The 57,671-nt window shown below is 38.3% G+C and carries 49 protein-coding genes and 1 pseudogene (2 of these 50 cut by a window edge); 23 read left to right on the top strand and 27 right to left on the bottom strand.

Features of this window, described 5'->3' with window-relative positions; all coding sequences use genetic code 11:
- The 6 genes from hisH to A6E06_RS03390 all read left to right on the top strand — a co-directional run.
- Positions 1–80: the 3' end of an imidazole glycerol phosphate synthase subunit HisH gene (gene hisH / locus A6E06_RS03365; protein WP_065591630.1), read on the top strand. It extends 535 nt beyond the left edge of the window; only the last 80 of its 615 coding nucleotides appear in the window; its start codon lies off the left edge, out of view; the stop codon is at positions 78–80.
- Positions 81–288: 208 nt separating this feature from the next.
- Positions 289–1,026: a 1-(5-phosphoribosyl)-5-[(5-phosphoribosylamino)methylideneamino]imidazole-4-carboxamide isomerase gene (hisA, locus tag A6E06_RS03370; protein WP_065591631.1), complete on the top strand. Its 738-nt coding sequence runs from the start codon at positions 289–291 to the stop codon at positions 1,024–1,026.
- Positions 1,008–1,781 (top strand): imidazole glycerol phosphate synthase subunit HisF, encoded by a 774-nt coding sequence (hisF, locus tag A6E06_RS03375; protein ID WP_061002089.1) that lies wholly within the window; start codon positions 1,008–1,010, stop codon positions 1,779–1,781. The genes hisA and hisF overlap by 19 nt, the downstream gene beginning before the upstream one ends.
- Positions 1,778–2,398 carry a bifunctional phosphoribosyl-AMP cyclohydrolase/phosphoribosyl-ATP diphosphatase HisIE gene (gene hisIE / locus A6E06_RS03380; protein ID WP_065591632.1) on the top strand — a complete coding sequence of 207 codons (621 nt, stop codon included), beginning with the start codon at positions 1,778–1,780 and terminating at the stop codon, positions 2,396–2,398. The genes hisF and hisIE overlap by 4 nt, the downstream gene beginning before the upstream one ends.
- A gap of 108 nt (positions 2,399–2,506) precedes the next feature.
- Complete coding sequence (locus A6E06_RS03385; protein WP_065591633.1) at positions 2,507–3,193, top strand: TIGR01621 family pseudouridine synthase; 687 nt, start codon at positions 2,507–2,509, stop codon at positions 3,191–3,193.
- Complete coding sequence (locus A6E06_RS03390; RefSeq protein ID WP_065591634.1) at positions 3,190–4,155, top strand: class I SAM-dependent methyltransferase; 966 nt, start codon at positions 3,190–3,192, stop codon at positions 4,153–4,155. Before A6E06_RS03385 ends, A6E06_RS03390 begins: the two co-directional genes overlap by 4 nt.
- 48 nt (positions 4,156–4,203) lie before the next feature.
- Here the strand turns inward: A6E06_RS03390 and A6E06_RS03395 are convergent, their stop codons facing one another.
- The 16 genes from A6E06_RS03395 to A6E06_RS03470 all read right to left on the bottom strand — a co-directional run bounded on the left by A6E06_RS03395 (position 4,204) and on the right by A6E06_RS03470 (position 21,138).
- Positions 4,204–5,940, bottom strand: coding sequence for an ABC transporter permease subunit (locus A6E06_RS03395; RefSeq protein WP_065591635.1), 1,737 nt, complete (start codon positions 5,938–5,940; stop codon positions 4,204–4,206).
- A 5-nt stretch (positions 5,941–5,945) separates the two neighbouring features.
- On the bottom strand, positions 5,946–7,439 hold the full coding sequence (locus A6E06_RS03400) for an ABC transporter substrate-binding protein (protein WP_065591636.1): 1,494 nt from the start codon (positions 7,437–7,439) through the stop codon (positions 5,946–5,948).
- Between the two features lie 17 nt (positions 7,440–7,456).
- Positions 7,457–8,257: an ABC transporter ATP-binding protein gene (locus tag A6E06_RS03405; protein WP_065591637.1), complete on the bottom strand. Its 801-nt coding sequence runs from the start codon at positions 8,255–8,257 to the stop codon at positions 7,457–7,459.
- Complete coding sequence (locus A6E06_RS03410; protein ID WP_065591638.1) at positions 8,254–9,012, bottom strand: ATP-binding cassette domain-containing protein; 759 nt, start codon at positions 9,010–9,012, stop codon at positions 8,254–8,256. Before A6E06_RS03410 ends, A6E06_RS03405 begins: the two co-directional genes overlap by 4 nt.
- A 175-nt stretch (positions 9,013–9,187) precedes the next feature.
- Positions 9,188–10,492: an MATE family efflux transporter gene (locus A6E06_RS03415; RefSeq protein WP_065591639.1), complete on the bottom strand. Its 1,305-nt coding sequence runs from the start codon at positions 10,490–10,492 to the stop codon at positions 9,188–9,190.
- A 239-nt stretch (positions 10,493–10,731) separates the two neighbouring features.
- Positions 10,732–11,130, bottom strand: a complete 399-nt coding sequence (locus A6E06_RS03420; protein ID WP_065591640.1) for a GspS/AspS pilotin family protein — start codon at positions 11,128–11,130, stop codon at positions 10,732–10,734.
- 55 nt (positions 11,131–11,185) lie between these two features.
- Complete coding sequence (locus A6E06_RS03425; protein WP_065591641.1) at positions 11,186–11,488, bottom strand: YciI family protein; 303 nt, start codon at positions 11,486–11,488, stop codon at positions 11,186–11,188.
- A gap of 104 nt (positions 11,489–11,592) precedes the next feature.
- Complete coding sequence (gene yciA, locus A6E06_RS03430; RefSeq protein ID WP_141676875.1) at positions 11,593–12,003, bottom strand: acyl-CoA thioester hydrolase YciA; 411 nt, start codon at positions 12,001–12,003, stop codon at positions 11,593–11,595.
- 191 nt (positions 12,004–12,194) lie between these two features.
- Positions 12,195–12,740 carry a septation protein A gene (locus A6E06_RS03435; protein ID WP_065591642.1) on the bottom strand — a complete coding sequence of 182 codons (546 nt, stop codon included), beginning with the start codon at positions 12,738–12,740 and terminating at the stop codon, positions 12,195–12,197.
- A 193-nt stretch (positions 12,741–12,933) separates the two neighbouring features.
- The gene (locus A6E06_RS03440; RefSeq protein WP_141676876.1) at positions 12,934–14,184 is read right to left on the bottom strand and encodes a dicarboxylate/amino acid:cation symporter; all 1,251 of its coding nucleotides are present in this window, start codon (positions 14,182–14,184) and stop codon (positions 12,934–12,936) included.
- Between the two features lie 316 nt (positions 14,185–14,500).
- Positions 14,501–15,307, bottom strand: a complete 807-nt coding sequence (trpA, locus tag A6E06_RS03445; protein ID WP_065591644.1) for a tryptophan synthase subunit alpha — start codon at positions 15,305–15,307, stop codon at positions 14,501–14,503.
- The gene (gene trpB / locus A6E06_RS03450; RefSeq protein WP_065591645.1) at positions 15,307–16,497 is read right to left on the bottom strand and encodes a tryptophan synthase subunit beta; all 1,191 of its coding nucleotides are present in this window, start codon (positions 16,495–16,497) and stop codon (positions 15,307–15,309) included. The genes trpA and trpB overlap by 1 nt, the downstream gene beginning before the upstream one ends.
- A 10-nt stretch (positions 16,498–16,507) precedes the next feature.
- Positions 16,508–17,920 carry a bifunctional indole-3-glycerol-phosphate synthase TrpC/phosphoribosylanthranilate isomerase TrpF gene (gene trpCF / locus A6E06_RS03455; RefSeq protein WP_065591646.1) on the bottom strand — a complete coding sequence of 471 codons (1,413 nt, stop codon included), beginning with the start codon at positions 17,918–17,920 and terminating at the stop codon, positions 16,508–16,510.
- 5 nt (positions 17,921–17,925) lie between these two features.
- Complete coding sequence (trpD, locus tag A6E06_RS03460) at positions 17,926–18,933, bottom strand: anthranilate phosphoribosyltransferase (RefSeq protein WP_065591647.1); 1,008 nt, start codon at positions 18,931–18,933, stop codon at positions 17,926–17,928.
- A gap of 10 nt (positions 18,934–18,943) precedes the next feature.
- Entirely contained in the window at positions 18,944–19,552 is a 609-nt protein-coding gene (locus A6E06_RS03465; RefSeq protein WP_065591648.1) for an aminodeoxychorismate/anthranilate synthase component II, read from the bottom strand.
- Positions 19,552–21,138, bottom strand: a complete 1,587-nt coding sequence (locus A6E06_RS03470; RefSeq protein WP_083190270.1) for an anthranilate synthase component 1 — start codon at positions 21,136–21,138, stop codon at positions 19,552–19,554. The genes A6E06_RS03465 and A6E06_RS03470 overlap by 1 nt, the downstream gene beginning before the upstream one ends.
- Positions 21,139–21,542: 404 nt before the next feature.
- Between A6E06_RS03470 and A6E06_RS03475 the strand changes: the two genes are divergently transcribed.
- Both A6E06_RS03475 and A6E06_RS03480 read left to right on the top strand, forming a co-directional pair.
- Positions 21,543–22,388, top strand: a complete 846-nt coding sequence (locus tag A6E06_RS03475; RefSeq protein WP_065591650.1) for a PHP domain-containing protein — start codon at positions 21,543–21,545, stop codon at positions 22,386–22,388.
- Between the two features lie 49 nt (positions 22,389–22,437).
- Positions 22,438–23,058, top strand: a complete 621-nt coding sequence (locus tag A6E06_RS03480) for an L-threonylcarbamoyladenylate synthase (protein ID WP_065591651.1) — start codon at positions 22,438–22,440, stop codon at positions 23,056–23,058.
- A 57-nt stretch (positions 23,059–23,115) separates the two neighbouring features.
- Here A6E06_RS03480 and A6E06_RS03485 read toward each other — a convergent pair whose 3' ends face one another.
- From A6E06_RS03485 to A6E06_RS03500, 4 genes and pseudogenes are all read right to left on the bottom strand, one after another.
- Entirely contained in the window at positions 23,116–25,557 is a 2,442-nt protein-coding gene (locus A6E06_RS03485; protein WP_065591652.1) for a hybrid sensor histidine kinase/response regulator, read from the bottom strand.
- An 11-nt stretch (positions 25,558–25,568) separates the two neighbouring features.
- Positions 25,569–26,729 (bottom strand): annotated as a pseudogene (locus A6E06_RS03490) (acyl-homoserine-lactone synthase); the annotation flags it as partial.
- Between the two features lie 169 nt (positions 26,730–26,898).
- A complete protein-coding gene (locus tag A6E06_RS03495) occupies positions 26,899–29,364 on the bottom strand; it encodes a response regulator (RefSeq protein WP_065591654.1) in 2,466 nt (821 codons plus the stop codon).
- 9 nt (positions 29,365–29,373) lie between these two features.
- Entirely contained in the window at positions 29,374–30,558 is a 1,185-nt protein-coding gene (locus A6E06_RS03500; protein ID WP_065591655.1) for an acyl-homoserine-lactone synthase, read from the bottom strand.
- Between the two features lie 286 nt (positions 30,559–30,844).
- Here A6E06_RS03500 and rluB point away from each other — a divergent pair, with 286 nt between their 5' ends.
- A complete protein-coding gene (gene rluB / locus A6E06_RS03505; RefSeq protein WP_065591656.1) occupies positions 30,845–31,915 on the top strand; it encodes a 23S rRNA pseudouridine(2605) synthase RluB in 1,071 nt (356 codons plus the stop codon).
- Between the two features lie 96 nt (positions 31,916–32,011).
- Here the strand turns inward: rluB and A6E06_RS03510 are convergent, their stop codons facing one another.
- Positions 32,012–32,752: a YciK family oxidoreductase gene (locus A6E06_RS03510; protein ID WP_065591657.1), complete on the bottom strand. Its 741-nt coding sequence runs from the start codon at positions 32,750–32,752 to the stop codon at positions 32,012–32,014.
- A 162-nt stretch (positions 32,753–32,914) separates the two neighbouring features.
- Between A6E06_RS03510 and sohB the strand changes: the two genes are divergently transcribed.
- Positions 32,915–33,976: a protease SohB gene (sohB, locus tag A6E06_RS03515; RefSeq protein WP_065591658.1), complete on the top strand. Its 1,062-nt coding sequence runs from the start codon at positions 32,915–32,917 to the stop codon at positions 33,974–33,976.
- 67 nt (positions 33,977–34,043) lie between these two features.
- Here the strand turns inward: sohB and A6E06_RS03520 are convergent, their stop codons facing one another.
- Positions 34,044–34,289, bottom strand: coding sequence for a YciN family protein (locus A6E06_RS03520; RefSeq protein WP_065591659.1), 246 nt, complete (start codon positions 34,287–34,289; stop codon positions 34,044–34,046).
- A 398-nt stretch (positions 34,290–34,687) separates the two neighbouring features.
- Here A6E06_RS03520 and topA point away from each other — a divergent pair, with 398 nt between their 5' ends.
- From topA to A6E06_RS03540, 4 genes are all read left to right on the top strand, one after another.
- Positions 34,688–37,327, top strand: a complete 2,640-nt coding sequence (topA, locus tag A6E06_RS03525) for a type I DNA topoisomerase (RefSeq protein ID WP_065591660.1) — start codon at positions 34,688–34,690, stop codon at positions 37,325–37,327.
- A gap of 199 nt (positions 37,328–37,526) precedes the next feature.
- Positions 37,527–38,945, top strand: coding sequence for a DASS family sodium-coupled anion symporter (locus tag A6E06_RS03530; RefSeq protein WP_065591823.1), 1,419 nt, complete (start codon positions 37,527–37,529; stop codon positions 38,943–38,945).
- Positions 38,946–38,948: 3 nt separating this feature from the next.
- Entirely contained in the window at positions 38,949–40,289 is a 1,341-nt protein-coding gene (locus A6E06_RS03535; protein ID WP_065591661.1) for a sensor histidine kinase, read from the top strand.
- Positions 40,276–40,749, top strand: coding sequence for a response regulator (locus tag A6E06_RS03540; protein WP_065591662.1), 474 nt, complete (start codon positions 40,276–40,278; stop codon positions 40,747–40,749). The genes A6E06_RS03535 and A6E06_RS03540 overlap by 14 nt, the downstream gene beginning before the upstream one ends.
- Positions 40,750–40,813: 64 nt before the next feature.
- On the opposite strand, the gene A6E06_RS03545 is transcribed toward A6E06_RS03540, so the two are convergent.
- Positions 40,814–41,803, bottom strand: a complete 990-nt coding sequence (locus A6E06_RS03545; RefSeq protein WP_065591663.1) for a 2-hydroxyacid dehydrogenase — start codon at positions 41,801–41,803, stop codon at positions 40,814–40,816.
- A 249-nt stretch (positions 41,804–42,052) separates the two neighbouring features.
- Here A6E06_RS03545 and A6E06_RS03550 point away from each other — a divergent pair, with 249 nt between their 5' ends.
- The 3 genes from A6E06_RS03550 (at position 42,053) to A6E06_RS03560 (ending at position 49,339) form a co-directional block, all read left to right on the top strand.
- Positions 42,053–43,756 carry a phospho-sugar mutase gene (locus tag A6E06_RS03550; protein WP_065591664.1) on the top strand — a complete coding sequence of 568 codons (1,704 nt, stop codon included), beginning with the start codon at positions 42,053–42,055 and terminating at the stop codon, positions 43,754–43,756.
- A gap of 537 nt (positions 43,757–44,293) precedes the next feature.
- On the top strand, positions 44,294–46,738 hold the full coding sequence (locus A6E06_RS03555) for a GH92 family glycosyl hydrolase (RefSeq protein ID WP_065591665.1): 2,445 nt from the start codon (positions 44,294–44,296) through the stop codon (positions 46,736–46,738).
- A gap of 54 nt (positions 46,739–46,792) precedes the next feature.
- Positions 46,793–49,339: a GH92 family glycosyl hydrolase gene (locus tag A6E06_RS03560; protein WP_065591666.1), complete on the top strand. Its 2,547-nt coding sequence runs from the start codon at positions 46,793–46,795 to the stop codon at positions 49,337–49,339.
- A 111-nt stretch (positions 49,340–49,450) separates the two neighbouring features.
- Here the strand turns inward: A6E06_RS03560 and A6E06_RS03565 are convergent, their stop codons facing one another.
- The gene (locus A6E06_RS03565; RefSeq protein ID WP_065591667.1) at positions 49,451–50,086 is read right to left on the bottom strand and encodes a LysE family translocator; all 636 of its coding nucleotides are present in this window, start codon (positions 50,084–50,086) and stop codon (positions 49,451–49,453) included.
- Between the two features lie 227 nt (positions 50,087–50,313).
- Between A6E06_RS03565 and A6E06_RS03570 the strand changes: the two genes are divergently transcribed.
- The 3 genes from A6E06_RS03570 to A6E06_RS03580 all read left to right on the top strand — a co-directional run bounded on the left by A6E06_RS03570 (position 50,314) and on the right by A6E06_RS03580 (position 52,251).
- Complete coding sequence (locus A6E06_RS03570; RefSeq protein ID WP_176713272.1) at positions 50,314–51,147, top strand: AraC family transcriptional regulator; 834 nt, start codon at positions 50,314–50,316, stop codon at positions 51,145–51,147.
- Positions 51,148–51,220: 73 nt separating this feature from the next.
- Positions 51,221–51,934: an AzlC family ABC transporter permease gene (locus tag A6E06_RS03575; protein ID WP_065591669.1), complete on the top strand. Its 714-nt coding sequence runs from the start codon at positions 51,221–51,223 to the stop codon at positions 51,932–51,934.
- Positions 51,931–52,251, top strand: a complete 321-nt coding sequence (locus tag A6E06_RS03580; RefSeq protein WP_065591670.1) for an AzlD domain-containing protein — start codon at positions 51,931–51,933, stop codon at positions 52,249–52,251. Before A6E06_RS03575 ends, A6E06_RS03580 begins: the two co-directional genes overlap by 4 nt.
- A 20-nt stretch (positions 52,252–52,271) precedes the next feature.
- Here A6E06_RS03580 and A6E06_RS03585 read toward each other — a convergent pair whose 3' ends face one another.
- Positions 52,272–52,886: a fumarylacetoacetate hydrolase family protein gene (locus A6E06_RS03585; RefSeq protein ID WP_065591671.1), complete on the bottom strand. Its 615-nt coding sequence runs from the start codon at positions 52,884–52,886 to the stop codon at positions 52,272–52,274.
- A gap of 204 nt (positions 52,887–53,090) precedes the next feature.
- On the opposite strand from A6E06_RS03585, the gene A6E06_RS03590 reads away from it, so the two are divergent.
- Positions 53,091–53,921 (top strand): AraC family transcriptional regulator, encoded by an 831-nt coding sequence (locus A6E06_RS03590; RefSeq protein WP_065591672.1) that lies wholly within the window; start codon positions 53,091–53,093, stop codon positions 53,919–53,921.
- Positions 53,922–54,008: 87 nt separating this feature from the next.
- On the opposite strand, the gene A6E06_RS03595 is transcribed toward A6E06_RS03590, so the two are convergent.
- Together A6E06_RS03595 and A6E06_RS03600 are read right to left on the bottom strand one after the other, a co-directional pair.
- The gene (locus A6E06_RS03595) at positions 54,009–54,818 is read right to left on the bottom strand and encodes a GNAT family N-acetyltransferase (RefSeq protein WP_065591673.1); all 810 of its coding nucleotides are present in this window, start codon (positions 54,816–54,818) and stop codon (positions 54,009–54,011) included.
- A gap of 226 nt (positions 54,819–55,044) precedes the next feature.
- On the bottom strand, positions 55,045–56,301 hold the full coding sequence (locus A6E06_RS03600) for an adenylosuccinate synthetase (RefSeq protein WP_065591674.1): 1,257 nt from the start codon (positions 56,299–56,301) through the stop codon (positions 55,045–55,047).
- A 135-nt stretch (positions 56,302–56,436) separates the two neighbouring features.
- Here A6E06_RS03600 and A6E06_RS03605 point away from each other — a divergent pair, with 135 nt between their 5' ends.
- Both A6E06_RS03605 and A6E06_RS03610 read left to right on the top strand, forming a co-directional pair.
- Positions 56,437–57,327 (top strand): LysR family transcriptional regulator, encoded by an 891-nt coding sequence (locus A6E06_RS03605; protein WP_065591675.1) that lies wholly within the window; start codon positions 56,437–56,439, stop codon positions 57,325–57,327.
- A gap of 275 nt (positions 57,328–57,602) precedes the next feature.
- A protein-coding gene (locus A6E06_RS03610) for a glutamate decarboxylase (RefSeq protein ID WP_065591676.1) crosses the window boundary here: on the top strand, positions 57,603–57,671 show its 5' portion. The gene runs 1,326 nt beyond the window's last position; the window shows 69 of its 1,395 coding nt (coding positions 1–69); its start codon is at positions 57,603–57,605; the stop codon falls past the right edge of the window.

The following is a 57,671-nucleotide window of genomic DNA, read 5'->3' on the forward strand; positions in this document are numbered from 1 at the left end:
ATTATTACGGTGTTCAGTTTCACCCAGAGCGTTCAAGTAAAGTGGGTTCAAAGCTTATTCAGAACTTTTTGGAGTTGTAAAGAAAGGGTTCAGAATAGAAAGAGTTCAGATCGGTCGCAAGCTCCCTTGCAGAATTCAGAGGAAGGTGAGGGGATTATTAATACCAAAGCGGCTTTTCTGAATTCTTCAAGCGAAGCGATCTGAACTCTATTACTCTGAAAGTACAGTATTTGATAGCGTAAATAAAAATTAGGAACTCACAGTAAAGTGAGGCGTAAAAGGATATTTATGATCATTCCAGCATTAGATTTAATTGAAGGCCAAGTAGTTCGTCTTTTCCAAGGCGACTACGGGCAAGTAACAGAATACAAAGTTGATCCGGCTGAACAGTTCAATCTGTATCACCAAGCGGGTGCAAATTGGCTGCACCTTGTTGATTTAACTGGCGCAAAAGACACGACAGCGCGTCAATTGGATTTGATCGCACGTTTATTAGCAAGCACCCCTGCTAATATTCAAATTGGTGGTGGGGTACGTAATGAAGCAGACGTTCAAGATTTATTAAACGCTGGTGCGCAACGTGTAGTTGTAGGTTCGACAGCAGTAAAGCAGCCAGAATTAGTCAAAGGTTGGATGGAAAAATACGGCGCAGAAAAAATCGTATTAGCGCTAGATATCAACATTGATGAAAACGGCACTCGTAACGTTGCTATTTCAGGCTGGCAAGAAGATTCAGGTGTAACGATTGAAGCATTGCTTGAAGATTATCTAACGGTTGGCCTTAAGCATGTATTGTGTACTGATATCTCACGCGATGGCACGTTGCAAGGCTCGAATGTAGAACTCTACGTAGACCTATGTAAACAATACCCACAAGTGCAATTCCAATCTTCTGGCGGCATAGGATCACTGAATGATATCGCCGCGCTGAAAGGCTCTGGTGTTGCTGGTGTCATTGTTGGTCGAGCATTGCTTGATGGCAAGTTTACCGCAGAGGAGGCATTCCAATGTTGGCAAAGCGAATAGTTCCTTGTCTTGATGTTAAAGATGGGCAAGTAGTAAAAGGCGTTCAATTTCGTAACCATGAAATTATTGGTGATATTGTCCCTCTGGCACAGCGTTACGCAGAAGAGGGGGCGGATGAGTTGGTATTTTATGATATTACCGCATCAAGTGATGGTCGCGTAGTCGATAAAAGCTGGGTTGCACGCGTCGCTGAGGTGATTGATATTCCATTCTGTGTGGCAGGTGGAATTAAAACCGCCGAAGATGCAGCGAAGATTTTAGAGTTTGGTGCAGACAAAGTATCAATTAACTCTCCTGCACTAGCGAATCCAGAACTTATCACGGAACTTGCGGATAAGTTTGGCGTTCAATGTATCGTAGTGGGTATTGATTCTTACTTTGATAAAGAAACGGGTAAATACCAAGTTTACCAATTTACCGGCGATGAAGAGCGTACCAAAGCAACCAAATGGGAAACCAAAGATTGGGTGCAAGAAGTTCAAAAACGCGGTGCGGGTGAAATTGTATTGAACATGATGAATCAAGATGGTGTGCGTAATGGTTACGATCTTGAGCAATTAAAAATGGTACGAGAAGTGTGTCATGTGCCATTAATTGCATCAGGCGGTGCAGGTGAAATGGTTCACTTTGCTGATGCCTATAAAAAAACAAACGTGGACGGTGCATTAGCTGCATCTGTATTCCACAAACAAATCATCAATATTGGTGAATTAAAAGAATATTTAGCCCAACAGGATGTAGAGGTGCGCCGATGAGCCAACAAGAATTAGCAACACGAATTGATTGGGAAAAAGTGGATGGTTTAGTGCCTGCTATTATTCAAGATTTTGGTTCAAGCCAAGTATTGATGATGGGATACATGAACCAAGAAGCATTGGCGAAAACGCTAGAGACAGAAAAAGTCACGTTTTTTTCTCGTACTAAAAATCGTCTATGGACCAAAGGTGAAGAGTCGGGGAACAGTTTAAATCTAGTTAATATCTCATTAGATTGCGATAACGATACTCTGCTTATTAAAGTTAATCCAGTGGGCCCAACGTGCCACACAGGAACAACCACTTGTTGGGATGGTGATAAAACTGAAGAAACACAATTGGTGTGGCTTCATCAGTTGGAACAGCTACTTGCCGAACGTAAGAATGCTGATCCTGACTCATCTTACACAGCAAGTCTCTATGCCCGTGGCACCAAACGTATTTCGCAGAAAGTTGGCGAAGAAGGCGTTGAAGTCGCGCTTGCAGCGACGTCGGGTGACAAGGCGGAGCTAGTGTGTGAATCAGCAGATTTAATGTATCACTTGTTTGTTCTGCTTCAAGATCAAGGTCTATCGTTCGATGATGTGATCAATAAATTGAAAGAACGTCATAAGTAAGCCTCTTTAATTACAAATAATAACTCAACGCCGATCATCTGATCGGCGTTTTTATTGGAATTGAGATACCATCCTCGTTATACTCTGCGCTCAATTTTAGGAGCGCCAATGTTCGATATCCTTTATCAAAATTCAGATTTTCTTGTTATAAATAAGCACCCAAACATCAGTGTTCATAAAGACGATGGTGAAACCTCATTATTGATTGAACTCGCTAAAGTTACGGGAGATAAGCAGCTTTATTTAATCCATCGTTTAGATAAAATGACATCAGGATTATTGCTTATTGGTCGTAATCAGTCGGCTGCAAGTGAATTATCACAATTGTTCGCAAAGCGTTTAGTTGAAAAATACTATCTTGCTATTGGTGATAAAAAGCCTAAGAAAAAACAAGGTCTGGTTATTGGCGATATGGAGCGTTCACGTAGAGCGTCATGGAAGCTAATCAACAGTAAAGAAAATCCTGCAATTACTCAGTTTTTTTCAACGGCTGGACATAATGGAAATCGTCTATTTTTATGTAAGCCTCATACTGGTAAAACTCATCAAATTCGTGTCGCATTAAAGAGTGTCGGCTCGGGTATTCTAGGCGATTCAATTTATAGCTCATCTAAAGCAGATCGCGGTTATCTTCATGCATATGCTTTACGCTTTACTTATCAAGAGCAAGCGTTTGAATTTGTTGAAACACCAAAGCAAGGTGAAGAGTGGCAAGATGACACCATTCAAGCAGGATTAGCGCAGTGGCAAACACCGTGGACATTAACTTGGCCAGAGATTAAGAAGAAATCATGAAGATAGAAGCATTAGATACGTTATTTACTCACTTAGAAGCACAGCTAGCAACACCACAGAATGAGCTTCGTCGTTTATTCCATGGTCGTGGTCAATGTTTTGAAGGCTTAGAACAACTCACGGTTGATTGGCTTCAAGGTCAAGCTCCTCAAAATCAAGGGGCTCAAGGTCAACTAGTGGTGGCGCTATTTAAAGAGCAAGCTCCTACTTTTGTTGACGCTCTAGAATCAAAGCTGAACGCATTTGCCAGTTCAGACGTATGGAAAAACGCTAAAGGCCAAGCTATTTTATTGCAACATCGTTATCAAGAATTAGCACCAACGCAAGTGGTGTGGGGCAGTGAAGAAACCTTCCCTGTAGCGGTAGAGAACGGATTAAAATATCAGCTAGAGCTTAAAAAAAACCAGAACATGGGGCTATTTTTAGATATGCGCTATGGTCGAAAATGGGTTCAAGCACACAGCGAAGGTAAATCGGTGTTAAACCTGTTTGCGTATACGTGTGGTTTTTCTGTTGCTGCTATAGCGGGTGGTGCGACTCAAGTGGTTAATTTAGATATGGCAAAAGGGCCGTTGAGTCGTGGTCGTGATAATCACCGTTTAAACGAACATGATTTATCAAAAGTAAAATTCTTAGGTCATGATATTTTTAAGTCTTGGGGCAAGATTAAGAAACTGGGCTTGTATGATTTGATCATCATTGATCCACCTAGTTTCCAAAAAGGCAGCTTTGCACTGACCAAAGATTATCAGAAGATCTTACGTCGTTTACCTGATTTATTAAGTGAGACTGGCGAAGTGTTGGCGTGCGTAAATTCACCAGCAGTGTCTACAGATTTCCTGATTGATGGTATGGCTGAAGAAGCACCTGAATTGAAGTTTGTAGAGCGTTTAGATAACCCGCCAGAGTTTGCAGATATTAATCCTGAAAGCGGCTTAAAAGTGATGCGTTTTACTCGCTAAACTTGAATTTGATATAAAGAAGCCCCCTTTGCGATAAGGGGGCTTTTATTAATCATCGAACAGTAAATTAATGGCAATTCCCATAAGAATAAGTCCAAAAATCGGCCCTAAAACACCCAGAGGTGCTCTCTCTATATAAGGAAGGTTCTCTGCTATCATTAATCCCCATTCTGATTCTGGTGGTTTTGCCCCTAACCCAATAAAACTTAAAGAGGTTAAGCTTAATGTAATGACAGGAAATTTTAATAGAGTATGTCTTAATAACGGAGGCAGGACATAAGGCAATAAGTAGAAACGGAAAATCGTTAACTTATTTGTGCCCCAAGTAGGTGCTAAATGAGTATAGGGTTGAGCTTTAGCTTCGACGATTAAGCTTGAGCAATGTGCTGCCAGCGGGGCCCATGACACTAAAACAATAGCGATGAGTGCACTGTTCGCATTCATACCTGAAATGCCTGCGACTAATAAGCCAGCCACGATATACGGCACCCCTTTAGTGACTTCAATAAGTCCTTGAGTCCATCGCGTATTAAACCCCATGACAATGCCAGTTAATAAGCTTAGAAATGTAGCTAAAATTCCAGCTTGAAACGTTGATATCATGCCCGCGCCAATTCGAGCCAATAAATCTCGACCTATGCCATCAGCTCCTAATGGGATGTGTATGTTAGGAGAGGCTAAACGAGAAAATTGACTTGAGTAAGGATCTCTAAATAGTGCCCAAACAGCAATGAGTAATAGGAATGATAAAATACTCAATGCGATCATTCGCTTAGGTGCACTTTTAGTCAATTGGAATGATGAATGACTACTAATTAATTTCCCACTTTTAAGACTATGACCTAATATTAACTGTTGTAATAGAAGCCCAAAACTACTGATCATAATAGATAAAAACAATAGTACTAATAAGCCGCCCTGAAGAATGGGTAGATCTTGTGCTTTTGTTGCACTAAGAATGAGCCGTCCAATTCCCGGAATTGAAAAAATTTGTTCTACTGCAACCGCTCCGCCGGTGATCCCTATGATAATCATTGAAATTTGAGGGATTAGGCTACTGAGTGCTTTTTTAAGAGCAAAACGGATTATTTGGTTTGTGTGTACATTTGCACTTAACCAAGTCGTTATCCACGGTTCATTAAACACACGGAGTAGGCTGTCGTGTAATAAGCGACTGAATAATCCACTTGCAGGTAAAGCAAGAGCTAAGCTTGGTAACCAAATATTTTGCCAACTTTGCCAGCCATAAGGCGGGAACCAACCAAGCCAAATAGAAAAAAATAGAATGAGTAAAGAAGCAATAACATATTCAGGCAATGATATAAAAACAATGCTTAAAGAGTGGTGGTTACTTTTTAGTGTTCCTTTTTTCCAGAGCCTTAGCATCCTGATTAAAGCCATACTGCAAAGTATAAACGTCAATATTAATGCAGTAGACATTAAAAATAGAGAAGTAGATAGTGCCTTTTGAATAGAAGATGTCACGGAAGATCCGTCTATCCAAGATACCCCTAAATCCCCTTTTATTAATCCGGAAAACCAATCAATTAACCGTTCAAATGCACTACGATGAAGTTGAAGATCTGTTCGTACAGCTTGTAAAGATTCAGCCGTTAATAGTTGCTGTTGTCCAGAACGTGCTCTAAGAATAGATTGACTTGGATCTATACCCGCAATTTCAGGTATTAACCCGACTAAAATCACCACAGCAGTAAGTGAGACTAGTCGGGATAACCAAGGTACTAATATAGATAATACAGAGCGTATCGTTGAAACAGAAAACATGTACTTTAGTTAACCTGTGTTTGTTGGTTAATTAAACGACGTTCACTAGGATCACGAATTACATTATTTACCCTTTTACTTTCGCCTTGAATTACGCGTTCATGGAGTAGAGGGATAGCGGCGTAGTCATTTAATATTTTTTGTTCAGCCTCAATAATAGCTTGTTGTCGTTTCGCCCCTAAAGATTGTAAATCAGCATGATAAAGCGCGCTATCAACGTCTTTAGAGCAATACAGTCCAAGGTTATATGAACCTTGACATCCAAAATCACTCATCATGTAAGCCACAGGATCACCCGAATCAAGTACTGTTGCACGAGAAAGAATAAAGGCATCAAATTTACCCGCTAAAGCATCATTTTCAATCTGAGCATACTCACGGATATCAAGCTTAACGTTAAAACCGACCGCTTCAAATTGCTGCTTTAAAATTGCTGCGACCTCGGGAAGCTCTGCACGGTCAGTGAAAGTACCAATGACAATGGTTTCTCCGTTAGCTTTTAGGTTTTTATCTAAAAGCGGTGCTTCTGGTCGAAGTGGTGCGGCCCAAGCCAGTGCTGGTCCAAATAAGCCTTGAGCGATATCTGCATGATTTTCATAAACCATTTCGACTATTTGTTGTCTATTGATCGCTGCTGCAGCGGTTTTACGTAGTGCTATTTGGCTGAAAACTTTTGATTGGTTATTTAAGTAGAGCGTATTTGTTCTTGGCATCGCAACTTCATGAAGTAGTTCAGAATCAATTGTGGCTATTTGTGATACAGGAACAGCTTCAACAATATCTGCGGTACCTGTGCGTAGAGCGGCTGCACGAGAAAAACCGTTTGGAACATACTCTACATGAACGACATCTATTTGAGCTTTTTCTCCCCAGTAGCCATTGAAGCGACGAAGTTCAGCACTTGTACTGCCATTAATATTCACTAGTTCAAATGGGCCTGTGCCCATTCCTGTAGGAATGACTTGTCCATTTTCTTTATAAGCATCTGACGCTAGAATCGCTAATTGAGGGCTTGATAGACGGTTTGATAAAAGTGGATCGTTAAAAGTGGTATTAATCTCGACAGTAGAATCGTTTAGCGCTTTTATTTTTAAATCGATACCATCAAGAATACGAGGTTTAGGCGCAGCTTCTAATGCTTTTTGTAAAGAGTGAGTGACTGCAAATGCATCTAATGTTGAACCATCATGAAAAGTAACACCTTGTCGGACAGTAAAATGCCAAGTAAGGGGATCGATTTGTTCCCATGCGGTTGCTAGCATAGGCTCTGCGTTAGATTGCGCATTCAAGTTTACCAGTGTTTCTGCTGTACTCCATCGAGATAACTTGAAAGCATCATCAGATAAAGGAGATAGCCCTGTTCTTGGTGGTTGCATCATGGCAATGTTAATTACTGATTCGGAGTTTTCTTTATCAGCATCGACTTTAACATCAAAACAACCAGTCAAAGGTAGAGTCAATGCAAGCATGCAAGCTAGCTTTATTGTATAGAGACGCATAATGATGTTTTATTCCATTAGTTATTTGGTTGATTAGGTATGATTAGAGATTGGGCATTAATCAGTGCTTGAGTAGTAGGGTGGTTAGGTGCTGTCATTATTTGATGGGATGAGCCAAACTCTGCAATTTCGCCATGATTTAACACTAAAATATCTTCGCATAATGTTTTTGCAGCTTGTAGGTCATGGGTAATTAATACAAGGCGCATATCTAAGCGTGATTTTAATGACATTAATAAATCAAGTATCTTTTGACGACTAACAGGATCGAGACTGCTCGTTGGTTCATCAGCAATAAGAACGGATGGATTTACCACTAATGCTCGGGCAATCGCGACTCGCTGTGCTTGACCTGTTGAAAGTTGAGCAGCAGTTAATGGTAATAGTTTATTTGATAAACCTACGTCTTTTAAAGCGTCTTTAATTCTTACTTTATGATTACTTTTGTCGTTAAGATTTAAAAGAGGCTCCTTTAATACCTGATAAACAGTGTAGTAAGGATTTAAACTTGTATGCGGTTCTTGTGGGATGAGTTGCATGTGCTTACATACGTTAGTTTGAACTTTAGGTGAGTTTATTGGTAAGGAATTCCCAAAGAGAATAATATCGCCGTTCGTGGCTTTACGTAATCCGAACAATAATTCAATTAGAGTAGATTTTCCTGATCCAGAAGGACCAACAATGGCTAAGCTTTTGTCTTCAATGCATAAGTTTATATTATGAAGGGCTTTAAAAGGCTTCCCTCCTAACCAACGAGGTAGGGAGTAATAATAAAGTGAAACATTATTAAATTGGATTGATGCTGTCATGTCATTCATGCGATAAGATCTTTTAATGAGCAACAAAAAGAGTGAGAACTATTTTCTAAAGCTTCTCTAGGTGGACCATACGCAACCATACCGCCGTCATCAATAATTAGTAATTTGTCACAAGCGAGAGCACTACTAAGATTGTGAGTAATTAATATTCCAGCAAGTTGTTTTTGTTTAACATTTTCACGGATTAACGTTAGGATCTCTTTTTCTGTTATAGGGTCTAGCGCACTCGTCGGTTCATCTGCGATCAGAATTTCAGCCTTACTTAGAAGACCTATTGCGATGCATATCCGTTGGCGTTGGCCTCCAGATAATTGACTAGGATATAAAGGAAGTATTAAATCAGGTTCTGAAAATTCAAGTTTCTTGAGAAGCTCAATGAGAGTTTTTTTTTCTATTTTATTTGGTTTTGTTTGAGATCTTGTTAATGAAAGACATAACTGACCTTCAATAGATACTAATGGATTAAGAGCTTGAAGAGCATCTTGAAATATAAAAGCAGGGCGTTGGGCTGCTGTTCTGTGTAATAAAGATACATTAGATACGTCATGACCAGACAGTGATATATAACCTTTAACTTGAATTGGATCTGCAGTGAAACCCGCGATAGCACGAGATAACATTGATTTACCTATACCAGAAGGTCCCATTATTGCGAGTAGTTCTCCACGGGATACGTCGAATGTAACATCGCTAAATAATACTTTTGAAGGCGTTGAGATACTTAATTGACTGACTGAAACTATAGGTAAATTCACACTAACTCTTAAATTGATATGTTATAACATAACAATAATATCATTTTGAAAAGATAATGAAAAGTGCAAAAAGTTAACAACTGAGTAATTTAACAACAAATTAATTTTAATGAGCCTCCCTTAGTTTAAAACTGAGGATCCATCAAGTTATATGCTTTTTATTTGTATATTTAAATTAAATGACTTTCTGTTTTATTTTATAAATAAATGGGTATAAAAACATAATTCGGCCAAGGTAGAAGGCTGTAAATGCAAACCAAAGACCATGATTTCCCCACCAGTTCACAGTGAACATTAGCATCACTAAAAATAAGAATAGTGTAGCTAGGCTTGAATCTCTAACAGGTCGAGTTGTCCCCGTCCCTGTAAAAATACCGTAAGTAGTTAAGCCAAATCCAGCGACGAGTGGAAATATAATAAGCCAAGGTGCCATTGTATGATAAAGCGTTATAAGTTCAATTTGATCGGTAAATAGCAGAATAAGGCTATTTCTGAATATGACAATTAGTAATGTAAGAAGAATAATGAACCCTGCAGTCCATTGAGCGTTGAGTTTTATTACTTGGTTGAACATTGCTTGATCTTTTTGACCTACGGATTTTCCTGCAAATACACTTGAGGCATTAGCAATGCCATCAAACATATAGCTAATAATAAAAGTGATCTGCATTAAAATGGCATTAGTTGCTAAAACGTCAGTTCCAAGTTGAGAGCCTGTACGGGCGATCATATTAAAAAATATTAAGATACAGACAGTGCGAATTAATAAATCAGAGTTAGATGATACGATTGCAGATAACTCTTTTTTATTGATCTTTGTGGATTGTAAAAATGCAGATACAGGGATGTTACTTGTTTTCAGTACGATGGTTATTCCAATAATAAAGGTTGTGATTTGAGCAATTAAACTAGCGTAAGCGACGCCAGCGACACCAAGATCAAAGTAGAAAACAAAGATAACATCAAGCACGATATTTAGCAGGTTACCAAAAACCTGCGTATAGAGGGTCTCTTTTGCTTTTGCTTGCCCCATTAACCATCCGATAATGGAATAGTTTATTAGAACGAAAGGGGCGCCATAAATTAGAATGCAAAAATACAAATGAGCTTGCTCAGCAACAAGGGGGTCTGGAGATATTACCCAAAGGGCTCCTTGCCAAATGAATGATTGGAAAATAATAAAGATGAAGCCGACAGATGCAGAAAGAATAAATGGCCTCATTAAGCTATTTATTAAACTCGATTGGCATCCTTTTCCTAAAGCTATTGCGCTTTGTCCTGTCGTACTGACACGAAAAAAGCCAAATAACCAATAGATGGTGTTCATGATAACGGTGCCTATAGCCACGCCGCCAATTAATTCAGCAATGCCCATTTGCCCAATAACTGCAGTATCAACAGCACCTAATAAAGGTTGAGTGACAGTTGATATAATGAATGGAAAGGCAATTTTAGAATAATCTTTGTGTGTTATAGTCATGAAGTCTTGGTAGTGATAATCATTTTCATTAACGGTATCTCTTATTATTAAGCTTGTCATTAAATATTTTGTTAATTTTTGATAATAGCTATTAAGTTTCGTTATATTTAGGGATGTTACATGGGAAGTGTTGTAGGTATAACTTAGGTATAGTGTTTACAAGTAGGAGGAAAAGGCATTAAAACGGCAAGTTAAATGGCCTCATATTTGAGTAAATATCAGACCATTTTTTATTTGTATTACTCTTCTTCGGTTGGTTTACGATCTAAACACGACTGCTCATTAACAAAAATATCATTCTGTTTTTGACCTCTAGCATTACGAATAAGGTAGCGGTAAGCGACACCTTTTTTTAACACCGGGCGGATTTCTTTGCTTCCACAGTAAGTTGTAATGCTCTGTTCAATGATTTGATTTGTGCTAATCTCACCATTACCACTATCTAAAAATATCATTTCAACCACTCCTTGTTTTTCTTTTACTTGAATTAGAGTGAGTGGGCCCATCTCTAAAGGAAGTGAACTCGCAAGGATACTGGCACGATAATCGGCAAGCATTTCTATTTCTTGTTGTTGTTCGTTAGAGGCACATCCAGAAAGAATGAGGACACTTAACGCTGTCAAAATAAGTTTTTTCATTATAGTTCTTTATGGTTTTTGAGCTTATATTTACTATAAATTCATATCATTAATATTAAGCAGGAAGTACTTTTTTGAATGGTTTTACGATTACATCAGCGTAAACCCCTGCATCAATATATGGGTCATTGTTAGCCCATTTTTTTGCAGCATCCAAAGAATCAAATTCTGCAATAACTGTTGAGCCTGTAAATCCAGCACTTCCTGGGTTTTCAGAATCAATTGCAGGCATGGGCCCTGCGACTAATAAACGGCCTTCATTTTGCAGTTGAGTAAGGCGCTCTAGATGTTTTTCTCGAACACTTAAACGACGTTCTAAGCTATTTTCAACATCTTGAGAAAAAATTACATACCACATAGTTGAATCCTTTTATTTTTTATCATCATTGATAGAGCCATCATAAAAAAAGCCCTAGCGATAAACCAGAGCTTTTTGATAATTAATAAGAAAAATTGTAATTACTACGCACTTTTCGGAATTGGGCGCGGTTTTCCGCTTGAATCAATCGCAACATAGTTAAATGTGGCGTCACAGACCATAAAACGTTCGCCTACACCGTGCTCTTTTACCGGTTTAATCCATACTTCAAGGTTGATTGTCATGGATGTTCGACCAATTTTTACACATTCGCCATAGCAACAGACTACATCACCTACTTTTACTGGTTTTTTGAAGGTAATACTAGAAACTGAGACGGTAACAATACGTCCACCAGAGATCTCTTTAGCTAGGATCCCGCCAGCTAAATCGAGCTGAGACATAATCCATCCACCAAAAATGTCACCATTGGCATTGGTATCTGCTGGCATTGAAAGAGTACGTAAAAGGAGTTGGCCTTTAGGGGCTTGTCCAAGAGATGATGGGCTTGTCAAATTGATTTCCAATACAGCTAAAAATGAAATTATGCTGAGTTTACCACAAAAAAATAGATATAAAAAAACCGTGCTGTAAAACAGCACGGTTATGATTATTTTTTAAGTATTAGGTCTTATTTATGGTGATTAAAAATCAACGATTTAAATAATTTCTTGGCTAAATGAAGAATAAAAAAGGGAAATTAAGATTACTCTTGTTCTTCTTTTTTCTCTTTTGGCATATGTTTATATACGTACATACCAGTAAATAAAGTATATAAGAAGGTTAGTCCAAGTAAACCAAATACCTTAAAGTTAACCCATACATCTAATGGCATTTCAAATGCCACGTATAAGTTGGCAATTGCACATACTGTGAAGAATAAGATCCAAGCGTAGTTGATCTTGTTCCATTGAGGATCAGTTAGCGTCACTTCTTTGCCTAGCATACCTTTAATTACAGGTTTACCTATAATTTGAGAGACTAATAAACCCGCCGCAAAGACGCAGTATACGATGGTTACTTTCCACTTTATGAAGTTGTCATCATGTAAGAAGATCGTCATGCCACCAAAGACGGTCACCATAAGAAAGGTGATTAGCTGCATTTTTTCAACTTTTTTATAAAGAACATAAGTCAAAACAAGTTGAACCGCTGTCGCTATGATAAGTGCGCCTGTTGCAGTGTAAATATCGTACATTTTGTACAGGGTAAAAAAGATAATCAGTGGGATAAAATCTAAAATCTGTTTCATATTTATAGGTTGAGCCAATAATTAATTATGTAGCGAGTGTATCTAAAATTTACAGGGGAGGGAATCGCTAAAAATTGCTTGTTACATTTTATGCGTACTATTGGCTAAAAAGAAAAGCCAACTCATACGCTTTCAACTAGAAAGATCAAGTGTGAGTCGGCTTAACGATATTTGATGTACGGACGTAATGAATTTACGCTTCTTTATTTTCTGTCGTTGTTTCTACTGTGTCTTCAACCATTGAGTCAACAATTACGGCACACGCAGCATCTCCGGTAATATTGAGAGCAGTACGGATCATGTCAAAGATTCGGTCTAATGCGAATAGCAGTGGTAGACCTTCGATTGGAATACCAGCAGCAAGTAGTACCGCAACCACTAGGAAAGAGGGGCCAGGAACACCTGCTTGACCAACAGCACCCAGTGTTGATGTCACAATAATTGCTACATAAGCACCAATTGACAGATCAATGTTGAACAGTTGAGCAAAGAAGATAGCTACTAGACCGTAGTAAATTGCATTACCAGACATGTTGATGGTTGCGCCTAATGGCAGAACAAATGATGCGGTAGAGTTACGAACACCTAAGTCTTTCTCAACCGTTTCCATCGTCACAGGTAGGGTTGCCATTGAAGACGCGGTTGATAGCGCAACGGCTTGCGGTTTCTTCATTGCAATCAGGAATTTCTTTGCAGAGGTTTTGGTTAGAAGGCCAACCATTAGTGGGTAAGCAATAAAACCAAAAATTAGAATAGCTGCGATATAAACAATGAATAATTTAAACACCACCATTAGTGCGCCAAACCCAAACGTACCCACAGCTTCTGCCATTAAACCAAAGACACCTATTGGAGCAATGATCATTACTTTGTTAATCATCCACACCATGACATCTACAATAGCATTTACTGCATTGAGCATTGGTTCGCGGCGTTTCTTTTCTAATTTAGAAAGACCAATACCAAAAAATAAGCAGAAAACGAGAATTTGCAAAATGTTTGCTTCATTTAGTGATTGAAAAACGTTGGTTGGGATCATGCCTGTGATGGTTGCCCAGAACGTTGGAAGCTCTCCTTTTGCTGCATAGGCAGAAGAGAACATGCCTTCAACACCGGAAACATCAATTCCCTTACCAGGTTCGAAAACCTCGCCCATAAATAGAGCTAATGCAACAGCCAGTGCAGAAGTGATTCCGAAATAACTTAATGTTGTAAAACCCACTTTACCTGCATTACTGCTATTACCTAGCCCAGCAGCACCAGAGATTAAAGCAACAGCAACCAGTGGGATCACTAGCATTTTTATTAGGTTAATGAAAATCGTACCTAATGGAGCAAACATAGCGGCAGATTGGCCCATTGTTGCACCAACCATGGTACCTACGATCATGGCTATAACGACTTGAACGCCAATATTGTTGAGAAGCCCTTTTTTCTGTAACAATTTATTTACCTCTATTCTATTTTTTAAACAAGGTGCAACTTGTACACCTTGTTAAAAATGTATTTATTAGTTAAATATCTTGGAGGGTGTTGTACACTTAAAATTTACATCTAGCAACACTGTTGCACAATGGGTTTAAAGTTACGCGGTTTTTGTAGGTTGTTTGTTTCTTTTTTGTGCGCATTTACATGTTTAATTACGAACGTGGCTTGCTCAGTCTAATTAATATTTAACGTATTAAAATTGCAAAGGACAATTGGAAGAAAAAAAAAGAGCCTACAGAAGGCTCTTTTGGAATGGGGTAAGATGTTAGATGTTATTTTTGTGTTGCCGCTTTCATCGATGAAGTAAACGTTGAAAGAGCCTCAAGTAAAGCGGCTGGATTATGTTGATTCTGTTCAATGATCTTTACGGTCGCTGAGCCTGAAATAGCCCCCGCAGCACCAGCTTTAATCGCTTCTTCTACCTGAGATGGTTCTGAAATACCAAAACCTAAGATAGCAGGTGGTGCATCAAATTGGTTTAAGCGCTCTAATAGTTGAGCAACAGGCATACCTGCTTTGGTTTCTGCACCGGTAACACCAGCACGAGAAAGAAGGTAAGTGTAGCCACCACCTAATTTAGCAACGGTTTCTAACGTTTCATCTGATGCAGATGGTGGAGCTATAAAGATAGGGTGAACATTATGCTTGAGTGCACTTGCTCTAAATTCTTCAGACTCATTGGTTGGTACATCTGCAATCAAAACAGAATCCACACCGGCTTGTTGGCATTTAGCGTAGAAAGTATCAATGCCATTTGCGAACACAAGGTTAGCGTAAACCAATAGACCAATTGGGGTATCAGGGTATTTAGCTCGGATCCTTGCGATTAAATCAAAACATACGACAGGCGTTGTTTTACTGTTTAATGCACGGATGTTTGCACCTTGAATTGTTGGACCATCCGCTAAGGGATCAGAAAATGGGAGCCCTAATTCAAGTGCATCTGCACCTGATTCAATTAAGGTTTCCATGATCTGGTAAGACAGCTCAGGGTTTGGATCGCCAATCGTTACAAAAGGAACAAAGGCACCTTGGTTTTTGTCTGCTAATTTAGCAAAGAGGTCTTGATAACGATCCATTAGATTTCTCCCTTTTCTTTTAGAATGTCATGAACAGTGAAAATGTCTTTGTCACCACGACCTGATAGGTTAACAACTAACAGCTGTTCTTTTTCTGGTTCAGCATGGGCTAGCTGAAGTGCATAAGCCAGAGCGTGAGACGATTCTAATGCAGGAATAATACCTTCGCCTTTTGCTAAGATTTGGAATGCTTCTAGTGCTTCATCATCGGTCACTGACCCATATTCAGCACGGCCAATGGCATTCAAATGCGCGTGTTGTGGACCAACCGATGGGAAATCAAGCCCAGCAGAGACAGAGTAAGATTCTTCAATTTGACCATGTTCATCTTGCATCAATGGCGCTTTCATACCAAAGAAGATACCCGTTTTACCATGCTTAAGTGGCGCGCCATGTTGGTCGGTATCAATGCCTTTACCTGCTGGTTCGACACCAATCAATCTTACATTTTCTTCTTCAATGAAATCCGCAAACATACCAATGGCGTTTGAACCACCACCAACACAAGCAATAACCGCGTCAGGCAGACGGCCTTCACGAGCAAGGATCTGCATTTTTGTTTCTTCGCCAATCATACGTTGGAAATCACGAACAATGGTTGGGAATGGGTGAGGGCCAGCTGCTGTCCCTAATAGGTAATGCGCAGTTTCATAAGTTGCAGACCAGTCACGTAGTGCTTCATTACAGGCGTCTTTTAGCGTTGATGAACCTGAATGAACAGGGATCACTGTCGCCCCCATTAATTCCATGCGGAATACATTCGGGCTTTGACGTTCAATATCTTTAGCGCCCATGTAAACACGACATTTTAAGCCAAGTAGAGCACAAGCAAGAGCAGTCGCAACGCCGTGTTGGCCAGCCCCCGTTTCAGCGATGATCTCTTTTTTACCCATACGTAAAGCGAGCAGCGCTTGACCTAATACTTGGTTAGTTTTGTGAGCGCCACCGTGCAGTAAATCTTCACGCTTTAGGTACAGTTTAGTTTTAGTACCCTTGGTTAGGTTACGACAAAGCGTAAGTGCAGTAGGACGACCTGCGTATTCTTGCAGTAACGTCATAAACTCAGCGCGGAAATCTTCATCTGCTTGAGCATCAATAAAGGCTTGCTCAAGTTGGTCCAATGCAGGTACTAAAATTTGTGGAACGTATTGACCACCATATTCACCGAAGTAGGCATCTAATTTTGCCATGATATTTTCCTTAATAATCTCGTAATGCGCTAAATACGGCGCGTAATTTTTTGTGATCTTTTTTACCTGGTTCCGATTCGACACCAGAGTTGAAATCTAATCCGTAACAACCAAGTTGTGCTGCTTGTTTGGTATTGTCTAGTGATAAACCACCGGCGAGCATAATGTTGTTATGTGGTAGTTTACTCCAATCAAAACTAACGCCAGTCCCGCCTGCTTGAGTGCCTACTTTACAATCTACCAACACTTTATCAGCAAGACTTTGAGGAAGGGAAATGCTTTGTGCGTCATCTGACACAGAAATAACATTCCACACTTGGCAACCACTTGGTAGCTGTTGTTTTAGCTCTGCAATGTATTCTTCACTTTCAGAGCCATGCAATTGAACCACCGCAAGAGATAGTTCATTCGCTCGTTGTGCAACAGTAGACACTGTATCGTTTTGGAAAACGCCTACATAATTCAACGTGGTTGCTTGAGTAATTGCTTTAGCTGTATCTATTGATACATAACGAGGGGACTTTTCTACAAAGATTAATCCGCCATACACTGCACCTGAATCATAGACGGCTTTTGCATCTTCAATAGAACTCAAGCCACAGACTTTGTTTTCACCTAGAATCACTTTTCGTGCTGCTAGTTCTAGGTTTTCTTCTGCCATTAATGAGCTGCCAATTAAAAAGCCTGTTGCGTGTTTTGCTAGATCTTTTACTTGCTGATGGTTATAGATACCAGACTCAGAAATAATGGTTGTGCCTTTTGGCAGTAGCGGTGCAAGCTCTTTAGTGCGGTTCAAATCAGTGGATAAATCACGTAGATTACGGTTGTTAATGCCGATCACTTGCGCTTCTAATGCGACCGCTCGGTGTAACTCTTCTTCATTACTGACTTCAGTGAGTACACCCATGCCAAATGAATGAGCAACTTCTGCAAGCTCTTTGTATTCTTCATCGTTAAGCACTGAAAGCATGAGTAGAATTGCATCTGCACCGTAATGGCGAGCTAAATAGACTTGGTATGCATCAATCATAAAATCTTTGCACAGAATAGGCTGATTAACTTGGTCACGAATAATGGGTAAGAAATCAAAACTGCCTTGGAAATACTTTTCGTCCGTTAACACAGAAATAGCACTGGCGTGTTTGTTGTAGACTGAAGCAATGTAGTTAAGATCAAAATCTTGTCGGATTAATCCTTTTGATGGCGATGCTTTTTTACATTCCAGAATAAACTCAGTTTTGCCTGTTTTTAATGCTTGGTAAAAACTGCGATCAGAGCTAGTTAGGCCATTCTTAAAGGTATCAAGAGGCTGTGTTTCTTTGCGCTCATTTATCCAAATTGCTTTATCTTTGACAATTTTTACAAGCACTTCAGCCATTTGGGTATTTTCTACTGAGATGTGCTCAGACAATTGTTGTGTCATCTTTATTATCCTCGTGCAGCCAGTTGTTGAACTAGCTCAAATGCTTTACCTGAGTTCATCGCATCAATGGCTTTTTGTGCATTGGCTTTTAAATCTTCATGACCAAACAGACGCATTAATAGTGAAACATTAACTGCAATAGCGCCCAGCTGAGCGTCAGTCCCCTTACCTGTCAGAATATCAGTAATAATCGCTCTGTTTTCTTCTGGCTCTCCGCCTTTAATTGATTCAAGCGGATGCGTGTCTAAACCAAAATCTTCAGGCGTTAATGTGTACTCTTTGATCTCGCCATCAATAATTTCTGCAACGGTGGTTGGGCCGTGAATGGCAACCTCATCTAAACCAGAACCAAAGACAACCGCTGCGCGTTTCATTCCCATATTCACCATGGTTTCTGCGATAGGGCGAACCAGAGACTCATCGTATACGCCCATTAATTCAATGTTTGGACGAGCAGGGTTGATTAAAGGACCAAGAATATTAAAGATGGTGCGTGTTTTCATGGTTTGACGAATTGGCATCGCGTGTCGAACACCACCGTGATAGTGAGGCGCAAATAAGAAAGCAACGCCTAAATCATCAACCGCTTTTCGTGTGTCTTCTGCTGACATGGCTAAATTAATACCAAATGAATCTAATAAGTCAGAAGATCCTGATTTACTTGATACACCACGGTTGCCGTGTTTTGCGATTTTTAATCCACAGGCTGCTGCCACAAAGGCTGCTGTGGTGGATATATTTATCGTATTTGAACCATCACCACCGGTACCAACAATGTCTGCGAAATCATAATCAGGGCGAGGAAATTCATTGGCATTATCAAGCAGTGCTTTAGCTGCGCCTGCAATTTCGTTAGGCGTTTCGCCTTTTATTTTCAAACAGGTTAGGGCTGCGGTAAGTAGAATAGGATCTAACTCACCTTTAATTATTGCATCAAAAAGGACTTGGCTTTCCGCTTCTGAAAGAGAAATTTGGTCGTATAATTTAGTAAAAATGGCTTCAATTTGAGTCATGCGAATATCCTTATTCTTTATTATCTGAACGGCTTGAATCTAAATTTAAAGCCCAGTTTAATGTATTAATTAGTAGCTCAGCGCCTTGCGTCGTTAAAATGGATTCAGGGTGAAATTGGAACCCACACACTTTGTCTTCTTCTTGGATCACCGCCATGACTAAATCATCAACGGTTGCGGTAATGGTTAATTTATCGGTTACCTTTGTTGCCACCAAAGAGTGGTAACGTGCAATAGAAAGTGGATTTGGTAACCCATCAAAAATAGCGTGTTGGTTATGGCTCATCATTGCAGATTTACCATGAACGATTTCACCAGCACCTGCAACTGTCCCATCATACGCTTCTACAATCGCTTGATGACCAAGACAAATCCCAATCATAGGTACTTTGCCTTTTAAGCGTTGAATGACTTCAGGCATACAGCCTGCCTCGGATGGCGCGCCTGGTCCTGGAGATAGTACAACTACCGGATTTTCTAGTTTATTTACCGCCTCTTCAAAAGCCACGGCTGACAAACTATTTCGATAAATAGTGACTGGGTAACCAAGGGAGCGAAATTGATCAACCAAGTTATAAGTAAAGGAGTCGAAATTATCGAGTAATACAATATGAGCCATTAGTTTTTCTCCTTAGTGCTTACTGGTTGAGCTAAGTGTGCTTTTTGAATTGCAGAGATCACTGCTTGGGCTTTACCACGAGTTTCATCGGCTTCCGCTTGTGGGTCAGAGTCATACACCACGCCAGCTCCGGCTTGAACTTGAGCGATACCGTCTTCAACATAGGCTGAACGAATAACAATACAAGTATCCATGTTGCCATCGCCTGTTAAATAACCAACAGCGCCACCATAAGTGCCTCGGCGTGTTTTTTCTACGTCACGAATGAGCTGCATAGCACGGATCTTTGGAGCGCCCGTTAATGTCCCCATATTCATACATGCTTGGTAAGCGTGAAGGGCATCAAGATCCCCTCGAAGTTGACCAACAACACGAGAAACCAGATGCATAACATGGCTGTAGCGGTCGACTTTTAATAAATCAGCCACATAGCGAGTGCCTGCTTCTGAAATACGAGCCACATCATTACGAGCCAAATCAACTAGCATCATGTGTTCTGCGTTTTCTTTGGTATCACAACGCAGTTCTAATTCAATGCGGCTGTCTAAATCATGGTTGATAGAACCATCGTTGTTTTTACCACGTTGACGTGTTCCTGCAATTGGATAAATCTCAACTTGGTTTGTTTCTTTGCCGTATTTCAATGCAGATTCAGGCGATGCACCAAACAGGGTGAAATCGCGATCTTGCAGATAAAACATATAAGGACTTGGGTTACCAATTTTCAGTTCACGATAAGCCGCTAATGGCGCGGGACAAGGAAGAGTGAATCGACGAGAAGGAACTACTTGGAAAATATCGCCTTTAATAACAAATTCTTTTAAATCTAATACGGTTTGACAGAAATCTTCATCTGATACACTTGGGATCGCGTCACAACGTTCTAGTGTTGGGGCCGCAGGAACCGTATGTGGCTCTGAGCAAAATTCTTTTATTTCTAGAAGTCGAGCAGAAACACTGATTTTGATAGTCTCATCAGCATTAAACAGTGAGCCCTGAAGTACCGAAGACTCGGTTTGGTGATCGATGACCAAAAGTGATTCCGCCACATAAAACACATAGTCAGGACACTTATTGGTTGTTTCTGCATTACCAAGGTTCTCGAAATTCGCCACTAAATCATAGGCAAATAAACCGCCTAAAAATAGTGCATTAGAGGGCAGCCCGGTTAAATCAAATTGATGCTGGATAATACGCAGTGCATCAAAAGAAGAAAGCTCACGTAAGCGACTGTCTTCATCCAGATCTTGTTTTATGTCAGGGAAGTATAGCGTTAGGTTTGTCGGAGATGATTGAGTAATGAGAGACGCTGGGAGAGAATGAGACAGCGAGTGTAATAAATGCTCTCCATTAAGAGTTAATGCTTCTAAAACCACTTCTTTATTAAAACAATGAATTCGTACTGCAGCATCAATGAGCATTAAGCTTTTTAAATTTTGTTTTGAATCTACTTCAGCGGATTCAAGCAATAAGCTCATTGCTTGATTTGCGCATAATGTTGAATACAGTTCCGTAGGATCAGAAACATATGGCACATCAAGACATAGTAACTCTAATTGACCATCTTTTGAGTATGATGACTGCATTACAGCCTCCCTGCTAATACGTTGAATTGGTGTTACATTTTTATTGGTTTTCATAGTCGCATATTTCACTTTTGTTGCCACTCTTTTCTTAAAACTTGTGAGGGCTGAATGACTGACTGTTTAGATTTTCATCTATTATTAGTTTTACTGATTGGTTGTGCTTAAGGCATAAAAAAACCCGCAAAAGGGCGGGTAAGGTTTTTATGTCGAAATTAATTAAGCATAAAAACACTACCCGAAGTAGTGCCACCAACGTTGAGTCATCACGCTAGTTTTTAAGAATGCTTGTTGTTTGCTAAGCTGTGACATAAAGTACCTACTATTAAAACCAATAATATATTGGTGAGAAAGTGTTTAACTGCGTACCAGTAAACTAGTACGCGAGGTGAAAGTCAAGAATAATTATGAAAATAGACCTACATAGTCACACAACTGCGTCAGATGGACGCATGTCACCTACTGAATTAGTAGAAAGAGCCGTAAGTTTTGATGTAAAAGTCTTAGCAATTACCGATCATGATACGGTCGCTGGCTTAGTGGAAGCACATCAAGCGATTAAAGAGAAAGCATTACCTGTGCATTTAATTGATGGTATTGAAATTTCTACATTATGGAGTAACAAGGATATTCATGTTGTAGGCCTTAATGTTGATGTTAATCACCCTGAATTAATTGCATTGATAGAGCAACAAGCAGAGCGTAGAGATTCTCGTGCAAGAAAAATGGCAGAGCGTCTTGAAAAAGCAGGTTACGCAGGGGCGCTAGAAGGTGCAGTCGCTTTGGCAAATGGCGGGTCATTAACACGAGCACATTTTGGCAAGTGGTTAGTCGATCAAGGTCATGCAAAAACGATGCAAGCAGTGTTTAAAAAGTTTTTAACACGCAATAACATAGGCTATGTCCCACCGGATTGGTGTTCTATTGAAGAGGCGGTTAACGTCATTCATAATGCAGGTGGAATCGCAGTATTAGCTCACCCAGGTAGGTATAATTTAACGGCAAAATGGATAAAACGTTTATTAGCGGCTTTTGCTGAAGCGAAAGGTGATGCAATGGAAGTTGCATTACCGCAACAAGGTGTGCAAGAACGTAGAGTGCTTGCAGATTATGCGACTCATTACGAGTTACAAGCCTCACAAGGTTCTGATTTTCATTATCCGTCACCTTGGACAGAGCTTGGAAGAAATTTATGGCTGCCTGAAGGGCCAATTCCTGTATGGCAAGAATGGAATTTACCTACCTTTGAGTAAGTTCTAGATTATAATTAATATAACAATGACCTGCTAAGCAGGAGGAATGATGAGCCAGTTTTTTTATGTACATCCTGAGAACCCACAAGCTCGCTTAATTAGTCAATCTGTTGCGATTATTCGTGATGGAGGGGTCGTTATCTACCCAACTGATTCAGGCTACGCGCTCGGTTGCCAGTTAGAAAATAAACAAGCACTAGAGCGAATTTGTCAGATCCGTCGTTTAGACGATAAACATAACTTTACTTTGTTGTGTCGTGATCTTTCTGAATTATCGATTTATGCCCGTGTAGATAACAGTGTTTTTCGCTTATTAAAAAATAATACACCAGGGGCGTACACGTTTATCTTTAAAGGGACAAAAGAGGTCCCTCGTCGTTTAATGAACCCAAAACGTAAGACGATAGGTATGCGTGTGCCAGATAACAAAATTGCCCTCGCTCTTTTGGAAGAGTTGGGTGAGCCATTAATGTCTACAACATTGATTTTACCAGGTAATGAAGTGGCGGAGTCTGATCCAGAAGCTATCCGTGATCAACTTGAACATGCCGTGGATTTGATTATGAATGGTGGGTATTTAGGTGAACAACCAACAACCGTTGTTGATTTTAGTGATGACGAGATAACTGTTTTACGTGTTGGTGCTGGTGATCCTACCCCGTTTCAATAATGTAACTCTAAAAGAAGCTTATACCGATTTAAAATAGCCAGCAGTGACTGGCTATTTTTATAACCACTGATCTAAGGATTCTAAAAGTTTTAGTTTAGAGATAGGCTTGGTTAAATATCCATCCATAATCGCGGTTATTTCCATTACTTCATCGTCACCTGATTCACCAGTTAAAGCGATAATAGGAATTGACGGATGAGTGTGTTTTATTTGTTTTGCCGCATCGATACCATTCATTACCGGCATTCTAGAATCCATAAAAATAAGATCTACATCGTTATTATTCATGACTTCAATCGCTTTAGCGCCATTTTCTGCTTGAAGAATGTGAATATTATTTCTACTTATAAATGTTTGAATTAACATTCGTTGTACTTTTTTGTCATCAACAATTAGCACGGTTTTATGTATTAAATTAATTTGCTCGACATCATTATCAAGACGAGTGATTGTTTCATTATTAACCGGATGGTTTAGCTCATCTTTGATCGTTGGGAAACTTAATACAAATTCAGTGAAATCCCCATGTTTTGAATAGCAAGAAATATGGCCATTAAAGGAATTCATTACTCTTAAACAATAAGAGAGGCCTAATCCACTTCCTCCGTCCTTATCATGAGTGAAAAAGTCATCAAAAATATTTGGTAATATATTAGGGTCTATGCCTGGACCGGTATCTCTAAATATTAGAGTATTGTAAGTATTCCCTTTATTTAATTTGATAGATATTGTGCAATCAGGATGGTCAAAGTAATGGATAGCATTGCGTATTAAATTAAAAAGAATAAATCCAAATAAAGTATCATTTACCTTGATAACAAAATCTTGTTCGAGATCTATCTTAATTCGTTTTCTGATACTATCAGATTCGAAAGCGTATTCATTTATGAACTGTTGTGTTAATGATGAAACTGAATAGTTATTTAAATGTTCATGACCAATATTTGAATTTCTTGCTTCGCTTAAAATAATATCAATAAGTTGAGCTCCACGCTGTATTGCTAGTTTCCCTTGTTTCAATTCAATATCAATGTCTTTTCCATTTGCATGACTGCCAATACGTTCAAAATGATATTGTAATTGTGATAGAGGGTTTCTCATTTCGTGAGCAATTGAATTAGCAAGCGCTTGAGATTGTTTTACTTTTCTTTCGCTTTCAATATAACCCTGTACTTTTGTTAGTACCCATTGGATTGCTGTAATTTCTTCATTTGAAAAAGTTGAGCCATTACGTTTCTCTGGTGATAAAAATAGGTGGGAAATTAACTTGTTTTTACCAAAGATAGGTAGAATTAATGCTGTTTTTTTCGAATCCATCTCTTTTTGAACTGCATGTAAATCGGATTTGTTTAATTCAGGGGCATAATGAATTTGATAATCTAATTCATCTTTAACTAGCGCCGAATTTGATTGGTTCAAATGAGGTATGAATATATTGTAGTTAGCGTGTTTCCCTACCAATAATAACTCTTCTTGTGGAGTATCTAGTAACGAAGCTAATGTAGACATGGCCTCATTACTAGAGTATTTAAACTCATCCGCTATAGCGTATATTTTTTCTACGGGTGTTTTTTTATCTCGATAGATTAATAAGCTAGAAACTAATTTTGTTTTATTTAATGTTTTATCCCAAAATACACCAGTAATGATTATAGTTAATGATGAGATGTAAAGTAAGTTATTATCATTATGAGTATAAAGAATAATGACAGGAAACAAGTAAATCATCATGTTTGATGCATAGGAAGTTAACCAATAAGAAATATAACGAAAACTGTATAAGCGATGGTAAAGTAAAGTATACCCCATAAGAACGGCTTCTGTAACTGAAAGCACAGGAGGGACCCAAGCAAAAGAAAAATCATGCCATATCATAGGTATAATTATTTGAGATATGATTGTTGAAGACATGAATATTAGGATGCCAATCAATAAATAGACGGATTTTACCTTATTGAGCTTTAGTTTACTTTTTCTTAACTTTAGAAAGTTAACAATAATTAAACTAATAAAAACAAATGCGTTAATAAAGAAAATTGATGCAAATGGTCCAAAGTGAATAGTGAAATTGCCTTTTTCTACAATGGTTACACCGGTAACTGTTAAATTAGGAGTTAAGTTTATAGACAGGGCGAAAATACTTTCGATATAAAACAACACCATCTGCCAAGGTTCTATTTTTTTATTTTTTCTAGCAGATGTAAGACGGCAAGAAAATAAAAAGGCAAATGCAAAGGCAAAATAAGAAGCTAAATTTGCGGTTATTGCCATAACAATAGCGATATCTTCACTAAAATAAAGCAATAAATTAGATTGGAAATAAAAGTTAGTTAAGATCCAAATTATAATAAAAAAAGTATAACCGATATAAGGATAGTAAATTTTAGGATCAACTTCCATTCGATCTTTAAATAAAGACCGAATGAAGAAGGCTACCCATAGTAAAATGAATGCAGAGATAAATAGCAATAAATTATCTTTAGGTAAGCCAATTAACATTTATATTAAACTCATTGTTGTTGTTGTTGTCTTCTTCTTTGAATGATTTTAACATTATAAAATTTAAAATCATATTGGTTGAAAACATTACTTGTATGCTTTGTGAAACAAATGCCCTTATATGTGATTAACCCCGATTTATTGATATCTTGCGAACTAGTAAAAAGGAAGGGTGAACAGTTACGATTAGTTTGGTTCATTGCTTGGTAAAAAAGTACCATTGCAGGTTGCTCTATAATGGAAAAAATGTAATGTCGGCCCGATTGGTAAAGAGCATTGGCTAACCCTTTTTGAGCTAAATACATATAGTAATTCATTTTTGAGCTCGGGCCATTAACGGTAAAACGGATCACACCACAAGCGTCTGCTTTGTTAGGGATAGATGCATATATGCTATCTTCAATGGCTATACTTGACATAGGGAAGTTATTATTAGGATGGCAACCTAGTTTTTCTTTAAAAACAGGAAAAATATTTCTTAAAGCATTGATTGAAGTTTCATTTTTCCATTGGTTACTTTGAAAGAAGTCATCAAAAAAAAGCCAATTTTTTTTATCTTGATAAGGTTCAATTAATGCAGAAGAAATAATCGTAGGATAGGGACTGTTTTCATTAAATTGATACAAAATGAAATGCTCTCCTTTTGAAGAGAGATCTAAAATGTTTAACATTTCATACCATTTATGTTTTTTAATGAAGGTTGCGATATTAATGAGAACAATTGCATCAGAAAGAAAGAGAGGATGTTGGCTAAATTCTGTATGAAATAAGCGGTTATCAGTAGATATATCAGTAACTATTTCGTAGTGGTATTGCCCATTTATTAATGTTGATGATTGGTTTTTATGTGTTTGTAGTGAGCATAGCTTATCTGAATTGAGAGAGCGCTGAATGGTTCGGTATATTTCTAATTCAGTCCAACACGCTAGTAGACAACCAAACAATTGATGAGCTAATTTTTCAATTAAGAAATAATGTGAAGGGAGTGTTGTACTGGGTTGCTTTGCTATAATATCTAGCGCTTCTTTTGTTGAAAATAAATACGCAAGGTTACCTGTGTTTGGTTCATTCAATTTGGTTAAAATAGAGCGTTTTCTATTTTCAATAATATCTTGTAGAAGCGTAGGTTTGTCATTCTTTTGACAGTAGATATGTAGCATTTTTATAAAAGTATGACGGTGGTTTTTTTTGTGCTACTTGGCAGCCAGAAAATAATGAAAGTGATTTTGATAGTTGATTTAAGTTCTTCATTTTTTATTTCCTTAATAAAGAGTAAATACATACTGAGTAATATTCAGCCTCTCTATTATATGGAAAACTGCCCATATGTAATGAAATTTATTAAATTTTCCATAACCATTGATCTAAATTTTGCAGAAGATGAAATTTAGAAATAGGTTTCTTGAGATAGCTATCCATAACAATAGATATCTTTTCTATTTCATTCTGATCAGCTTCACCAGTTAAAGCTATTATAGGAATGAATGGATGGCTTTTTTTTATTATTTTGGCTGATTCTACCCCATTCATGATTGGCATGTGAGAATCCATAAAAATAAGATCTACATCATTATTATTCACCATATCGACTGCTTGAGAACCATTCTCTGCATGCAAAGTATTAATTCTATTATTAGATATGAAATTTTGAATTAACATCCGTTGTAATTTTTTGTCATCCACAATAAGAACTGTCTTGACAGTATTATTTATATTTTCATTATTGTCTTGTGTGTCTTGTGTGTCTTGTGTGTCTTGATTTTTTGATGGTGGGAGAACACTATCAATAACATTTGGTTTTTTAGGAAAGCTCAAAACAAATTCAGTGAATTCATTTTCTTTAGAATAACATGAAATATTACCACCAAAAGAATGCATTACTCTTAGGCAATAAGATAAACCTAAACCACTGCCACCTTTTTTATTGTAAGTGAAAAATTCGTTAAAAATGTTTGGTAATATATTAGCGTTAATACCAGGGCCAGTGTCTCTAAAAACAAGCGTGTTGAATACATTACCTTTAAATAAATGTATAGATATTTCACTCTGATATGTATCAAAGTAGTGAATAGCATTACGCAATAAGTTGAAAATAATAAAACCAAAAAGAGTATCGTTAACATTTATGATAAAATCGTCTTGTAGATCTACTTTAATTTTATGTTTAATTGTGTCTGATTCAAAAATATATTCATCAATGAATTGAGTTGTTAATACTGAAATAGAATAGTTCTGGAATAAACTTTGATTAATTTTAGACCCTTTACTTTCACTTAGAATAATATCGATAAGCTGAGCTCCGCGTTGAATTGCTAACTGACCTTGCTGTAATTCATTATTGATATTCGCTTTACTTGAGTAAGTCTTTATACGCTCAAAGTGATACTGGAGTTGTGATAGAGGATTTCGCATTTCATGAGCTATAGAGTTAGCTAATGCTTGTGATTGATTTACTTTTTGTTCACTTTCTATATAGCCCTGAACTTTAGTTAAAACAAATTGAATAGCTGTAATTTCTTCATTTGAAAAAGTAGTACCATTGCGTTTTTTAGATGAAATAAGTAGGTGAGAGATAAGCTTGTTTTTTCCAAAAATAGGTAAAATTAGGGCTGTTTTTTTTGAATCCATTTCTTTTTGGACTTGATGAAGTTCTGATTGAACTTGCTCTGGAGCATAATGAATTTGATAATCGAGTTCATCTTTTACCAATGCTGAATTGGAACGATTTAGATGTGGAATGAAAATATTGTAATTGCTGTTGCCACCAACTAATAAAAGATCTTCTGGTGGGGTATCGAGTAATGTAGCAAGTTTCTTGATAGCATCATGACTAGAGTACTTAAACTCTTCTGCTATCTCAAATATTTGTTCAACTGGTGTTTTTTTGTTTTTATATATCAATAGACTTGAAATAGATTTTGATTTTTTAAGAGTACGCTTCCATAGTAAACCAATAACAATCCCAGACCCTATCAATATCAAGTTAAAGGTTATGTTTGCATTATAAATCATAATAATAGGTAATAAATAAATAATTATATTTATGCTATATGATAATACCCAATAGAAGATATATTTTAGAGTATAAAGGCGATGGTATACTAAAGTGTAACCCATTAAAAAAGCTTCAGTTAATGATAATGTAGGAGCTAACCATGTGTAAGAAAAATCGGCCCAGATCAGAGGGAGAATTATCTGAGATACGATTGTTGATAGCATATAGATTAAAATGCCAAATAATAAGTACACTGATTTTTCTTTGTTTAATCTAATAGAGCTTCGTCTTAATTTGAAAAAATTAAATATAGTAAGAATGATAAAAAGAAAGGCGTTAAGGAAAAACAAAGGAGCTAAAGGGCCGAATTGAATAGTAAATACACTTGGAGCAATAATATCTACGCCACTAATGGTTTTATTTGGAATAATATTGAGTAAAAATGCTAGTAGAGTAGCAAAGATGGTTAGCCACAGTTGCCATGGAGAGAGTTTTTTTTCTGGGCGATTTGATGCAAGGTAGCAAGAAAATAAAAAAGCAAAGGCAAAAGCGAGATAGGCGGTCATATTGGCAATAATCGCCATATGTATAGCTATATTTTCATCAAACCTAATTAATAAAGAAGACTGGAAATAGGCATTGCTTAATATCCATAGAGCAATAAAAATAGCATATAAAACGTATGAAAAATAAATATTAGCACTAAACTTTGTCCGTTCCTTGTAATGAAAACGGACAAAGAAGCCAACCCAAAGCAAAACCATAGCACTGGTTAGTAACAATAAATAGACCTTAGGTAAAGCTGGATGCATTTATAAAACTCAACTGTTTCGTAATAGTTTTCTTAATTCAATAATCTTAACATTGTACGCTTTAAAGTTATATTGATTAAAAGCAATTACTGCATTATTGAGAAGCCAGAGACCTTTATACGTGATCACTCCATTTTTATTGATGTCTTGCGAACTAGTAAATAGATAGGGTGATAACAATGGCGAATCTATGTTCATCGATTGGTAAAACAAAACCATTGCGGGTTTTTCTATAATGGTAAAAACGATTTCGCGACCACTATTTTTTAAGGCATTGGCTAACCCTTTTTGTGCCAAATATAAATGATAATTAGCTTTTGATTTTTCGCCGCTGACGGTAAGTCTAATTGCCTCACATGCTTTATCTTTATTTAACATCGAATGTAAAAAGCAACTTTCCATGTAATTTGATGGCTTATTGATTAATGTGTTTATATCTAATGTGGTTTCCATTTTTGTTATGTTTTTTAAGTTAGATACTGAGTGCGCCTGGTAAATGGGAGGCCATTTTGAATTTTGAAAAAAATCGTTAAAAAATAACCATTCATTAGACATGGAAATGGAATTAATTAATGCAGAAGAGATAATATTTGGATAAGTATGTTGTTCTCCAAATTGATACAAAATAAAATGCTCTCCTTTTGAGGAAATATCAAGAAGGGTTAACATTTCATACCATTTGTGTTCTTTAATAAACGTTTCTATATTAATTAATACAATAGCATCAGAAAGAAGGAGTGGATGAGAACAAAACCCAGTGAAAAATAGGCGTTTATCTAAAGCAATATCAGGGATGATTTCATAGTGATAATGCTCGTTGATTATATGAGAATCATAAGTTTGAGGGATATCAGCTAGAGATAGGTTCTTATAAAGAGCGGAATGTTGAATTATCCGATATATCTCTAATTCAGTCCAGAATGACAATAAACATCCAAATATTTGTTGCGCTAATTGTTCAATAAAAAAGTAATGTGAAGGCAGGTTTGAACTAGGTTCTTTTCCTATGATTCTTTGTGCTATATCAGTTGAAAAGACATCGGCTAAATTTCCGGTGTGTGCATGGTTTAATTGGCTTAATATGGTCTGTTTTCGGTCTTCTATAATTTCTTGTATTAGGTTGTGATTACCTGTCTCTTTACAATATAAATCGAATGCTTCTATAAAATGGTCACCCTGTTTTTTTTTGTCCATCCTCCTTTTCTAGATTAATAGACAGTGTATTAAATAAACGGTTGAGATTTTGCATTTTGTTTTCCTTTTAGTGATAAAATTTCGTTGTATGTATCCTTTTTTCATCATACGTAAAATTGTTTGTTAGCATATTTTTTTGCTTAATTTTTTACCATTCGTCACAACCTTATTGTATAATCACTAGCTATAGAGTTTTAAAGTGATTGAGAATGATAGAGGATTCCATCTAGATTCTTGATTCATAAAGTTAATTGACGCCTGTGAAGGCGACATAATAAGGTAAAAAATGAGCGAAAAATTACAGAAAGTATTAGCACGAGCTGGTTTAGGTTCTCGTCGTGAACTAGAAACGATGATTCAGTCTAATCGTGTTAGTGTTGATGGTCAGATTGCAAAGTTAGGTGATCGCCTAGAAAATGTTGATGCGAGAATTCGTATTGACGGACATGTTGTATCGGTAAAAGAATCAGCTGAAGTTATCTGTCGTGTTCTTGCTTACCATAAACCAGAAGGTGAATTGTGTACTCGTCACGATCCTGAAGGTCGTCGTACTGTTTTTGACCGTTTACCAAAAATTAAAGATTCTCGCTGGGTTTCTGTTGGTCGTCTAGATGCAAACACCGCGGGTTTATTATTGTTTACTACTGATGGTGAGCTAGCAAACCGTCTAATGCACCCAAGCCGTAAAGTTGAACGTGAATATATGTGTCGTATATTCGGTGACATTAATGACAAAATGGTTAAAAACCTTGTTTCAGGTGTAAAACTGGAAGATGGTGAAGCTCGTTTTGAAGACGTGATGTATGCTGGCGGCGAAGGTATGAATCATACTTTCTACGTTGTAATCAATGAAGGTCGTAACCGTGAAGTTCGTCGTTTATGGGATTCTCAAGGCGTAACAGTAAGCCGTCTTAAACGTGTTCGTTACGGTGATATTTTCCTAGAGAAAGCATTGCCACGCGGCGGTTGGATGGAACTTGAGCTTAAAGAAGTAAACTACTTACGTGAAATGGTTGAATTACCACACGAAAAAGAAAGTTTATTAGATGTAGATAAAGAATCACGTAAGCGTGCTAAATCTAAATCTCAAAAAATTCGTCGTGCTGTTAAGCGTCATGATGAGCGTACAACTGATGATCGTGCTCCAGCTCCAGCAGGCCGTCGTGGTCGTAATAACAAAAAACCAGTAGGAAGCTCACTGCCATCAGCGAAGCGTAATACTACAGGTGATGCTAAGCCAGCGAGTAATAAACCGAGTGGAAAAGGTAAAAAGCCTTCTGCTAATGGTGTAAAACCGATCAGAACTAAGTTCTCTCCAAATGGTAAAGCACCAAAATCAGCACCAAGACAACGTTAAGTTGAATCGCTGATCCTAAGTAAGAAAATAGACAAATTAAAAAGGGTTGAAGCCGCATGGCTTCAACCCTTTTTTTTATTCTTTGGATATTATCGTTTATTTTGGTTGAGCATCGATGCATTGGCCATTAACGTCAGCACTTTCAGGGGCCATTAGGTAAACATATAAAGGCATTAAATCTTTCGGTGTTTTTAGTAAGCTGATGTCTTCTGCAGGGAAGGCTTGTGCGCGCATACGAGTATGAGTGCCACCTGGATTAATCGCATTAACTTTAACGTGAGTCCCTTCCATTTCATGAGCTAATGTTTGCATCATACCTTCTGTTGCAAACTTAGAAATAGCATAAGCACCCCAAAAAGCACGACCTTTATGACCAACGGTTGATGTAGTGAAAATGATGCGAGAATCATCAGATTTCTGTAAAACGGGTAATAAGGCTTGAGTCATTAAGAATTGTGCTTTGACATTGATTTGCATGACTTCATCAAAAATAGCTTCTTCAAATTGTTCAAAGGGGCTGAGAATTCCTAAAAGGCCAGCGTTATGTAATAACCCATCAAGTTTACCAAATTGACTTTGAATTGTTTCTGCCATATCAACATAGTGCTGCTTTGTTGCCCCTTTTAGATCCAGTGGAATAATCGCTGGAGTAGGGTAGCCTGCGGTTTCAATTTCATCATAAACGGCTTCTAATTTAGCGACAGTTCTACCTAATAAAATAACTGTCGCACCCTGTTCTGCATAACTTAATGCCGCTTGTTTACCAATGCCGTCACCAGCACCTGTAACTAGAATAATTTTGTTGTTTAATGCGTCAGCTGAAACCTTATAGTCCACTCTGTAATCCTTGTATTTCAACGTTCACCATAAAATGATACTGCTTATTTCGCAGTATATTGATGTAAAAACACGCGCTTAGTGCGAATTTTTATCATAAGGTGAATTAACTTAGGGTTAAGTTAGGTACAATACACGAAACATACTTAAGAGGGTATTACATTGGAATTTTTGTTTGATTACGGTCTCTTTTTAGCAAAGATCGCAACAGTGGTTGTTTCTATTATCGCCATTTTGGTTATTGCTAAAGCGGTTGGTGGGAAATCAGCGGGTGCAAAAGGTGAGTTAGAAATATCTAATTTAACTGAGCAGTATAAAGATACGGTGGCTGAATTGGAGCATCATTTATTTGATGATTCAGAATTAAAAGCACGAGCAAAAGCTGAGAAAAAAGCACATAAAGAAGCCGATAAAGCAAAACAGAAAGAAGTTAAGAAAGCGGCTAAATCTGGTGAGTTAGAACTGAAACGCGACGCTCGTTTATTTGTTTTAGATTTTAAAGGCAGTATTGACGCAAAAGAAGTCGCCGGTCTTCGTGAAGAAGTTTCTGCAATTTTAGCTATCGCCGTTGAAGGAGATGAAGTTCTTCTTCGCCTTGAAAGTGGCGGCGGCATGGTTCACGGCTATGGTCTTGCTTCGTCACAATTAGATCGCCTACGAGATGCCAATATTAAGCTAACGGTTTCAGTTGATAAGGTAGCGGCTTCAGGTGGTTATATGATGGCGTGTATTGGCGAGAAAATCATAGCAGCACCGTTTGCAATTGTCGGTTCTATTGGCGTTGTAGCGCAATTACCAAACTTCAGTAAGCTTTTGAAAAAGAATGATATTGAATTTGAACAACTGACGGCTGGTGAATATAAACGTACGTTAACCATGTTTGGTGAAAACAGCGATAAAGCACGCGAAAAATTCCAATTAGAATTGGAAGAAACTCACGTATTATTTAAAGATTTTATCCATGAACACCGTGCAGAATTAGACCTTGAAAAAGTGGCTACTGGTGAGCATTGGTTTGGCAAGCAAGCGCTAGAATTAGGCTTGATTGATGCAATACAAACATCAGACGATTATGTAACTCAAGCATGTAAATATCGTGAAGTATTAGCGATTCATTACGTACAAAAGAAAAAATTGAGTGATAAAATTGCAGGTGTTGCAGGACAGTCAGCTGAAAATGTATTTATGCGTTTAATCAGTAAAGGGCAGCGTCCAATTGTTTAATTGATGCGTCTTTCAATAACTAAAAGGCTGATTAATTCAGCCTTTTTTTGTTTGTAATTAGCGAAAATTACTTAACACTAAACTCTTTTGATAATTGATGAGCAAGGTGTTTAAACATATTAAATACCGCCGTTGTTTTCTCGGTAGGCAAGCCTTCTTCAGATAAAAAGTATTCCCCTTTAAAGACTAATACTTCATCTTTTTCTTCTACACTTGTTGTACGCATGCCTTCCGCATAGTTCTCATGATCTTGAATGATTTGATTGGCGATTAACAGTAAATCAGCCTCTGAAATGGATTTTTTATCGCTCATACAGCACTCATTTTTTACTCTATAAAAGAGGGATTTTAAGCATAAAGAATTAAAAATACAATTGATGTAAATCATGATGACTAAAATAAAAATTCAAGAAAAAATAGAGGTTTTATTGTGAGAAAGCGCAAGTTATGGAACTAACTTTTTGAGCTATTAAATTATAAATGTTAATAGATTCGACCAAAATTATCAGGGTTGAAAATGTATTTAGTCGAAATCACATCTATTTAACAATTGCCCAAAGTGCGACCATTTAGAAGCAATTGCAAAAAAAGAGGTTGACGTGATGCGATACACCCTCAATAGTAATATAGAGATAAAAGTTCAATTTATAGCTGCGGATATCATTTTTTCGACAGTTTTGTATTTCAGCACGAGGACGTCAGTGAGACATTATGGGTAAATCTCTAGTTATCGTGGAGTCACCAGCCAAAGCAAAAACAATTAATAAATACCTTGGCAAAGACTTCATCGTAAAATCCAGTGTAGGTCACGTACGTGATTTGCCTATGGGTTCGACAAGCACCGGAAAAAAAGCGACTGCTGCGTCAACCAAAGGTATGAGTGTTGAAGATAAAGCACGCATTAAACAAGAAAGAGACAAAAAAAACCTAATCAATAAAATGGGGATTGACCCATATAACGATTGGGCAGCTAACTACCAAATCTTACCGGGTAAGGAAAAAGTAGTAGCAGAATTACAAAAACTGGCTGAAAACGCAGATACCATCTATCTCGCAACCGATTTAGACCGTGAAGGGGAAGCTATTGCGTGGCACCTTCGCGAGATCATCGGTGGTGATGATTCACGCTATAAACGAGTCGTTTTTAACGAAATTACAAAAAATGCAATTCAGCAAGCGTTTGAAACTCCGGGCGAACTAAGTATGCCGGGTGTGAATGCACAACAAGCGCGTCGTTTCTTAGACCGTGTGGTTGGCTTCATGGCTTCTCCGCTGTTGTGGAAAAAAGTGGCACGTGGTTTGTCTGCTGGTCGTGTTCAATCCGTTGCTGTTAAAGTTTTGGTTGAGCGTGAGCGTGAAATCAATGCATTTATCCCTGAAGAGTTCTGGGATATCCATGCAAATACGTTAACTGCGGGTAAAGAAAACTTTCGTCTGCAAGTTGCACAACGTAATGGTTCGGTATTTAAACCATTAAATGAAGTTGATACGTTAGCAGCCGTGAGCATTCTTGAAAAAGCGGAATACGAAGTATGTAAGCGTGAAGACCGCCCAACAAAAAGTAAGCCATCTGCACCATTTATTACATCAACACTGCAACAAGCGGCGAGTACTCGCTTAGGTTACGGTGTGAAAAAGACCATGATGCTAGCTCAGCGCCTCTATGAGGGTGGTTACATCACTTACATGCGTACTGACTCAACAAACTTGAGTAAAGAAGCTGTAGAGACGTTACGTGAGTTTATTGGTTCGGAGTATGGTGATAGTTATTTACCAGCCGCTCCTATTATTTACGGAAGCAAAGAAGGCGCACAAGAGGCTCACGAAGCGATTCGTCCTTCAAGTGTTGAAGTGAAAGTTGACGACCTGCAAGGTATGGAAGCGGACGCTCATAAGCTGTACAACCTAATTTGGAATCAATTTGTGGCTTGTCAAATGACACCAGCACAATACGATTCAACTACATTGAGTGTAAAAGCCGATGAATTCACCCTAAAAGCGAAAGGTCGTATCCTTAAGTTTGATGGTTGGACTCGTGTACAACGTCCAATGGGTAAAAATGAAGATCAATTACTTCCAGCAGTTCAACTTGGCGATAAGCTAAAATTAGAGCAGCTTGATCCAAAGCAACACTTTACTAAGCCACCAGCACGTTTCACAGAAGCGGCATTGGTTAAAGAACTTGAGAAGAAAGGTATTGGTCGCCCATCGACTTATGCATCCATCATCTCAACGATTCAAGATCGTGGTTATGTTCGTGTTGAAAGTCGTCGTTTCTATGCTGAGAAAATGGGTGAGATCGTAACTGATCGTCTAAATCAATCGTTTGATGATTTGATGGATTATGATTTTACTGCTCGTATGGAAGGCAATTTGGATAAGATTGCTGAAGGTAGTAAAGATTGGAAAGAAGTGCTAAATGCGTTCTTCCAAGACTTCACTGACGATATCGCAAAAGCTGAGCTTGATGAATCAGAAGGCGGCATGTCACCAAATAATATCGTAGAAACTGATATTAAATGTCCGACGTGTGAGCGTAATATGGGTATTCGTACTGCATCAACTGGGGTATTCCTTGGTTGTTCAGGTTACGCATTACCGCCAAAAGAGCGCTGTAAGAAAACGATTAACTTAGGTAATGAAGAGGGCATTATTAATGTTCTTGAAGAAGACGTAGAAACCGCAGCGTTACGTGCGAAGAAACGTTGTCCTAAGTGTGAAACAGCAATGGACCCTTACCTAATCGATCAAGATCGTAAACTGCACGTTTGTGGTAATAACCCGAACTGTGATGGTTACATTGTAGAGAAAGGTGAGTTCCAACTTAAAGGTTATGATGGCCCAATTGTCGAGTGTGACAAATGTGGTTCTGATATGGAGCTTAAGAACGGTCGCTTTGGTAAATACATGGATTGTACGAGTGAGACGTGTAAAAACACACGTAAGATCCTAAGAAATGGCGATGTAGCGCCACCAAAAGAAGATCCAGTACACCTTCCTGAATTGGAATGTGAAAAATCTGACGCGTACTTTGTATTACGTGATGGTGCATCTGGTTTATTCTTAGCAGCAAGCACGTTCCCTAAATCGCGTGAAACACGAGCGCCATTAGTGGAAGAGTTAGTTCGCTTTAAAGATCGTTTGTCACCTAAGTTTTTATACTTAACAGAAGCACCAACACACGATCCAGATGGAAAACCAGCGGTAATTCGTTTTAGTCGTAAGACTAAAGAAAATTACGTTCGTACAGAAACTGATGGAAAGCCATCAGGTTGGACTGGTTTATATCTTGATGGGAAATGGACTGTTACTGATAAGCGTAAAAAGCCAAAAGCTGAGAAAGAGTCTTAATAATTAAGGCATTACAATCAGAATACAATAGATAAGAGCTGCAGAAATGTGGCTCTTTTTTTATGATACTACCGTCACAAAAATTCATATTTATTATTATTTTGAAATAATGATTGATCTGACACGTTATACCGAATAATTGATTAAGGAGATACTTACGTTTATCACCATTTATTGTACTATGGAAGTCGGTAGCGTTATGCGTCAATACATGAAGTATTTAATCCCAACAATTATCCCACTCATCATTCTTTTGATGCCTCTGTCTGCGTTTCCTTTTGAAGGCATGACGATCATTCAACAACGTGTTATTGCTATTTTTCTATTAGCTGCACTATGTTGGGTATTTGAGCCTATCCCTATTTATGCGACATCGGTTGTTATCATTGTTTTAGAGTTACTAATGGTGTCCGACAAAGGTTTCTTCTTATTTAAGATGAATCAGGATTCTGCCCATTTTGGAGAACTACTTAACTACAGCGACATTATGGCGACGTTTGCCAGCCCAATCATTATGCTGTTCTTAGGTGGTTTTTTCTTGGCAATGGCAGCAACAAAATATCGGTTGGACGTTAACTTAGCGAGAGTATTATTGAAGCCATTCGGTACGGATCCCAAATTCGTAATGCTTGGTTTAATGCTAATCACGGGCATTTTCTCTATGTTTATGTCCAATACAGCAACTACCGCGATGATGTTATCTATCTTAACGCCTGTCATTGCAGTATTTGGGCCTAAAGATCCAGGTCGAGTTGCATTTGCTCTATGTATTCCTATTGCGGCAAACATTGGTGGTATTGGTACTCCTATCGGAACCCCACCTAATGCCATTGCGCTGAAATACTTAGTGGGTGATAACCTAATTACTTTCGGTGAGTGGATGGTGTTCGGTGTACCGTTTGTTATTGTGATGATGGCACTGGCTTGGTTCTTAATTGTTTACTTATATCCAGCAAAACAGACATCAATGAACTTAGACATTAAAGGTAAGTTCTTAAAAACACCAAAAGCGATCACGGTTTATATTACGTTTGCAGGTACGATCTTATTGTGGTTAATGGGATCAAGTCATGGCATGAACTCATATACCGTCGCTCTTATTCCTGTTGCTGTTTTCTCTATTACAGGGATTATTAACAAAGAAGATCTTAAGAAAATATCATGGGATGTTTTATGGTTAGTGTCTGGTGGTATTGCGCTTGGCCTTGCTTTAGATAAGACAGGTCTTGCGAAACTAGTAGTACATAGCATTCCATTTGATGCTTACTCTCCTTATGTGGTTTTATTTGGCGCCGCCTTCTTATGTTTGATCATGGCGAACTTCATGTCACATACAGCCACTGCCAACTTATTGATGCCGATCATGGCAGCGCTAGGTACTTCGATGACGTCATTGACCCCACTGGGTGGTGAGCTAACCTTAATATTGATTGTTACGTTTGCTGCATCTTTAGGTATGTCATTACCAATCAGTACACCACCGAATGCATTAGCACACGCAACAGGAAATGTAGAGAGTAGCCAAATGGCGAAAACCGGTGTGATTTTAGGCGTTATAGGGGTATTGCTCAGCTTTGTAATGGTATGGATCCTTCATACTGTCGGCCATATTGGATAGCTTATGAATAGCGACAAATTACAACGTTTAATTGATGCCTATTTTAGCCAACCAGAGCGGAGAGTTGTAATTCCTGCGGGTGAAACCGTGTTGGTTCAAGGTGAAAATAATGAACGGCTCTATTATGTTTGTTCTGGCGAGTTAGAAGGTTTCTATCAAGAAGAAGAAAATGCACATTCAGTAAAGGTATTTAGTGCGTCGAAAGGCGCATTTATAGGCGTACACAGTTTATTTTCAGAAACATTTATTGCTTCTTCAACGGTGATCAGTAAAACAGACAGTGAACTAGGTTGGATAGATACCAATACGGTTGCGATTGACGCTGAATGCTATGGACCATTAAGTGCGCAGTTTACCCCTGTGATTGTAAATGAGTTATCTCGAAGACAACGACGAGCGACAACAGAAGCGATAGAAAAAGAAAACGCGTTACAAAAATTATATACCGCAGAACAAATGACAACACTAGGTCAGCTTGCAGCAGGGATAGCTCATGAGCTTAATAATGCTGTTGGGGTACTAAACAGTAAAACAAATCGTCTACAGACGATCATCTTAGAGTTACTGGAAGAGATCCACCCAGAAGCGAGTAGTTTTGTTGATCAAGGACTTATGTATGGACAAAATATCAGTTCATCAGAAGTGCGAAGGCGTGGAAGAGAATTAGAAACGACCTATGGTATGGAAAGGGATATGGCGAGAGAACTTGCTCGTGCTGTACCTGAGGGTGAGCTTTCTCATTATTGGCTAAAAAGTCCAGAGCAGGCGATACGTTATTGGAATATAGGCCGTGACTTGCATGACATGAAATTGGCAGCAAGACATTCGATTGGTATTGTTCGCTCTGTAAAGCAATTAGGCAGAACAGATATAGATACAGATGAACTATTGGATGTAAATGACAGCATTAATAAAGCGTTAATCTTACTTCAAAGTGATTTGCGCAGGGTATCGGTACATTTAAGCCCAGCAGCAATGCCAATGGTTAAAGCATCAGCAACAGAGTTGGTTCAAATTTGGGCCAATATAATTAAAAATGCCAGTGATGCGATGGAAAAGGTTCAAGAGCCTGAGATAGAAATATCGACCAGAGTATCAAATCGTTTTGTTTTAGTGACTATTGCAAATAATGGCCCTGAAATAGACGAAGCAACAAGACGCAAAATATTTCAACCAAACTTTACGACCAAAAAAGGCGGGCTTTCTTTTGGTTTAGGGCTTGGTTTAGCCATCGTAAAACGGATTATTACTGGATACGGTGGTTCTATTGCAGTAAAAAGCAATCAAGAAAAAACTATTTTTAGAATTAAATTGCCAGTGGAGGACGGTCATGGAAAAGCTTAATCTGATTTGTGTAGACGATCAAAGGGAAGTGCTGAGTGCCGTTTTACAAGATCTTGCGCCACTAAAAACATGGATAAACATTGAAGAATGTGAATCGGCAGGCGAAGCCCTAGATTTAATGGATGAGCTCGATAGTGAAGGCGGGTATATTGCACTCGTATTATCTGATCATGTTATGCCTGGTAAGAGTGGGGTAGAGTTATTGACTGAGGTTTCTCATGACTACCGTTTTTTACGAACCAAAAAGGTACTATTAACAGGACAGGCAACTCATCAAGACACGATTACGGCAATTAATAGAGCTCGTATTGAAAGTTATATTGAAAAGCCATGGAATGCAGATGAATTAAGAGCATTAGTTACTCGTTTAGTGACTGAGTTTGTATTTGATAAGGGACTTGAATATACCGATTACCAAGAGCATCTTGATCAGCAGGTGGTACTGAATCGATTACGATAGTGTATTCTGATGTTAAACGAAGATGCCCTCATATTCAGCGAGTATGAGGGCATTATTTTTAAGCTTAAATTAGCTCGTTACCAGAAATATTGCCGTTGATAAAGGCGTCAATACTTCCTAATGTGGTGGCAGCAATATTCTCTAACGCTTCGTCTGTTAAGAAAGCTTGATGCCCAGTGAAGAGTACGTTGTGACACGCGGATAAGCGGCGAAATACATCATCGGTAATAATGTCATTTGATTTATCTTGGAAGAACAATTCTTTCTCATGATCATAAACATCTAATCCAAGAGCGCCAATCTTACCTGCTTTTAAAGCTTCAATAGCATTCGCTGAATTTAATAATCCACCACGGCTAGTGTTGATTATCATCACACCATCTTTCATTTTTTCAAATGAATCAGTATCTAATAAGTGTTTATTTTCTGATGTTAATGGGCAGTGCAATGTGATCACATCTGAGTGGGTAAAAATATCATCTAACGTTGTGTATTTAACCCCTAAATCAATCGCAACTTGGCTTGGGTATGGGTCATAACAAAGGATTTCCATGCCTAATCCTTTCAGAATACGCATCGTTGCCAGGCCAATTTTTCCAGAGCCAATCACGCCTGCCGTCTTACCAAAAAAGTTAAATCCAGTTAAGCCTTCTAGAGAGAAGTTAGCATCACGCGTGCGTTGATACGCTTTATGAAAACGACGATTCAAACACATCATCAGTCCAACGGCATGTTCAGCGATTGCTTCTGGTGAATAAGCAGGGACACGAACCACTTGTAACCCTAGTTCTTTTGCAGCGTTTAAGTCAACACGATCAAAACCGGCACAGCGCATTGCAATCAGCTTTGTCCCTTGCTCTGCAAGTTGCTTTAAAACGGGAGCAGATAAATCATCATTAACAAAAGCACAAACAACATCGGAACCATTCGCGATTGGTGCCGTACTTTCTGTAAGTTGAAAGTTGAAATATTGGCACTCAAATTGAAATTTATTATTGATACGGCTAAAAGAGGATTCATCATAAGATTTGGTACTGAACATGGCGATTTTCATATAATATCCTTACAAATAAATAGGTTATATTAATATTGATCTATTATTACTTTATCACTTATAGCGTTAAAAATAAGAGAAAAAATCATCGAATTAATAGTTTAGTTTTATGTGGTTAATAGTATTTACGTATAAGAACTATAATTTGGTCATAGTTAGCTATTTTTCCTGAGTTTAGCGATTGTGTTCATTTAATTGATAATGAATATCATTTAGACTTAAGACATATTCAGTAATGAGGTTTTTATTATGATGCAGCAAATCAATAATTGGTTAAGCAGAGATCCTGAAGAAAAAACAAGAGAAGAACTTCAGTCGCTCGTTGATATTAATGATATCGAAGAATTAAATGATCGTTTTTCTTCTCGCCTCCAATTTGGTACGGCTGGGCTACGAGGCATGGTTGGTGCAGGGCCAAATAGAATGAACAGGTTAGTAATTCAAGAGACAGCGACAGGGCTAGGTCATTATTTAATTGAACACATAATTGATGCAGGCCAAAGAGGTGTAGTCATTGGTTATGATGGTCGTACCGACTCTCTGCAGTTTGCTCATGATACCGCGAGTGTTCTAACTGCACTTGGCATTAACGTCTTTTTAACAACCAAAGTTGCAGCAACTCCGATTGTCGCTTATGGCATAAAGAAATTTAATGCAGCAGGGGCTGTCGTTGTTACTGCCAGTCACAATCCTCCTGAATATAATGGTTTTAAAGTATATTGGGAAAATGGGGCACAGATTATTCCACCGCATGATTCTGGTATTGCTCATCAAATAGATATTGCAGCCACCAAGTCAATTCCATGGATGTCACTTAGTGATGCTGAAGCCAAAGGGTTATTAGTATGGCTAGATGATAAATACTATCAAAGCTACCGTAATACAATGAACAATAACCCATTGCTTTCAAATCACACAAATCCATCAGCCATCTCAATTGCCTATACTGCGATGCATGGTGTTGGGGCTGATATGGCAGAAACCCTCTTACGTGATGCCGGTTTTAGTCATGTGGTTAGTGTGGCAGAACAAAGAGAGCCAGATGGAACTTTCCCAACAGTAAACTTCCCTAACCCTGAAGAAAAAGGGGCAATGGATATGGTTATTGCGTTAGCCGATTCAGTACAGGCAGAACTTGCGTGTGCGAATGATCCTGATGCAGATCGTTTTGCTCTTGCAGCACGAAAAAACGACGGCAGCTATCAAATGCTCACAGGCGATCAGGTTGGTATTTTATTTGGGCATTATCTGTTGAAACATACAGAACCAAGTAAACAACTTGTTGGTAATACCATCGTTTCGTCCACGCTATTGAAAAAGATTGCAGAATCGAAAGGGGCGGAGTATTTCCAAACACTAACAGGCTTTAAGTGGTTAACTAATGTTGCGATGCAAAAACAAAGTGAAGAGAAACAATTTCTTTTCGCCTATGAAGAAGCGCTTGGGTACACCATTGGCAGTGAAGTGTGGGATAAAGATGGTTTGTCTGCATTAGTGGCTTTTGCTCAGTTAACGGCAGAGCTTTCAACACAAGGTAAGAGCGTTTGGGATGAGTTAGAATCAATTTACCGAACTCATGGACTTTATGTCAACGCACAAAGAAGTATTGCATTAGCCCCTAATTCTCCACCAATTGGCGATAAATTAAGAGCAAATCCGCCAACTCAGATTGCTGGTGTAAATATTTGTGCAACGGAAGACTTGAAAGCCTCATTACGTTATTTATCTAATGGCTCTACAGAATCCATCGATCTACCGGCGAGTGATGTGTTGATTTATCACCTAGAAGATGAGTCTCGTATTATCGTTCGTCCATCAGGAACTGAGCCAAAACTGAAATGTTATTATGAGATGGTGACAGAAATAAACCCAATAGATGATTATGTTGCAGCACAAGAAAAAGCAAATGCAGCAATGGAGTCTCTAATTAAAGAACATCAGAAAAGCTTGTAATACAGTAACAACGTTTAGCTAATTATGTTAATGGCCTCAATATTAAATTGAGGCCATTTTATATGAAGAGGAATAATATTTCATAAAAAATAGATTTAATCTATGAACTAAAATCACACTTTTTATATGCGTAAATTAAATATTTGTTATTAAATATCTATTGCTGTGACTTATATATCTATTTCATTTGTTGTTTAGATAAATATTACGCAACATATCACAAATTACTTTTGATGATTCAATAATCCAGTAAATGGTTTAAATGTCAACTTACTGAAGATGTAATAAATACTTATTATTCTTGTGGTTATCAACTGGTGTATTAAATAAAAACGAATGCTTTCATAGCAATGCGATACTTATTTTTATTTAAATAAACCATAGAAATGTGATTATTAAGCATATTGGGTACATCTAAATAGATTGTGCAGATTTGAACATGAAGGCGTGTTTTATATTCTGACCTAATTGCTAAATATCAATAAAAAACAAAGATTAATATATCTATGTTTTCCATTATTAGTAATAAGGAACAATATGAAATATCAACTTTCTTTCTTAGCATTTGCTGTCGCTTTTGGACTGACTGGTTGTGGTGATGAAACAGTTAATCATATATCAACCTCTAATCCTGATGTTCCAGCAATCACTGCTCCAGCTATATCAGGCTTTGCTAAATATATAAACCCATTTATTGGCACTGGCGCGGATGGACATACTTTCCCTGGCGCTGTATATCCTTCTGGTATGGTTCAATTATCGCCTGATACAGAAATGGATGGTTGGGGTTCTGCAGCTGGTTATTTTGATCATGGTAAATTAGTTGATATTCCTGTGTATGGATTTTCTCATACTCATTTATCAGGAACGGGTATTACGGATTTAGGTGATATTCTTATTCTGCCATTTATAAATAAATCGAATGCCACTTACAATACGTTTGATAAGAAAAATGAAATCGCTCAAGCAGGCTATTATGCAGTAGAACTGAATAATGGTGAAATTAAAGCCGAGTTAACAACATCTCCTCGTGTTGGTTATCATCGCTATACCTTTAAAAAAGGAGCGACACCTTATATTAAGCTTGATCTTGACCATACCTTAAATAAGTCGTGGGGTAATCGTACCACGATTGGTGATATTGAAATTGTAGATGAATATACAATTAGAGGTAAACGCAGTTCTGATGGTTGGGCGAATAATCAGCATATATATTTTTATGCCAAGTTTAGTCAACCAATTATAAAAGCAACAGCCATGATTGACGATGTTGAAACGGATATAGCACTTAATAATGAGGGAGCGATTGAGGCTGTTCATACCATTGCGTATTTAGAATTTGCAGAATCAAACAAACCCGTTGAAATGAAGGTAGCACTATCACCAGTAAGTGCCGAAGGGGCTGAAGGAAATTTAAATGCTGAAGTTCCGCATTGGGATTTTTCTAAAGTACGCAATACCTCTTTGAATGCTTGGAACCAAGAGCTTAATAAAATTAAAATTGAAGGCGGCACCGAAGAGCAGCGTGAAATCTTTTATACTTCCCTATATCACGCCTCAATCGCCCCTATGATTTTCCAAGATGTTGATGGTAAATATCGTGCAATGCGAACTCAAGATATTAAAGATGCAGGGGATACACCTAATTATTCTATCTATTCAATGTGGGATACATTCCGTGCATTCCATCCACTGCAGACCATCATTAATCCACAGCGAGCAGAAGAATACGCGAATGACTTAATTCGTAAATATGAAGATGGTGGCATTCTTCCTAAATGGGAGCTTCATGGTCATTACACTGGGACGATGATTGGTTTTCCTGCGATTTCTATTATTGCAGACGCAATGGTAAAAGGCCTTAATATTGATCCTGAAAAAGCAAAAGAAGCCGCAGAATTTACAGCCCGTTACCAGGAGAAGCAACAATTTATTGATGCTGGTTGGACAGAAGATCAGAACTTAGGTGCAGCTAATGTAGTGCAAGTTAAAGTGTATGAAGAAAATGGGTTTGTGCATCATGGTTACTGGAACTCAGCATCTTATACGTTAGAGTTTGCTTATGGTGATTGGGCAATGTCTGAAATTGCACGAATGAGTGGGGATACTGCACTTCAAAATAAGTTCATAGTTCGTGCTGGTAATTGGAAAAATCATTGGGATGCTGAAACTGGATTCTTACGCCCGAAAAATCATCCGGACAGCACTCGTCCGGAAAAACCAGCGTCAGAGTTCAATCATCCGATTGCAAACTGTGAGACTGTTGAGGAGGTGAAAACCTGTGAATTTGAACCGTTTGATCCTTACTACGTAGACGAATTCGCCTTTACTGAAGGTAATGCATGGCAATGGAAGTTCCAGCCGATGCATGACTTTGAAGGGCTAAAAGAGGCTATCTATCAAGCAGATGTAGCAAAAGGGAAAGAGACCTCACCAGAGAAAGCGTTCCGTGAAGATTTAGATGAGTTATTTACGGCAAGTTCTTCTAATACTGGTGAAGAGTTACCAGATTTAACGGGGTATGTTGGTCAATATATGCATGGTAATGAACCATCACACCATATTCCTTACTTATACAACATGACTGATGAGCCTTGGAAAGCTCAAGAGTACTTAGACCGTATCATGAGTGAAATGTATTCAGCTACGCCAACTGGCATTGTTGGTAATGAAGATGTTGGTCAAATGTCTTCTTGGTACATCATGTCGGCGATGGGGTTCTACCAAGTGACTCCAGCAGACCCAACTTACAGCATTGGTCGTCCACTGTTTGATAAGACTACATTAGCGGTGGAAGGTGGTGAGTTTACTATTACCGCAGATAACAACAGTCCGCATAATAAATTTGTTAAATCGGTCACGATTAACGGCCAACCACTGACAGATTTTTCATTCGAACACAGTGATATTAAAGCTGGTGGCAACTTACATTTTGTAATGACTGGCGACAAAAACCAAGCAATGAAAGCGGATCTAAATTAACTCAATTAGGCACTGTTTATTCAGTGCCTATTACTTTAAAGAATAAGGATTTTCATGAAATTTAAACGATCTTTTTTAGCATTCGCTGTTGCTGTTGCTTTTGGTCTTATTGGTTGCACAGAAGAAACCGTAAATAATATTTATACAGAGAATAATGATTCTGATAGTTCGGTAACGACGCCATTTCCCGAACTTGAAGGCAATGTTGCTTACATTAATCCTTTTATTGGTACAGGCTTTAATGGGCATACTTTCCCAGGGGCAGTGGTACCAGAAGGGATGGTACAACTCTCTCCAGATACAGAATTAATTGGGTGGCACTCGGCTTCAGGGTATCACTATGATAAAGATACCTTATTTGGTTTTTCTCATACTCACATTAGTGGCGCAGGAATGGGAGGGCTTGGTGATATTCAATTCCTTCCATTTACAGAAGATAATGAAAAATACATCGACCAATCAGATGATTACCGTAAGGCAAAATTTGTTAAGTTAGATAAGACAACAGAGATAGCAGAGGCTGGGTATTATTCTGTTGAAATCGCCGATAATGGCATAAAAGCAGAGCTTACCGCTTCAGAGCGAGTCGGCTTCCATCGCTACACCTACCCAAAAGGTAAACCAATGAAGCTTAAGATAGATTTAAACTCTATCTTAAATTCTGATTGGGGCTCAACGTCTCTACGTAATCAATTGCAGGTAAGTGACGACGGCTACACGATTACGGGTGAAAAAGATTCGGCGAACTTTTCTGGTTGGGCGAAGAATCAAAAAGTGTTTTTCCATGCCACTTTCGATAAGAAAATTAAAGCCGTTTATCTATTATCTGGTGGCGTTAAAGTAAATGGTTTGATTGCAGAACACCGCTCTGAGCTGATTTACAACGATGAAGGCGTTGCGATTAAGCGCACGAAAGCCGATGTAACTGCTTATATAGAATTTGAATCTGGTGATAGCCAAGAGTTAAATGCACAGGTGGCTATTTCTGGCGTGAGTGCTGATGGCGCGAAGGGAAATCATGATGCAGAAGCATATACTGATGGTAAATTAACGTCATTTAATATTGCTCGAGGTAATGCGGTTAAAAAATGGAGTAAGGCGCTAAACTTCTTTATTAAAGGTGGTACTGAAGAAGAAAAAGAGATTTTTTATACTGCGTTATACCATACTAAAATTGCGCCAATCGTACATCAGGATGTAGATAATAGCTTCCGAGGGATGGGGGTTGGATCTATGCGTAATGGTGAAGATGAATACCGTATTGCTTATGGAACAGCCACCGACGATAAGCCTAATTTTACGGTATATTCTTTATGGGATACCTTCCGTGCGTTGCATCCTCTAAAAACGATCACAGAGCCGACTCGAGCGGTTCAATATGCAAAGAACCTAGTTCAAAAGCAAATGGAAAGTGGGTTGTTGCCTAAATGGGAGCACATGGGAGACGAAACAGGAACCATGGTGGGTTATCCCGCGGTTGCTGTTATCGCTGATGCCATGACTAAGTACCCAGACGAATTCTCGCAAGAAGAGAAGGTTCAAGCTCTGAATGCGGCTATCGCTTCATCAACATATAAGCCTGAAGACTTTTCTGAGTGGGATAAACAAGTTCTTGATAAAACATTAACCACACACGTTAAATACATTGAAGATCCCGCATTTGGCTTTGCTCCTGCCATTCAAAGAGATGCAGAAGGTAATGCCGTTAACCCTGATTATACAATTGAATCGGTTTCTTATGGGTTAGAGAATGCTTACTATGATTGGTGTATTTCTCAAATAGCCACATTGGCCGGAGACGATAAAAATGTAGAAATATATTTAGCTAGAGCTGATTTGTTTAAAAAGTATTTTGATAATAATCCAGAACAATATGCCGAAGAGGGAGTCACCGGATTTATGCGTCCGATCATGGCTACAGGTGAGTTTATGACACCTTTTGACCCATTTGGTACCGCTCATGAAACGGGGAATTATACCGAAGGGAATGCATGGCAATGGACGTGGTTTGCTCCTCACGATATCAATGGTCTTAAAGACATTATGGGTGGAGAACGCGCCTTTTTAACGAATCTAGAGGCGACATTCAACGCTAAACTATCTGGTGATGAAACTGCAGATATGTCAGGATTAATTGGACAAGTCGCTTTTGGTAATGAACCTTCTCATCATATTCCGTACTTATACAATTGGACTGCCGAGCCTTGGAAAACTCAAGAAGTGGTAGATCATATTCTTGATGAAATGTATCACGCGACACCAGAGGGAATTGTAGGTAATGAAGATGTTGGCTCAATGTCAGCATGGTATGTTATGTCTGCAATGGGTTTTTACCAAGTAAATGGTGCAGATCCTACTTATACTGTAGGTCGTCCATTATTTGATGAGATCCGCCTTCCGGTTAAAGATGGTTTCTTTACGGTGAGAGCGGCCAATAACTCCGATGATAATATGTACATTAAATCAGTCACGATTAACGGAAAGCAACTTGAAAGCGGTTTATTCTTTGAGCATAAAGAATTTAAAGCGGGCGGTGATTTAAGTTTTGTGATGACAGGAAATAAAGAGGAAGCGATGAAACCTCAAGTGAAGAGTATTTAATTGTAGGTCATCACAAAAACGTCTAATTATTAATATATAAAAACGGTGGGCTAGTAGCTCACCGTTTTTTATATGTAAATTAGCCAGTATGGAAGTACTGGCATTGATAATTTAAACAAAAACAAAAGAACTTAACATCCACAGTGCAAGAATGATAAAAATCCCGCCCATGAATTTATGTTGATACGTTCTGAATTTCACGTTATTGATTAGCGACTTTCCAAGTGTTCCCACTAACGCTACCAAGATTAAGTTAAACAATAAACCAAGAACGTTAAGCAATAAGCCAAGTACCAACATTTGCTCGCCAGAGGTTGCTGCAATATTGGTAGAAACAAATTGCGGTAAAAACATCACAAAGAAAACTAACGCTTTAGGATTTAGTAAATTGCTGACTAAAGCGCGTTGGTAAAATGTAGTCGCCATGGTTGAGCCTTGTTGTAATTCAGGCGCTTCATCGGCTTCTGCACGAATACAATCCCAACCCATTTTTAATAAATACGCGCCACCAACGAGGTGCAATGCTTTTAAGGCTAAAGGGCTCATTGCGATTAACGCAGATACGCCCAAAGCAGCAAGCAGCGTCAAAATAATACCCGAAGTCGCATTACCTAAACTCGCAAATAATCCCACTTTACGGCCGTAGCTCATGCTCGAACTTGCAATTAATAGCATGTCTGGACCAGGTAAAAGAAGCAGGGCAATAACAGCGGTTAAATAAACAGGAAGAATAGTAATATCAATCATTATTTTATTTTGAATTATAAATTAGGTGGCGGATTTTATAGTAGTAAGACGGTAATTTCCATGATTAAAAATTCAACTAATCAGATAAATTCGATATATTAAAAAATATAGATGTTTTTGTTAATAAGGTTAACTGTTCGATAATGCGCAATTTTGTACAAAAGAAATAAACATGCTTAATATATACTTTATTGAATGTGGATAAATGTGTTCATGGTAGGTAAATGATGACGAATGAAAAAATAAAAAAAGAAAGGGCAGAATACCAAATGGCTGAGGAGCTTGGTGGGTTAGAGATTTTAGATGCTGATTATGAAAAGCAGACTTTCTCACGCCACAGTCATGAAGGCTATACTATTGGTGTCATTGAACGTGGTGCTCAGCACTTTTATCGTAGTGGTGGCAATCATACCGCCCCTCAAGACAGCATCATTTTAATTAATGCCGACGATATTCACAGTGGCCATTCGGCAACGGATGGAGGGTGGGGGTATAAGGCGATGTATCCGTTGCCTGAGCAATTAGAAAGTTTAAGCAGGGAATTGAGTTGTGGGCAAGTTGGAGCCCCTTATTTTGCGGAGCCTGTGGTTTATGATCCAGAACTAGCTAACCAGTTGAGGCTAGTGTTCACCATGTTGGATCAATCGGATAATCGTTTATTAAGAGAAACCTTAGTTTATGGCGTTTTAGTTAAACTCATGTGTAAGCATAGCAAAACACGTTATACAGATGGAGCTATCTCTAAAGTTCAAAAACCATTGTATTTAATAAAAGAATTTTTAGACGACTTCCCTCAAGCGGATGTTTCTCTTGAAGATCTATCACGACTTAGTAATTTGAGTGCTTATCACCTAGTTAGATCGTTTCAAAAGGCGTTTGGTCTTCCTCCACACAGTTATCAAATTCAGTCTCGTTTACGAATGGCACGTAAACTTCTTAAGCAAGGGCATTCGTTGTCTGATACTGCACAAGAAACGGGATTTCATGATCAGAGCCATTTACACCGTCATTTTAAAAAAGCGATGGGGATAACTCCAGGGCAATACCTCAAACTATTTTAAGCAAGTTTGTACAATCTTAGATAAAGGAATACAGCTCTAATATAGGCTGATTTGATTTAATAAAGAGTCGTTTATGGATATAAATACTGCCGTACAGCCTTGTTCAAATTCTCGTCTTTTTTGGCAAGGAACATTAGCGATGATCCCACTTAGCATCGCAGTATTACCATGGGGGTTATTAGCCGGTTCATTTGCTATTGATGTAGGTCTTACTCCTTTTGAAGGTCAAGCTATGTCAGCAATTTTGTTTGCAGGTTCGGCTCAGTTAGTCGCCATGGGAATGATTAAAGCAGGCGCAGGGTTAACAACCATGTTGCTGACAACTTTTTTTATTACCTCGCGTCATTTTTTATATAGCGTCTCGATGAGAGATAAAATTAGCCCTTTACCGCTTCGATGGCGTTTATCTCTTGGCTTTTTATTAACCGATGAATTGTTTGCTGTATGTGGGCACCAATCAGAAAAACAATTTAATCGTTGGTACGCACTAGGTGCAGGATTCAGTTTCTATTTCTTTTGGAATGCAGCAACCTTAGCCGGAATTGTTGCGGGTAGTTATATTCCCTCATTGAATGAACTTGGATTAGAGTTTGCGGTGGCGGCGACCTTTATTGCCATTGTTGTACCTACCATTAAAAATAGCCCAGTATTGGTCTCTGTTATTAGTGCTTTAATCTTGTCTGTCACACTGACGCATTTTTCAGTTGAAGGCAGTTTAATGATAGCGAGTATTGGCGGTATGGTAGCCGGGTATTTAACAGAGACATTAAGAGGGAAAAGAGGATGATTTTCATATCAATTTTAGCAATGACGGCGTTAGTTTTTTTAAGTCGCTACTTGTTTTTAGAACCCAAATTACCCCTTAGATTAAACGCTCAAACTCAGAGGTTATTAAGCTATTCAAGTCCTTCTGTTTTAACCGCGATTTGGGCTCCAATTGTATTTATGCCTGACAATGAATTATCGCTTTCTGGGTCGAATCCGTATTTGTGGGCGGCATTAACTGCAGCTCTCATTGCATGGAAAACAAAGAATGTACTACTGACAACGATTATCAGCATGATCGTATTCTTAGTGCTTAACTTATGGGTATTTTCAGCATAGGGTCAAAGAGTGGGAGGCTATTATCTTGCTACCCACTCAGCTTCAATCAGTGTTTTTCCATCTAGTTTTAAGCGACTAAGAAATATATCCCCCATATGAATTTCACCAACGCCTTGAGGTGTACCAGTCATGATGACATCGCCATCATACAATTGGGTATAGGATTTTAAATCAGCAAGGATAGTTTCTGGAGAGTAAATCATCTGGCTAACTTGGCCACATTGAACTCTCATACTGTTAATGAATAGCTCAATTTGAAGTTGATTACTGTCGATACCATCAAGTGGGATGAAACGGCTGAATACCGCTGAGCCATCAAAGGCTTTTGCTCGCTCCCAAGGAAGTCCTTTGCTTTTTAGCTCAGACTGTAAATCTCGTTTGGTTAAATCAAAACCAATTGCAACGGCAGATAGCTGTTCTTCTTCAATCAAAAAACAGATCTCAACTTCATAATGTAAACGTTCTTGATGGAAAGAAGATAGGGTTGAAGTGATGCATGAATTTGGTTTATTAAACACCACCATTTGCTCAGGGATCGTATTATTTAATTCATTAATATGGGCAACGTAATTCCGGCCAATACATAATAATTTAGATGGAGTAATTAACTTTTCTCCCAAACGAACCGAATGCATTTCCTATCCTTAGGTTTAATAATAAAGGGTAGAGTTTACCTGAACTCCTCTTTTTTCAATCGAACTCTGTTGAGTTTTTAGTCAAAAATCAGATCTCTAGCTCAACTACGAATAGGATCATATAGATAATTATGGTGTTCTGTTGTGCTGTTAATGAGATAAGTCAGTTAGAATGGTTATTATTTTCTCTTTACGGTATTAATGATGATCAAGTGGATTCACCCCCCTAAAAATTCGGATGTGGCTAAACTGATCGATTGTTATTGGTTTTTAGAAAGACCTGAAGAGACAGACAGTAACCCATTTCCCAAATTAAACCCTGAGCCAGCAGGGCATTTGATCATTGCTATTCCTGAGCAGCCTTATCATTATGATATTGACTCTGATCGATTAAAGGGAAAAGGGTCACATTGGTTATACCCATACAGCAAGACATTACAGATGGATCACTCGCATGGTTTTGCGATCATCGGGGTTAAATTTCATGTTGGTGCGTTGTATTTATTAAATCAAGAACCACAACAATCAGTAGCAGATACTATTGTTTCAGCAGATTTGAATCTGTTATTTGGAACTGAAGGGATAAATGAAATAGATCTGATTGAGCTAGCCAAACAAGATCCTCAGAGGCTTTGTACTAAGTTAGATGAGATATTGTTACCGGGGTTATCTAAAGTAGAAGAAGATAAACATTATCAACTGACAACAAAAGCGCTACCTCTATTAGCGAAAACGCCCATTGCTCAACTAGGGGAGTTATTGCATTGCTCACAAAGAACGTTAGAGCGAAGTTTTTTACGAGTGACAGGGTTTACTTTAAAACAATGTCAGTCAATGAATCGATTGGAAGCGTTAATTACGTATCTGTATCAGCGAGAAGAAACCGACATTGATTGGTTAACGGTTGCGTACGAATTCGGCTTTAGCGATCAACCGCACTTAATCCGTTATTTGAAAAGTACTTTGGGAGTTACCCCAGGGGAGTACGCAAAGCAACGAGATCTTACGATTGATATTTACGGTGGAATTGAATAACCAATAACCATTATAGTAAGAATATAAAGCGAATGACTCAAAGAATAAGTCACTAGCTTTAGTATTTAAGTTGATATGTTGATGAGTTTAAAAATCAAACTGAACAATGCGATGTGAAGAAGTAAGACCGGCACGAGTAATGGCTTTTTGTGAGGCAATATTCGTTTTCTCAGTTGAACACATGGCGATTAACCCTTTGCCGTTTGCTAAAGCAATCAAGTAAGTGAGTACTTGAGTCGCAATGCCTTGACCACGTTCAGATTCAGCAACAACCATTCCCAAATCAGCATACTCTGTTTGATGTTCGTCAAACAAACGACATTCACCAGCAGCCAGCAACTCATTATTCTTCCAGTAACCAAACAACTCTTGGCGACTAATTAGGTTTGCATAATACCCAGTAACCCATTCCTCAGGCGCACCTATGTTTGCTTTTGCAAATTCAACAAATTCGGCTAGCTGTTCAGCGGTTGCTGCTGCCATTGGTAAGTCAGTTTTTTTCTTTACTGCTTTTTCGATTTGTTGATACATCAGCGTATTTACCTGATTTTTCGCTGCATGATCAAGACATAATGATAAATAATGCGTTTCTGCAGTACTAGAAAATGCGCCAGTCACATCACCAATAAGCTCGTTTTCTTTATTGATAATAGAAGTGAAAATATCATCAGAAAGAGCCTGATTTGGTTGGTTTACGTAAAACTGAAGCAGGTAACCATCGCTATTTATACAACAAAACCCAATCAACTCTGCATCTTTATAAAAACCAAAATGATCTGCCATTGGTACAAATCCGCATAACCACATACCATCTAGTGGCGCTGTAGCTTGCTTAATGTGCTCTTTTTTTAGTGTGCTTAATTCTTCTAGTTGTTCAATTTTTACGATAGTGATCATTGCTTCTACCTGTATAGATAAAGACTAAATGACGCATCAGGCCATCATTTATCTGTTTATTATTTTGAATTATTTCTTGGTAGGGATTGTAGGCAAAAGTAAAAAAGGAAGATTGAATAAAAGCGACAGTTTGATCAAAAAGCCGCACTCCCTAAAATTATCACAAAATAGGGTAGTGCGGCTTTGAATTCTTTATTTGGAAATGTACGTGGTTTAGATGACTCGATTAACGAAGGATCATTTGCTCACGTTCAGGACCAACAGAAACCATGCTAACAGGTACACCCATTAGTTCTTCAATACGCAGTACATACGCTTGAGCTGCTTTTGGTAGACTTTCAAAAGTACGACAACCTGTGATGTCTTCTTGCCATGCTTCCATACTTTCGTAAACAGGGCTTAGAGCCGATGTTTGAGGCCAGATTGGATTTTCTGTGTGCTCACCAGCGTAAGACGTACAGATTTTAAGATCCGCCATACCACTTAAACAGTCAATTTTTGTTAATGCGATTTCTGTTGCTGCTTGTAGTTCAACACCGTTGCGTGTTGCTACTGCATCAAAGTAACCCATATCACGTGGACGACCTGTTACTGCGCCATATTCATTAGCTGCTTCACGGAAGTTATCTTGCTCTTCCATTGCGGTTACTAATGTACCAGTACCAACAGATGAACTGAATGACTTAGCAACTGCAATAATACGTTCAGGACGTAACGCAGGTAAACCACTACCGATACCAGCATAAGCTGCTGTTACGTTTGAAGAGGTAGTCCATGGGTATTCACCGTAAACTAAGTCACGACCCGCGCCTAACTGTGCTTCAAACAATAAGTTGGCATCGTTTTTTTGCATTACTTTTAGAGGCTCAGTCACGTTACAGATGAATTTACGCCAAGGTGCAGTGACTTCTAAAAGCCATTCTGTCATTTCTTCAGCAGTTTGGCTGAAATCACATGTTGGGTATAGTGCTTTAAGTTGTGGCATTTTCCAATCAAGCATGAATTGAATACGCTCAAGCAATACTTCAGGCTGCATTAACCAACCCACAAGGATGCCTTTTTTCATTACACGGTCACCGTACGCAGGTGCAATACCTTGACGAGTTGAACCGTAAGCGCCATCGCCTAAACGTAATTCTTCAAGTGTATCTTCAAGCGCATGAAGAGGAAGGCAAAGCGTAGCACGGTCAGAAATGTGCATTTTTACTTCAATGCCAGCGGCTTTAACTTCTGCGATTTCTTCGCTTAATGCCGCAGGGCTAATTACCATGCCTGGGCCAAGAACCGCTGTACAGTCTGGGTTAAAAATACCGCTTGGAAGTTGGTGTAGCTTAAAGGTACCGAAGTCATTTACCACAGTATGACCGGCGTTATTACCGCCCTGAAAACGAATACTTGCAGACGCATCCGCAGCAAGAAAATCAACGATGCGGCCTTTACCTTCATCGCCCCAATTAGCACCAACAACAACAATAGACGGCATAACACAAACTCCTTAATGATTAAGACGCTATGCTAATCCCAATATGGCAATATGAGAAATTAATTATAATTATCGACTTGATAAGAAATCCATATATCATATTGAGTGAAATGTATTCAAAAAGAGAGTATAGGCATGCTTGATCTACATTGGCTTAAAACATTTGTAACGTTAGCCGAATTAAAACATTTTGGTAAAACCGCAACGGTATTACACATGACGCAGCCTAACGTTAGCTTACACATCAAGCAGTTAGAGAGTGCGACAAGAGTAAAGCTCATTGAGAGGAATCCCTTTCATTTAACTGAAGCTGGAGTTCGGCTACTTGAAACCAGTCAAAATACATTAATGGCACTGCAAGTTTGCCAAGCTGATCTTAATGCGATTAATGATTTAAGCCGCGGAACATTAACCATTGCCGCCAGCGATATTATTTCCCGCTTATTATTGATCGGACCATTTCAATTATTTAAGCAAGAGTTCCCGGGTATCGATTTTTCCCTGCTTAATACCACTTCTTCACAAGCGTCAGAATTAGTGAAAAGTGCCGAAGCCGATCTTGGATTTGTTATTGCACAAAAAGAAAGTCAACCGCTTCATTTTACTGAACTTCAACAAATCAAATGGTGTGCATTGGGTAATCATCTTGAAAAGTGGCAACAAGCTAATTTTGATCCTACTATTGTTTTAGACAGTGAACCTACGCTGATATTACTAGGACATGATACTCGAACTCGTGACTTACTGGATTTAGCATTGCCATCCTTGAACTTACCGAAGTACCGAGTCATGGAAGTGGGTAGTGTCGATGCTCAGATTGATTGGGCAGAGGCTGGATTCGGTGTTGCCATCGTTCCTGAATTTTCTATTCACCCAAAGCGAAATCTTAAAACGACAGTAACGCCATTACCGAAATTTCCAACAACCAGCTTAGGTTATATTGTTAGACAGAATCAGATTTTATCTAAAGCAATTAAACAGTTACTTAAATGGGTGGATGAAGAAATTATTCGCTCTCAAAAATAGACGAGTTTTATATTCTAACTTTTATTACAAGAGTCTTTCTCTATCAGGGTTTGACGTGATATTCGTGCTACTAAATAGTAATTTAGTGGCATCTATGCTTTAAAAAATGAACTGGAAGTGCATTGACATAATCCATTAAAGGGACTAAAAGTGTAACTAAATATTAATGAGTAAGTAATTGACTGTGTTATTAATTACTTACTCATTAAGGCCGAATCCAATCAATTCGACAGTTTATATTTTATTGTTTGTTTAATTCAATGGAGCTAAAACGTATGCCTCTTCATTCTAAAGATACAGTCAGAGACGATCTTCTTGATGATGTTTATTCATCAACTGACCTT

It is taken from the genome of Aliivibrio sp. 1S175, from assembly GCF_001690985.1.
Lineage (GTDB): Bacteria > Pseudomonadota > Gammaproteobacteria > Enterobacterales > Vibrionaceae > Aliivibrio.

Coding starts and splice junctions, on each gene's coding strand:
- hisA (WP_065591631.1), top strand. CDS start 289: ATGATCATTCCAGCATTAGATTTAATTGAAGGCCAAGTAGTTCGTCTT.
- hisF (WP_061002089.1), top strand. CDS start 1,008: ATGTTGGCAAAGCGAATAGTTCCTTGTCTTGATGTTAAAGATGGGCAA.
- hisIE (WP_065591632.1), top strand. CDS start 1,778: ATGAGCCAACAAGAATTAGCAACACGAATTGATTGGGAAAAAGTGGAT.
- A6E06_RS03385 (WP_065591633.1), top strand. CDS start 2,507: ATGTTCGATATCCTTTATCAAAATTCAGATTTTCTTGTTATAAATAAG.
- A6E06_RS03390 (WP_065591634.1), top strand. CDS start 3,190: ATGAAGATAGAAGCATTAGATACGTTATTTACTCACTTAGAAGCACAG.
- A6E06_RS03395 (WP_065591635.1), bottom strand. CDS start 5,940: ATGTTTTCTGTTTCAACGATACGCTCTGTATTATCTATATTAGTACCT.
- A6E06_RS03400 (WP_065591636.1), bottom strand. CDS start 7,439: ATGCGTCTCTATACAATAAAGCTAGCTTGCATGCTTGCATTGACTCTA.
- A6E06_RS03405 (WP_065591637.1), bottom strand. CDS start 8,257: ATGAATGACATGACAGCATCAATCCAATTTAATAATGTTTCACTTTAT.
- A6E06_RS03415 (WP_065591639.1), bottom strand. CDS start 10,492: ATGACTATAACACACAAAGATTATTCTAAAATTGCCTTTCCATTCATT.
- A6E06_RS03420 (WP_065591640.1), bottom strand. CDS start 11,130: ATGAAAAAACTTATTTTGACAGCGTTAAGTGTCCTCATTCTTTCTGGA.
- A6E06_RS03425 (WP_065591641.1), bottom strand. CDS start 11,488: ATGTGGTATGTAATTTTTTCTCAAGATGTTGAAAATAGCTTAGAACGT.
- A6E06_RS03435 (WP_065591642.1), bottom strand. CDS start 12,740: ATGAAACAGATTTTAGATTTTATCCCACTGATTATCTTTTTTACCCTG.
- trpA (WP_065591644.1), bottom strand. CDS start 15,307: ATGGATCGTTATCAAGACCTCTTTGCTAAATTAGCAGACAAAAACCAA.
- trpB (WP_065591645.1), bottom strand. CDS start 16,497: ATGGCAAAATTAGATGCCTACTTCGGTGAATATGGTGGTCAATACGTT.
- trpCF (WP_065591646.1), bottom strand. CDS start 17,920: ATGACACAACAATTGTCTGAGCACATCTCAGTAGAAAATACCCAAATG.
- trpD (WP_065591647.1), bottom strand. CDS start 18,933: ATGACTCAAATTGAAGCCATTTTTACTAAATTATACGACCAAATTTCT.
- A6E06_RS03465 (WP_065591648.1), bottom strand. CDS start 19,552: ATGGCTCATATTGTATTACTCGATAATTTCGACTCCTTTACTTATAAC.
- A6E06_RS03470 (WP_083190270.1), bottom strand. CDS start 21,138: ATGCAGTCATCATACTCAAAAGATGGTCAATTAGAGTTACTATGTCTT.
- A6E06_RS03475 (WP_065591650.1), top strand. CDS start 21,543: ATGAAAATAGACCTACATAGTCACACAACTGCGTCAGATGGACGCATG.
- A6E06_RS03480 (WP_065591651.1), top strand. CDS start 22,438: ATGAGCCAGTTTTTTTATGTACATCCTGAGAACCCACAAGCTCGCTTA.
- A6E06_RS03485 (WP_065591652.1), bottom strand. CDS start 25,557: ATGTTAATTGGCTTACCTAAAGATAATTTATTGCTATTTATCTCTGCA.
- A6E06_RS03495 (WP_065591654.1), bottom strand. CDS start 29,364: ATGCATCCAGCTTTACCTAAGGTCTATTTATTGTTACTAACCAGTGCT.
- A6E06_RS03500 (WP_065591655.1), bottom strand. CDS start 30,558: ATGGACAAAAAAAAACAGGGTGACCATTTTATAGAAGCATTCGATTTA.
- rluB (WP_065591656.1), top strand. CDS start 30,845: ATGAGCGAAAAATTACAGAAAGTATTAGCACGAGCTGGTTTAGGTTCT.
- A6E06_RS03520 (WP_065591659.1), bottom strand. CDS start 34,289: ATGAGCGATAAAAAATCCATTTCAGAGGCTGATTTACTGTTAATCGCC.
- topA (WP_065591660.1), top strand. CDS start 34,688: ATGGGTAAATCTCTAGTTATCGTGGAGTCACCAGCCAAAGCAAAAACA.
- A6E06_RS03530 (WP_065591823.1), top strand. CDS start 37,527: ATGCGTCAATACATGAAGTATTTAATCCCAACAATTATCCCACTCATC.
- A6E06_RS03535 (WP_065591661.1), top strand. CDS start 38,949: ATGAATAGCGACAAATTACAACGTTTAATTGATGCCTATTTTAGCCAA.
- A6E06_RS03540 (WP_065591662.1), top strand. CDS start 40,276: ATGGAAAAGCTTAATCTGATTTGTGTAGACGATCAAAGGGAAGTGCTG.
- A6E06_RS03545 (WP_065591663.1), bottom strand. CDS start 41,803: ATGAAAATCGCCATGTTCAGTACCAAATCTTATGATGAATCCTCTTTT.
- A6E06_RS03550 (WP_065591664.1), top strand. CDS start 42,053: ATGATGCAGCAAATCAATAATTGGTTAAGCAGAGATCCTGAAGAAAAA.
- A6E06_RS03555 (WP_065591665.1), top strand. CDS start 44,294: ATGAAATATCAACTTTCTTTCTTAGCATTTGCTGTCGCTTTTGGACTG.
- A6E06_RS03560 (WP_065591666.1), top strand. CDS start 46,793: ATGAAATTTAAACGATCTTTTTTAGCATTCGCTGTTGCTGTTGCTTTT.
- A6E06_RS03565 (WP_065591667.1), bottom strand. CDS start 50,086: ATGATTGATATTACTATTCTTCCTGTTTATTTAACCGCTGTTATTGCC.
- A6E06_RS03570 (WP_176713272.1), top strand. CDS start 50,314: ATGACGAATGAAAAAATAAAAAAAGAAAGGGCAGAATACCAAATGGCT.
- A6E06_RS03575 (WP_065591669.1), top strand. CDS start 51,221: ATGGATATAAATACTGCCGTACAGCCTTGTTCAAATTCTCGTCTTTTT.
- A6E06_RS03580 (WP_065591670.1), top strand. CDS start 51,931: ATGATTTTCATATCAATTTTAGCAATGACGGCGTTAGTTTTTTTAAGT.
- A6E06_RS03585 (WP_065591671.1), bottom strand. CDS start 52,886: ATGCATTCGGTTCGTTTGGGAGAAAAGTTAATTACTCCATCTAAATTA.
- A6E06_RS03590 (WP_065591672.1), top strand. CDS start 53,091: ATGATCAAGTGGATTCACCCCCCTAAAAATTCGGATGTGGCTAAACTG.
- A6E06_RS03595 (WP_065591673.1), bottom strand. CDS start 54,818: ATGATCACTATCGTAAAAATTGAACAACTAGAAGAATTAAGCACACTA.
- A6E06_RS03600 (WP_065591674.1), bottom strand. CDS start 56,301: ATGCCGTCTATTGTTGTTGTTGGTGCTAATTGGGGCGATGAAGGTAAA.
- A6E06_RS03605 (WP_065591675.1), top strand. CDS start 56,437: ATGCTTGATCTACATTGGCTTAAAACATTTGTAACGTTAGCCGAATTA.